Genomic DNA, 45287 nt, shown 5'->3' on the forward strand with positions numbered 1-45287 from the left:
AAATGGCTTTGACGCGGTGACAGTCGATAAAATTGCTGAGCGTGCCAAAGTAAGTAAGGCAACGATTTATAAATGGTGGTCAAACAAGGCTGCCGTTATCATGGACAGCTTTCTTTCGACCGCTACGGACAGACTGCCTGTGCCCGATACAGGATCAACAGTGCAAGATATATTGACCCACGCCACGAATTTAGCAAGGTTTTTGACGAGCCGGGAAGGAACCGTTATTAAGGAATTAATCGGTGCGGGGCAGCTGGATGCAAAATTGGCGGAAGAATATCGCACGCGATTTTTCCAGCCCCGCCGCCTCCAAGCGAAAGGCCTTCTGGAAAAGGGAATTCAAAAAGGTGAATTAAGAGAGAATCTTGATATTGACGTAAGCATCGATCTCATTTACGGACCGATTTTCTATCGTCTGTTGATCACAGGTGATGAGGTGAATGATTCCTATGTGCATGATCTGGTGATGAGTGCGTTTAAGGGAGTTCAGCCTGCCTGAAAAATACCCGGATCATGTGAAAGAGATACAGACTTCTGCTCCCTATGGGCGGAATATAATGAAAAGGCCGAACAAGTTCATTGTTCGGCCTTTTCTGATTGATTTGCGAACCGCCGGGCGGCCGCCACGCAAGCGATAACGCCGGCATTCACCGCCGCAAGTTCCCATCCTGCTTTTTCATGGAGAATCATGGCGGCCAGTAACAGTCCGAAGAAAGGCTGCAGAAGCTGCAGCTGTCCGACCGCGGCGATGCCTCCCTGGGCGAGTCCGCGATACCAGAATACGAAGCCGATCAGCATGCTGAATATTGAGACATATGCAAGACTGAGCAGTGCGGGCGCGCCGATGTTTGACCATGAGTCCGGCATGAAGCAGAAAGACAGGATGAACATAAGGGGAAGCGATAAAACGAGTGCCCAAGAGATCACCTGCCAGTTGCCAAGCCGCCGGGAGAGGCGGGCGCCTTCAGCATAACCGAGACCGCACACGATAATCGAAGCGATCATGTACGTATCACCGAGCGGAGAGGATTCTCCTCCTTGCAGCAGAGCATATCCGGCTACGAGGATGCTGCCGGCAGCCGAGAAAATCCAAAAGACCGGCCTGGGCCGTTCGCCTCCTCGCAGTACGCCGAAGATCGCCGTCGCAAGCGGGAGAAGCCCGATGTAGACAATGGCATGAGCGGATGTGACATGCTGAAGCGCTAAGGCTGTAAGCAGCGGGAAACCGATCACGACGCCGAGCGCTACTGTTATTAGTGAAATGATGTCGCTTTTAGCAGGGCGTTTCTCCTGAAAAATGAGGAGCAGAGCGCCTGCCAATATACCGGCTATCGCGGCGCGGCATACGGTGAGAAAAACCGGGTCAAAGTCCGCTACAGCCAAGCGGGTCGCAGGAAGCGAGCCGCTGAAAATGAGCACGCCGATAAATCCGTTAATCCAGCCGTTTGCGGCTTTCTTCATTCCAATCACTCCAATATATATTTCTAAACCCATTTTCAAAGTTTATAATGACTATAAACTGAAATTGGCCTTATACAAATGGCCAGTTTTTATAAAAAGAAGAATGCCAGTTTGGAGGGAGTAAAAATGGATATCACGCCATTTTTAAATAGAGATCTGAATATTCCGATTTATCAGCAGCTTTATCGGCATTTTAAGGAAAATATGCATCAGGGCCGTCTTCCTAAAGGACTGAAGCTTCCTTCAAAAAGGCTTTTGTCAAGTCAGCTTTCCATCAGTCAGACGACTGTGGAGCGGGCCTATGAACAGCTTGCCGCCGAAGGCTATATTGTCAGTAAGCCGAGAAGCGGATGGTTTGCCGATTATGACTCGGACGCCGTCTATGTGAAAAAGCCGGGCGCTTCGCCTGTTCAAACAAAGGCGAAGGAAGACTGCCAATGGATTGATTTTCACTACGGCACTGTGGATGCCGCTCATTTTCCCTTTTCGGCATGGCGCAAAAGCATGGTTGCAAGCTTAGATCAATACGGGCATGAGCTGTATCGGCCCGGGGATGATTTGGGCGAGCTTGAATTGAGAACGCTCATTTCGGAGTACTTATATCAGTCGCGCGGCGTGAATTGTCTTCCTGAACAAGTGATAGTCGGCGCCGGGAACCCTGCTCTTTTGCAAATGCTGTGCAAAATATTTGAAGTAAATCTATCCATCGGATATGAAGATCCGGGTTATCCGAGAGCGAGGGAGATTTTTAAAGTCAATCACATGAAGATCATTCCGATACCCGTCGATGATGAAGGAGTCTGTATCCGGAAGCTGAATGAAGAGCGGCCGCGTCTTGTATATGTCACGCCTTCTCATCAATTTACGTTAGGAACGATTATGCCGGTAAACAGAAGGATTCAGCTGCTGAAATGGGCGGAGGAACATCAATCGTTCATTATAGAAGATGATTATGACGGAGAATTCAGATACAACGGCCAGCCGATCCCATCATTGCAGGGGCTTGATCAGCATCACCGTGTCATTTATATGGGAACGTTTTCCCAATCTCTGCTTCCTTCGCTGCGCATCAGCTATATGATTCTTCCTTTGCCGCTTATCGAAAAAGGCAGGGAAATCGCTTCTTTATATAAACAGACCGTCTCCTGCCACAGTCAGCTGACGCTGGCTCAATTTATCAAAAGCGGAGAGTGGCAGAAACATATTAACAGAATGAGAAAGCTGTACCGGAAAAAAAGAGCGGTATTATTAGAGGCCGTGCGGCGCGAGCTGGGACAATACGTCAGGATTCGCGGAGAAAATTCCGGGCTGCGGATTTTACTTGACGTTCATCTGCCTTTCAGCGAAAAAGAGCTGATTGAAAAGGCGGAGGAACAAGGCGTCAAAATCTATCCCGTGTCTCTTACCTATCAAAAACAGGTCCCTGAAAAAACAGTTTCTCTCGGTTTCGCGGGGGTTTCTGAAACCGATATACAAGAAGGCATAAAAAAACTGAGAGCCGCCTGGGCGCTGTAAAAGGCAGCTCACAGTTTGAAATACTGAAGCTTGAGTCAGGGGTGCAGTCTCAGCAGCAAAACGATTTATAGGACGGGCAGGCGGAGCGCAGTATCAATATTTTGCAAATTGAGTCGGACTTGTTCATTTGTGTTCCACGGGTGATACCAGCCTTTTTCCATCATATAGCGTGAGATTTGCTCGTGCATGTCAAGGGCTTCTTCTAAGTGCCGGGTGAGGATCGCTTTCACTTCAGGCGTTCCGGCTTCCGTCGCCGCCATCGCATAGTTTCTGACACCGCTTTTTGCCGAATTCAATAAATCCATTGCGACAATTTGGTCTGTCAGTGCATTCATTCCCGTCAAGTATTCAATAATCGGATTCATTCGTCATTCATCTCCTCATTCATGCTGTGCATCAGATAAAATTGAGGCAAATTCCTGCAATTGCCTTGTTGATGTATCCGCATCCTGCTGCATGATTTCTTTCAGCTGCGGATCGGATACGAGCGCTTTCATGGTTTTAGATTTCGTCAGACAAAGTGACTTAAAAGAAGCCATCTCCTGAATTTCAAGTAATTCATGTAAGGCGCTGGTCATTTCTGTAGCCTCCGTTCTCTAAGGTTTGAGTACAACTTTTATGCAATCATCTGTTTTCGTGTCAAACATCTCATAGCCGTGCTTCGCTTCGCTGAGCGGAATGACATGGCTTACAACATCGCCCGGATCAATTTTGCCGGTTGACACCAGTTCAAACATATACGGCATATAGTGGATGACGGGAGCTTGTCCTGATCGGATATTGACGTTTCGCTGCATGATATCGCCAAGGGGAAACCCGTTGTATCTGCCGCCGTACACGCCCGTAATCTGGATCGTTCCGCCTTTTCGCACCGCTTGGGACGCGATGACCAATGCACTCATCGCCCCGCCCTGAAGTTTTAATCCGCTGGCGAGGAACTCAAGGTCTGTCATTTTCCCGTCCATGCCGACGGCGTCAATGACAACGTCGGCGCCGCCTTTGGTGATTTCCTTCAGGTAGCTGCCCGTATTTTCGTGGTCTTCGAAGTTCACGATTTCCACTTTATTCGTCCGTTTCGCATGCTGGAGACGGTAGTTGACATAGTCTACGGCTATTACGCGTTTTGCTCCCTTTAACCAGCAGAATTTTTGAGCGAAAAGGCCCACGGGCCCGCAGCCGAGAACGATAACTGTATCGCCTTCTTTTACGCCGGCATTGTCAACGCTCCAAAAGCCGGTTGTCATCGCATCGGAAATAACACTCAGTTTCTCATCCGGTTCTTCGCATGTTTCGGGAACTTTAAAGTGAGTAAAGTTCGCAAATGGCACGCGTAAATACTCCGCCTGTCCTCCCGGATAGCCGCCGGCATTTCCTGAATAGCCGAAATAAGCGCCTATATCGCCGTTCTCATTTGATTGATCACATTGGCTTTCCAGGTGATTTTTACAATAAACGCATTCTCCGCAGGCGATATTAAAAGGAATAATGACGCGGTCGCCTTTTTTGACTTTCGTCACGCCGGGACCGGTTTCTTCCACGATGCCCATCGGTTCATGGCCGATGATGTAGTCTTCCTGCAAGTTCGGGATGAGTCCGTGGATTAAATGTAAATCTGATCCGCAAATTGCCGTACTTGTGACTTTTATAATCATGTCATCGTGTTTTTCAATCTTCGGATCAGGCACGTCTTTGACAACGACGTTTTTCACTCCTTGATACGTTACGGCCTTCATGCTGTAATACCTCCAGTGTTAGTGTTCATCAGGTGTGCGGTCAAACATCCCTTTTCTGTTTGTTTCAACGGGAAACAGGTTCATATTTCCGACCATGAGGGTATTTTTCGCAGAGAGCTGATCCAATTTATACTGTTCGCTCAGATCATGCGGGTGAAACCACTTTTTGCTGACCATCAAGTCTGTTATCTCCTGATGCATCGCGATTCCCTGCATGAGCTGTTTGCGCAGCAAAGCTCTTACATCAGGTGAAGCGGTTTCTGTTAAAGCGACGGCGGTATTTCTGACGCCTTCTTTGGCGCGTATGAGAAAATCCATTGCGAATGTCATATCCGCAAGTTCAGGGACATGTAATGAATTGATCGGATCTAAATGGTCATGATTCAATGATGCTTACCTTCCTTTCAATTGATGATCGAAGTCGGCCGGTTTTGAGGAACGGGGGCCTGAAACGTTGCCCGTTCATAAACCGCCTGCAGATTAGCAAGGTCTTGAGAGGCTTGCTGAACGTCTTTTTCCATTAACGTTTTCAGATCCTGATCAAACACAAGCCCTTGCATGAGCTTGGATTTCGCGACACAAAGCGTCTTGAAGTTAATGATTTCATGTAAGTCCAGCGACTCGTGAGCCGCTAATTCACGCTTATCCATAATCGTCTGAAACCTCCCTTGTAGAAATACGTAGTTAATTTCCCCTGAGAAAAGAGGTCTAGTCTTACAAATTTTGTTTATCAGAAAAAGCGGAGAGTCAAAAAAAGAGGAGGCACAATCGCTTCCTCTTGTTCACATGGAACGGCTGTTGGTGTCATGAACATTTTTCTGATGCGCGGGCGGTTTTGCCGCGCGGGAGACGAGACCGCTGAAACCCGGGAAAGGTCATAAAAAAGATATGAACAAAAAAGCAGCTTGCGAACAATCCCGCAGGCTGTTTTTTCTTTCACCCGTCATGCAGGAAAGAAGGGGAAGGTGAGAAGCAGGCACTTATGGTATGATGACAAATAGAATAAAACCTCGTGAGGCCGGTCGGCTAAAAGGAAGTGGACAGAGATTGTTTCGTACAAAACATCAAGAAGACTACGTCTCCCGTGACAGACGTTCATTGCATATGCTTGCGCTTCGGGTGCCCGGTCTGGCGTTTATTTTAATGGTATATGCCGCATCAGTCTCTTTGCAGTACATTTATGAAAGCTGGACGGTTTTTTTGCTGCTGTTATTCACGATATTGATCGTCATTTTTACCGTGCTGCACTGGCATTCCCATCGCTGGGTGAAGAAAAAAACGTTTCTTTATTTCATCATACAGGGATTTATCATATATACATCGGCTAACTTGATGACCGGGGGCTATATCGCGGTTGTCGTCGGTCTCTATGCCTTTTTAATCGGGCAGAATATCGGAATGGCGGATAAGGGAAAAACGCTGCTCATACTCTATCTTTTCATTTTAATGTCCATAACAGCCCTGCACCAGGAGCATCCGCATCATCTGCTACGTTTCATCGTTATCGCCGCTCCCATCATGATCGTGATTATCACGTATGCGGCCACATTTTTCGCGCAAGTTGATGAAAAAATAAAAACACAGATGACGCTTGAAAAATTAGAGCTCGCTCACCGGCAAGTGAAACAGCTGACGCTTCAGAATGAAAGGCAGCGGATGGCGAGAGACTTGCACGATACGCTTGCGCAGGGATTGGTCAGCTTGCATATGCAGCTTGAAGCGGTGCATGTTCATCTTTCAAAAGACAACACTGACAGAGCGAAAGACATCATCCGTCAGTCAATGGACAGAGTGAAAGGCACATTGGCTGATGCGCGCTCGGCCATTGACAACCTTCGCAGCACATCAGAAAAGATCGGGTTCTTAAAAGAAAGCATCACTGAACAAATCAACCATTTTACAGAAGCCTCCGGGCTGTCTTGTTTTTTAGATTACAGCGTGCATCATGTGCTTGACGTTCATACGGCGGAGAATTGCCATTACATGATCGGAGAAGGCCTGACAAACGCCGCCAAGCATGCAGAAGCAAAGAATGTCTGGGTATCCGTTCAAGAAGAAAAGGGACAGATCCGCATAACCGTCAAAGATGACGGGAAAGGTTTTGATGCCGGGACAAAAATGAGAAAAAGCGGACATTACGGGCTGCTTGGGATACAAGAACGCGTCAATATGATGAACGGCACTTTCCGTATAACAAGCGCCAGATCAGCGGGAACTCAAATTGAGATCATCATACCAATTCAAGGAGAGGCGGAACATGTATAAAGTGTTAATAGCAGATGACCATCTTGTCGTCAGAGAAGGTCTGAAGCTTTTGATAGAAACAAATGACCATTACACCATAACGGGAGAAGCGGAAAACGGGAAAACCGCCGTCCGCCTCGCAAAGGAATTAAAGCCAGATGTCATTCTCATGGATCTGTACATGCCGGAAATGAGCGGGCTGGAAGCCATTAAACAGATAAAAGAGCATTCTGATGTGCCGATCATTATTTTGACGACCTATAATGAAGATCATCTGATGATAGAAGGCATTGAATCAGGCGCGAACGGTTATCTGCTGAAAGATACAAGCTCAGAAACCTTATTTCATACGATGGATGCGGCGGTCAGGGGAGAAGTGCTTCTGCAGCCGGACATCTTGCGGCGTTTCCGGGAAATGAAAATGGAACGGGCAAATGCCAATGAAACACAGCTGACGGACAAGGAAATCATAGTTCTAGAAGCCGTTGCGCAAGGACATAAAAGCAAAGCGATCGCCTTCGATTTAGGAATCTCAGAGCGGACGGTAAAAGCGAGATTAACATCGATTTATAACAAATTAGGCGCTGATTCGCGGACGGAAGCCGTCACTATTGCCATGCAAAAAGGCATTCTGAAACTGAATATATAATGAAAAACTGCCCAAACGTACATGCCCCTATGTACGTTTTTTTTATGTGAATGTGAACTACAATTAGGCAGAAAGTAATGATTGGAGAGGAGTATTCGATGTCTGGTTTTTTATATAAATTAGGGGGATGGTCTGCCCGCAACCGATTAAAAATGATCAGTGCGTGGCTCGTGATACTGATCGCTTCGATTGTGATCGCCATCTCGTTAAAACCTGCTTTTTCTGAGGATATGTCAATTCCCGACACACCTTCTGAAAAGGCGATGGATATCATTCAAAAAGAATTTTCAAAGGGTCCCGATAAAGGAAGTATACGGGTTATTTTCGGAGCTGAAGACGGGAAGAAATTGACGTCAAAACCGGAAAAACAAGCGATTGAAGAGACATTAAAGAAGATCAAAACAGATCATTCAGTCGCTTCGATTGCAAGTCCTTTTGAGACAGGAACCATTTCTAAAGACGGATCAGTGGCATATGCCGATATTACGTACAAAAAAGCGGCGGATGACATTACGGATGCGTCTGTTTCACATATTAAACACAGTCTGTCCGCCGCAGGAGACAAGGGTCTGCAGACGGAGCTCAGCGGCGATGTGCCGGGGGCCGGTGTTGAAATCGGCGGTGTATCTGAAATTGTCGGCGTTGTGCTGGCATTCGTTGTTCTGGCCATTACGTTTGGTTCATTAGTCATCGCGGGGCTTCCGATTGTCACCGCCCTGATTGGGTTAGGTGTAAGCGTCGCGCTGACGTTAATTGGGACACAGTTCTTTACGATAGCCTCGGTCAGTCTCTCATTATCCGGAATGATCGGACTGGCCGTCGGAATTGATTATGCGCTGTTCATCTTTACGAAGCATCGTCAGTTTTTGGGCGAAGGTGTACAAAAAAATGAATCGATCGCGAAAGCCGCGGGAACGGCAGGCAGCGCTGTCGTTTTTGCGGGACTGACCGTGATCGTCGCGCTTTGCGGATTGACTGTTGTCGGCATTCCGTTCATGTCTGCCATGGGATTGACTGCGGCACTCTGTGTGCTGATGGCTGTATTGGCATCAGTAACGCTGGTGCCTGCGGTGTTGTCAATCGCAGGAAAACGAATGATTCCGAAATCATACAAGAAGAAAGAAAAGAAAAGCGCCGACACGAATGCCTGGGGGCGCTTCGTTACAAAGAAGCCTATTCTGTTAAGCATTTTCAGCATCATTCTTTTAGCCGTCATCAGTCTGCCGGCCATGCATTTAGAGCTGGGGCTGCCTGATGCGGGAATGAAAGCGAAAGACAGCCCGGATCGCCGCGCCTATGATCTGTTGTCTAAAGGATTCGGAGAAGGCTTTAACGGCAAGCTGACAATTGTTGCCGATGCAAAAGGGGTCAAGGGGAACAAAAGTGAAGCATTTCAAGACGCCGTGAAAGAAATGAAGGACTTGCACAATGTGGCGAGCGTCACACCGGCCATGCCGAACGAAAAAGGGGACTATGCCATTATTACGGCAGTGCCTGAAACCGGACCGAATGATAAGGCAACGAAAGAGTTAGTGCAGGATATACGGAAACTGTCAGACAAAAACGGCATCCGCCTGCTCGTCACCGGGTCAACCGCGGTGAACATTGATATTTCAGACCGGTTAAACGATGCGATTCCGGAATTCGCCATTCTCATTGTCGGGTTTGCGTTTGTATTGCTGACCGTTGTTTTCCGCTCGCTTCTCGTGCCGCTTGCCGCCGTCGTCGGCTTTTTGCTGACGATGACCGCTACACTCGGCTTATCGGTATTCGTCCTGCAGGATGGGAATTTCACCGGCTTGCTCAGCATTCCGGAAAAAGGCCCGATTCTCGCCTTCCTGCCTATTTTAGCAATCGGTATTCTTTTCGGGCTGGCGATGGACTATCAAGTATTCCTAGTCAGCAGAATGAGAGAAGAATATGTCAAAACAAAAAATCCGGTACAAGCCATTCATGCCGGATTGAAACATAGCGGACCTGTCGTAACAGCGGCGGGACTGATCATGATTTTTGTCTTTGCGGGATTCATCTTTGCGGGAGAAGCTACGATCAAATCCATGGGCTTGGCAATGACCTTCGGTGTTCTTTTTGATGCGTTCATTGTAAGAATGACCATTATTCCGAGTGCCATGAAGCTGATGGGACATGCGGCCTGGTACTTGCCGAAGTGGCTGGATAAAATCATTCCGAACGTGGATATCGAAGGCCATAAGCTGACACAAGGCAAAACACCGGAGAAACCGGAAGAATAAAATGAAAAAGCAGATCGTTATGATCTGCTTTTTTTATGTGCTGACCGCATCCATGAAAAGAGAAAAAAGCTTTTTCATGTCTTCATGTTTTTTTGTCAGCATTTCAGGATGCCATTGCACGCCGACGACAAATAATTCACCCGTCCGTTCAATCGCTTCAATGGCCCCGTCTTTCGCATAAGCCGCCACTTTAAACAAAGGCGCCGTCTCTTTTATGATCTGGTGATGGAATGAATTCACCCGCGCTGAATCACCAAACAAGGAATGAAGACGTGTCCCTTTTTCAAAAGAAACATGATGGGTTTTTAACGGCGGATCTTTTTCTTGATCATGCTTAATGTCAGCAAACGAAGCGTGTGTCAGGTCTTGATATAAAGTTCCCCCGTAAGTGACGTTTAACATATGCATCCCCCGGCAGATGGCCAGAATCGGCTTTTCTAAAGCAACCGCCGTGAGAATCAGCTCCTTCTCGTAGGCGTCTCGATCAGGAAAGGTCTTTCTTAAAGCCTGTAAAGGTTCTTCGCCGTAAAACAGCGGGTCTATATCCTGACCGCCGGACAGAATGATCCCGTCAACATGAGAGACCTGTTCCTTTAAAAGCGCCGTCTCTTGAATCACCGGCAATATAAACGGCACACCGCCGGCCTCAGAAACAGACTGAATATAATCATTATTGACATATGCCCTATTATAACCCGGGAAAGGGCCGGATTGATCAGCCATAATGTTTCCCGTAATTCCGATGCGTTTGGCCATTCTTCGCCCCCCTGAACCATGCTCATAATTAATCTGAACGTAGGTTGTACAAATCAGTTTGAAATTATTCTTCATGATACGTGAGCTTTCCAAAACAAAACCCGTGACAATCACGGGTTTTTACATTCATTTCAATTTCTTGATTTCTTCCGTCAGCTCTTTGAATTTTTGATCAAGCTCACGATATTGTTTATCAGCCGGAGTCATGAAGCTGAGTTTTCCGAGGACTTCCTGCCGTTCGGTCTCAAGCTTTAATCGCAGTTCTTCAGCATCGTCTCTGACGGAGGGAGATTCTTTCCATTGTTTTCGGACGCTGCCGTTTGAGATATCAAGCCGGATGTCCGTCGTCTTTTCGACAAAGTAACGATCATGAGATACGATGATGAGCGTTCCGTCGTATCGGGCCAAAGTGTCTTCAAGCTGCTCGCGTGACGGCAGATCAAGGTGGTTTGTCGGCTCATCCAGAATCAGCACATCTTTCTCCTCTAAAATAAACGCCATCAGTTTGCATTTGACCCGCTCTCCCATGCTCATCTTGCCGATGGGTTCCGTCCATTGCGCTGCGGTAAATCCTAAATGCTTCATGAGGGATTGGACATTTCCCCTAGCTTCGAACGTTTCTTTGTAAAAAAGCTGTTCGGGGGTTTTATCAAGCGGAAGGTCGAATACTTCCTGCGTTAAATATCCGACGTTTGCAGACGGAGAAATCCATATGCCGCCCTGCGCTTTTTCCTGACCGAGGATGACCTTCAATAATGTTGTTTTCCCGCTGCCGTTCGGGCCTGTAATCGCGATCTTTTCACCGTGCATCACAGTGAAATTCACGTTTTTGAAAAGCGTTCGTCCGTCATATGACTTTGTGACATCCCTTACTTCTAAAAAACGCTTTCCCGCTTTTTTGCGGTGCTCAATGGAAAAACGGACTTCATACTCCGCTTCAACCGGTTCTGCTTTCGCTTTTTCAAGCTCTTTTTCAAGACGCTTCTGCTTTGATTTAATCTGGGCGTCCGTGCGTTTTGCTTTTACGCGATGGTATTCTTTAAAGCCTTCTATTTTCGTTGATTGGGCGTGGGCTTTTTTTGACCAGGCGCTCAGCTCGTTCATTTGAGCTTCAATCCTTTTGACCATATTCTGCTGATTCTCATATTCGCGCTGCTGTGTCAGCCTTCTCTGTTTGCGGACCTCCATATAGCTTGAATAATTCCCTTTATGTTCAATGAGTTTCTTTCCTTCGATGGCCCAGATTTTTGTCGCCGCTGCATCTATAAAAGCACGATCATGCGAAACAAAAATAATGGTGCCTTTGTAATTCTTGATCTGATTTAGCAGTATTTCCAAACTGTGCTGATCGAGGTGGTTCGTCGGCTCATCTAATAACAAAAGGCTGCTTGAGGAGGAGAAACCTTTGGCAAGACGGGCTTTCAATTTTTCTCCGCCGCTTAATTGCGAAAAGGCGCGTGCGGGTACGTTCCACTTTTCTAACAAGGCTGCCTCCGCAGGCTCCGGATGGCCGGAATCATAAGCTTCTGTTTCTTGTTCCACCATATATATGTTCACATCTTGCATCATCTGGATCTGTCCTTGTGACGGCGCTTTTTGATTGCAGATCAATTGCAGCAATAACGATTTGCCGGCGCCGTTTTTACCGATAACGCCGATGATGTCACCTTGCTGAACGCTCGCGCTGATTTGTTCAAAAAGGGGAACGCTGTTGATTTCATAACTGATGCCGCTTATTTTTAACATTTCTTTCATATGTCAATCCCTCGCTTTAAAGGGAGGACCAAAAAAATCCTCCCAATTGATTTGGAAGGATTAGCCGTACCTGTGCATGATCAAATAAGCTATTTTTACATAGCTTTCGTATCGTATAGAAAATGGGCAGACTAATCCTATTTTTTCTGATTTGAAATATTTGATTTCAAACGGTCAAAATAAGATTAGTTAATCATTGTCCACCCATCATCCCTTCGTATTTGTTACAAACAGTGTAGCACACACTTATCTGTAAAAGCAAAGGGTATAAGCCTTTTTATTCCAGATTGGAGACTTCCCATTCTTCTTCTAAAACGGCATAATAATATTCGTCCCACCATTCATTATCATGGGGGATGCATTTTTTAAAAAAGCCTTCCCGTCTCATCCCGATCTTTTCCATCACCCGGTGCGAAGCCATGTTTTCCGGCTGACATGTCGCAATGATCCGGTGTAATTTCATCTTGTTAAACCCGAATGCCAGCACGGCGCGCGCCGCCTCTGAAGCATATCCTTTGCCCTGGTATTCCGGGTGAAACACCCAGCCGATTTCATACGTATGATCGCCAAAATACTGAAAAAAAGCAATGTGGCCAATGACCGTTTTCTCATCCTTCAATAAAACGGGAAACTTCCCGGCATGTTCACCGCTGTTTTCAGTAACGAATTTCCTGGCATCTTCTTCGGTAAAGACACCCTCTGGTATATATTTCATGACATTCGGATTTGAGGTGTACGCATAGACATCCTGCCAATCTTCCGGTTCAAATGTCCGGATTACGAGCCTGTCAGTTTTGATATTCATTTTTTATGTTCCTCCATCAAAAAAGGTTTCATTTACTACTTCGATTGAAAGATGTAAAAACCTTTAAGCGGGGAAGAGCCGAATAAAAAAAGCCTGCAGCTATACACTGCAGGCGGTTATTTTTCATTTCCGGCGGCGGGCAGGTTTGTAAACCCGAATTGCCCTCCGACAGCTTCTTTTACTTCATGAATAACGATAAATGATTTCGGATCAATTTTTTGAACATGTTTTTTGATTTTCAGCAATTCGTTCTTTTTAATGACAACATAGATAATGCGCTTGTCTTTGCTGCCGTAATACCCGTATCCGTAAAAAATCGTCGCCGCGTTGCCGTACTCGGAGGTGATGGCTTTGGCGATTTCTTCGTATTGGTCAGACATAATGGTGAGAGCTTTTTTATTATGGAAACCCTCAATGACAATATCGACGATTTTGGCGCACAGATATACGAATATAAACGTATACAGCATATGATTGATACCGATCGCTAAAACGGATGCGAAAATGATGACACAATCCATATAAAACATGCTTTTGGAGATGTTAAAGCCCTTTGTGTAATTTAATAAATACGCCAACAGCGTGGTCCCGCCGGTAGATCCGTCAGCGATAAAGATCAATGCCAGCCCCGCTCCCATCAGCAGAGCGCCGAATACAATCCCGAGCACCATATCGTGCACGCCGAACGGAATAAAGCTGACGATGCTGAGAAAAACAGAAGTCATTCCCGTACCGAGTATCGTGTATAAAATCGTTTTTTTCGTTAAAAATTTATAAGCCAGCCCGATAAAAATCAAATTTACAACCAGAGTCGTAATACTTGCAGGTATATGGAAAAGATAATATAACACGAGAGCGATTCCCACGGTGCTGCCGTCCCCTAAATGATTCGGGATGACGAAAAATTCCACGGACGCCGCAATAAGAAAGGCTCCGGCCATAATCATCAGTATATCCTTGCAAATGTTCTTCATGTGCAAACCTCCTCCGCAGTCAAAAATATATAAAAAACAAAAACGCCTCAAAAATTATCCAGCAGAACTAAATAATTTTTAAGACGAATCATTCACAATCTCGTTTGTTCATTCAGTAAAGAATGATCAGCTTCAATATCGAAGATTATATAGACACCTTCACATCTTGTCAATGTCGTGAAAATTGATTTTTCTGCAGTGTATATGAGGTTTAAATCAAGTTAAAACGAGGAATTATATCAGAAGAGTTTTCATTTCTGCTCTATCAATAAGAGAAATGTAATGAGAGACAACGAAGAAGGGATGATGACATTGGAACGAATTTTTATCAGTCCGGCCAAATACGTGCAGGGAAAAAACGCCATTAAAACGATCGGCGGACATCTGGAGGGCGTTGGTGAAAAAGCCGTCGTCATCGCGGACAAAACCGTATGGGATATCGCGGGCCACAAGGTGACGGCTGAATTAAAGAAAAGCAATATCTCTTCTGAAGAGGCGGTTTTCAACGGCGAAGCCTCCCAGGAAGAAATGAAAAGAATTGCCGGCATCGCAGAAAAAGCAGGCGCGACTATTGTCATCGGAGTCGGCGGCGGTAAAACGCTTGATACGGCCAAAGCCGTATCAGATGAAATAAACGGCTATACCGTTATCGTGCCGACGGCCGCTTCAACGGATGCTCCGACAAGCGGGCTGTCTGTCGTGTATTCTGAACAAGGCGCGTTCGAAAACTATCGTTTCTATCATAAGAATCCTGACCTGGTTCTGGTCGATACGAAAATCGTCGCGGAAGCTCCGCCGCGCTTTTTAGCATCAGGGATTGCCGATGCAATGGCGACGTGGATAGAGGCGCGCAGTGTCATCGCCAATGGCGGTAAAACGATGGCAGGCGGAATTCCGACAATCGCCGGAGAGGCTATCGCGGAAAAATGTGAAGCGGTATTATTCAAATACGGCCATCTCGCTTATGAGTCTGTGAAAGCGAAAGCCGTTACGCCCGCATTGGAAGCGGTGGTTGAAGCCAATACACTTCTGAGCGGACTGGGATTTGAAAGTGGCGGCTTAGCTGCGGCACATGCCATTCATAACGGATTTACCGCGCTTGAAGGTGAAATCCATCACTTGACCCACGGTGAAAAAGTGGCATTCGGCACGCTCGTTCAATTGGCGCTGGAAAAACGTTCGCTTGAGGAAATTGAGCGGTATATCGCGTTTTATATCAGCTTGGGGCTGCCTGTCACACTTGAAGACATCAAATTGAAAGACGCATCTAAAGAGGACATTATGAAAGTGGCAGAAGCCGCGACGATTGAAGAAGAAACAATTCATGCCGCTTTTGACGTGACGGCTGACGACGTGGCGGATGCCATTATAGCGGCTGATCAATACGCAAAAGCATTTAAAGAAAAACACGCGTAAAACCTTTTACCGCGTGACCCGGACCCAAGGGCTGTTACAGCCCTTGGTTTTTTTGCGCCCTTTGAAAACTTTTAAAAATAAAGAAAAAATTATGATACAATATACAAATGTTTTGAGAGATTGACAAAGGAAAGGTGGGAACGATATGCTGCATAATCCGACCGGTAAGGAGCGGCTTGCGCTGGCTTTTCTTCTCGGAATGCTTGCGATACTGGGGCCGCTCAATATAGATATGTATCTGCCGAGTTTCCCTGAAATCGCTGAAGATTTAAGCGCCCGAGCATCGCTTGTCCAGCTCAGTTTAACCGCATGTCTGATCGGACTGACAATCGGACAGGTTGTTGTCGGCCCGTTAAGTGACGCGAAGGGAAGAAGAAAACCGTTATTACTATGTATTTTTTTATTTGCGTTGTTTTCTCTGTTTTGCGCACTTGCACCGAACATTACTACATTAGTGATTGCCCGTTTTCTTCAAGGATTCACCGCTTCGGCAGGACTCGTTTTATCCCGTGCAATCGTCAGAGATGTGTTTTCGGGAAGAGAGCTTTCTAAATTTTTCTCGCTGCTGATGGTCATTACCGCCGTCGCGCCGATGGTGGCGCCGATGACGGGAGGCGCGATATTACTGCTTCCGTTTGCATCATGGCATACGATTTTTCTCTTTTTAACTTTTATCGGGTTTTTGCTTGTTCTCATCATTGCGCTCAAGCTGACAGAAACCCTGCCGCCGGAAAAACGGATTCCGAGCTCCATCGGAAATTCCGTGCGGACAATGGGAAGCCTGCTGAAGGATCGGTCATTTATCGGCTATGCGCTGACGGTCGGTTTTATTCACGGCGGGAGCTTTGCGTATGTCTCCGGAACGCCTTTCGTGTATCAGGATATTTACGGAGTCTCGCCTCAGGTATTCAGTGTTTTATTCGGCATAAACGGTCTGGCGATCATTACCGGAAGCTTTATCATCGGGCGTTTCGGCGGGATCATTCACGAAAAAAGCCTGTTGAGAATCGGCGTGATTACAGCGATGACGGCGACTGCCGTTCTGCTCGTCATGACGATCATTCACGGACCGCTGGCGGCACTGGTGATTTCAATTTTTATTTATATGATTACGATCGGCATGACGCTGACAAGCACCTTTACATTGGCGATGGAAAAGCAGGGACACCGCGCGGGAAGCGCAAGCGCACTGCTCGGCATGCTTCCGCTTCTTCTCGGTTCCATCGTGTCGCCGCTTGTGGGGATGAATGAAGCGACGGCCGTCCCGATGGGGGCAATTATGTTCACGACATCCGTTATCGGTTCCATCGCTTTTTTCGCCTTAACAACAAAACCGGAGAAAGCAAAAAAGGAGTGAAATGATTCACTCCTTTTTTTGATGCCCGTTATTCATATTTCTTCAGCACGATCGCCGAATTATGCCCGCCAAAGCCGAATGAGTTGGAAAGGCCGATCGTTAACGATTGCTGGCGGGGCCCGTCTGCTACATAGTCCAAATCACATGCCGAATCAGGGTTTTGCAGATTGATTGTCGGGGGGATGATGCCGTGTCTCAAGCTCTCTGTCAAAGCGATGGCTTCAACGCCGCCTGCCGCGCCAAGCATGTGGCCGAGCATTGATTTGTTGGCCGTAACCGGAATATCATACGCAAGCTCCCCGAATAATGTCTTGATGGCCAATGTTTCAGAAAGATCTCCGGCTTTTGTGCTTGTCGCATGGGCGCTTACGACATCAATGTCTTCCGCTGAAACATTCGCCTTTTTCAAAGCGTTTTTCATCGCCAGGTATGCGCCCGTTCCTTCCGGATGGGAGGCCACCATATGATAGGCGTCAGAGCTCGCACCGTAGCCGAGCACCTCACAAAGGATCGGGGCATTTCTGCCGATTGCACTATCCAATGATTCCAATACTAAGATGCCCGCGCCTTCACTCATGACAAATCCATCACGATCCGCGTCAAACGGACGGCTTGCAGCGGCGGGGTCTTCGTTTCTCGCTGACAGCGCGTGGGCATTGCCGAAGCTGGCTAATGACAAATTCGTAATCGCCGCTTCCGCTCCCCCGGCAAACATGATATCTGCGTCATCATTCCGGATGGCGTTGAATGCTTCCCCGATCGACGTATTGCCGATGGAACACGCGGTGACGGGAGAAAGTGAGGGGCCGAGCGCGCCTAATCTGATGCTGATTTGAGCGGCGGCCGCATTTGAGATCATCATGGGGACAAGGCTTGGGCTCACTTTTCGCGCTCCCCGTTCATTTAAAGTATGAACGTTATCAATCAAAGTCGTGATGCCGCCGATTCCCGAGCCGACGTACACGCCGAGGCGTTCACGGTCAATCTGATCGAGCTGAATCCCGGAGCTTTCAAGCGCCTGTTCCGCTGCCGCTAAAGCAAACTGGCTGAAACGGTCAAGCCGTCTCGCTTCTTTTCTGCCCCATCTTTCTTCTGCGTCAAAATCAAGGACGGTGCCGGCTATTTTTGTCTTGGAGCCGGAGACATCAAACGAATCGATGAAAGAGATTCCCGATTTTCCTTCCGTCAGGTGTTTCCAAAATGTATGCACATCATTGCCGAGAGGTGAAATCACTCCCATTCCGGTGATCACAACTCTTTTCATGGTCATTCCTCCTTCGGTATGTATTTATTGTAACTCGCAATTATCCTATTACAAGTTGTTGTTTATCCTAGTATAATAAATACCAGGGTAAGAGAGGAGAGATTCGGTATGATACCAGAAGGAAGATTGCAGGCGCTCTCAGAGTTTTTAAAAACGCAGCGGGCCAAAATTTCTCCGCAGATGGCCGGGCTGCCGATGGGCACACGGAGAAGAACGCCCGGACTCCGAAGAGAAGAGGTCGCGCAATTAGCCGGCGTAAGCACCACGTGGTATACGTGGCTGGAGCAGGGCAGAGACATTAAAGTGTCCGCAGCCGTATTGGACGCCGTTTCCGATGCGCTGCAGCTGAACAAAGATGAGAGAAATTATTTATACGCGCTTGCCATTGAGGAGGGCGTAAAGCAGCCGTTTACCGCGGAGGAAGAAGCGGTTATCAGCCCGTCCCTTTCAAAAATCCTGCAGGAGCTCCGTTATTGTCCCACCATTATCTCGGACAGGCGGTGTCATATCGTAGGGTGGAACCAGGCTGCGGCGCACGTGTTTTTAGATTTTGAACAAATTCCTCCTGAAAAGCGGAATCTCATAGAGCTATTGTTTTCCAGAAAAGAATTAAGAAGTTTAGCCGTGAACTGGGAGCACTTTGTGAAAGGATTCATCGCCATTTTCAGAACGTATTACGGCCAGTATGTAGCTGATACGTGGTATTCTCAGTTTATAGAAGAAATGGAGAAAACGTATTCGGAATTTCATACGCTGTGGAATGAGAGCGAAGTCAGCTCGGCACCCGAAGTATTAATTGAGTTCCGCCACGCGAAGGCGGGAAAAATGGTCTTTAACCTGACTTCATTTCAGGTTCAGGGCAACAGTGATCTGCGCTGCAGTGTGTATACACCGGTAGATCATACCGAAACGGAAGCAAAGCTGAAAAAGCTCTTCGAAAACAGATGAAGAACAGAACAAAACGGGAGGCGGCCGCCTCCCGTTTCAGTTTAAAATAAAAGCATGAGACCGGCGATGGCCGGGGTTAAAAAGATGGCTGATTTCAGAATGACTTTCGGCACGAGTTTGGTGAATTTCGCTCCGACATATGCGCCGCACATCGTTCCGATCAGCACTTTGACCAACAGCATATAATCGACAAATCCTTCCGTCACATAACCGAGTCCTCCGCCGACCGCAAGCGGGATAATGACAAGCATGGTGGTGCCGACCGACTGGCGGATGGATAAGCGCAAAAGAATCATTAAGCCGATTTGGATGAAAGGGGCAGAGCCGATCCCGAACGTTCCGGACAAGATTCCTGCGATGACACCGAGTACAACGGCTTTCACCCATATGTTCAGATTGCTTTGCTGTCCCGAATCTTCTTGTGTTTCTTTTACAATAAATAACCGGACTAAAATAAGCAGAGCAGATAAAAACAGCATGCCCGCCGTCAAGTAATGCAGCAAATCTGCGGGGATAAGGGAAGTAAGCCTTGCCCCGAAAAACGAACCGAATGCCGCAAAAACGCCGACGATGAGACCGATCTTCATCTGAATATTGCCTTCACGGTAGTGGCTGAATGCCCCCGACAAACTTGTGAAAGCCATTCCGGCAAGGGAGGTGCCTAAAGCCGTATGAATCGGTACGTGAAACAGTATAGTTAAAAGTGCAATGACAAAACCGGCTCCCCCGGCGCCGATAAACCCGAGAATAATCCCGAGAAGAAACATAACGAGTATAATAAGCACAATCTTCTCCTCCATTTAGATGCCTGATCACCATGTTCCGCTCCGCTGTATCAGGTTTTAATAATCGACCGTAGTCCGTCGACCGTCGTCTAATATCTTTATGTTACCTCAAATTTAAGGTATTGGCAAGAAGCCGAATTGCTTTTATACAGAGGGTTTACAGCTCTTTCACCATCACTTTTTCCCCGTTTGAGTCCAGCTCTCCATTGAATAAGAAGCCGAATTTTTGATAAAGCCGCAATGCGTGCACATTATCTTCAAACAGGCTTAAATAAATCCGTCTGCAATCATATATTTGAGTGAGATGACGGATTAGGGCATCAAGCAACAGCTTGCCCAATCCCCGTCCCTGATAGCGTTCATCAATAAAAAACGGTCAAGCCACACTCTGCCGTTTTCATTTTCCTCATCATATTCCGGAAACCATCCGTACATGGCAAAGCCGACCAATTCCCCGTTAACATAAAGACCGGCCGGCTGATAATGCCGGCAATCCTCAGCATCTTGTAAGCACTCTTCCGCGGTTTCAATAAATGAAGTCTGGCTTTCCCTTACATGAAGCGCCAGTATATCGGCACGGTTTTCTTCCGTGACTGTTCTGATTTCAATCGTCATACTTGATACTCCTCTTCCGCTTTTTTTGAGACGGTAAAGCTTTCATTGCGTAAGCCATTTGTGAATCAGCCTTCTCTCGGATACAATGATCATCATAAAGGATATGGTTACCGTATAGTCAAGGAGGCATTATGAGCGAAGACGTCAGAAAATACTTCACAACGGGTGAATTTGCAAAACTGTGCCACGTAAAAAAACAAACCCTGTTCCATTATGACGAGATCGGCCTGCTTTCTCCGGAAATCAAAAAAGCGAACGGATACAGATACTATTCCTATCATCAATTCGAACTGTTCCAGGTCATCGGTCTGTTTAAGGAGGTCGGCGTGCCCTTGAAGCAGATCAAACCGCTCTTAACAGACAAAACCCCTGAGGGTATCATCACGCTTTTAAAAGAGAAATCTTCAGAAATCGAAAGCAAAATCAAAAAGCTGGAGCACCTGCAAAGGATGATTCGGACAAAGGTGAAGCTGACCGAACAAGCCTTGGAGACAGACTTTTCCTCCGTCTCATTGCAGCGATTAGATGAAGAGACACTTATGATAGGACGGCCCGTACTCCATTTGCCAGAACGGCAATATACTGCCGCCATTTCCGAATTGATCCGCTATATGCGGGTACATGAGCTCGATCAGGGGCATCCGGTCGGCGGACTGTTTGCGCGGGAGCAGATTCTGAAAAAAGAATTCTACAACTACACCCATTTTTATATGAAGACAGAAGAAGGCATAGAGAATAGAGACCTCCATATCAAGCCGAAAGGGCTTTATGCCGTCGGGTACCAAATAGGGGATGAAGCGGAAGCAGCTTACCGCAGCATCATGCAGTTTATTGAAGAGTATGGGCTGGAAATGGGCGATTATGCATATGAAGAATATATGCTTGATGAGGTTGTGGCGGACGGGTTTGACAATCAGATCACAAGAATCCAGCTGCAAGTCCGCAATCCATAAAGCCGATGCCGCCGTTCATTTACGTCTTTTAACAGACCTTGTATAATGAGAAAAATCAGATTGCAATTGAGGTGAAAAACGATATGTTTCTAGCGCCCTTATTTGAACATGATGTACCGGCAGCACTTCTCCGCCCTTAATGGAGGAAAGTGACTGTGCTTCTCTCCGTTAGGGCATATGACGTGACCTAATATGATAACGGAGGGTGCATCAAGTTGAAAAATACATTGTTCGGTTCGATTTATTTGGCATTGGCGGCCAGTATCTGGGGCGGTATGTATGTCGTTGTAAAAGTTGTGGTAGCGGTCATTCCGCCGCTTGAACTGGTATGGCTGAGATATGCGGTGGCGCTTCTTTCGCTTTTGGTTCTCAGTTTGTTTACACGCCAATCCTGGAAAGTTCATAAACGTGATTTATTACTGATCGCTGCGATCGGATTGATCGGCAACACGATTTCGATCGTCACGCAGGAAATCGGCACGAAATTATCAACCGCGCAGATGGGTGCGATTATTACGGCATCCACTCCCGCATTTATGGTTGTATTTGCCCGGCTGATGTTGAAAGAACGGTTAACGCTGAAAAAAGGAATATCGACAGGGCTGGCGACGATCGGAGTATTGCTCATTGTGGGGAACGGAGATCTCAATATGTCGAGCCAGCTCGGCGGTCTCTCGCTTCTGGCTGCGGCGCTGACATGGGCTTTGATGTCCGTGCTGATGAAACGGGTTCCCGGCCATTACTCACCGCTTGTCGTCACAACGTATTCCATTTGCGTCGCATTTGTCATCCTGACCCCGTTTACAGCGGGCCCGCTTCGGGAGATTCCTTTGTCTCAGCTTGCCCGGCCTGAGATATGGGGCGGACTTTTATATCTGGGTGTGATCTCAACCGCCTGCGCGTTCATGCTTTGGAATCGCGGATTGCAATTGCTGAATGCGGCAAGCGGCGGTCTGTTTTTCTTCTTTCAGCCGCTTTCCGGGACATTGCTCGGCTGGCTGCTGCTGGGAGAGACGATCGGAGGAACCTTCTGGATCGGGGCGGCCTTTATTGTTTCAGGCGTCGTTCTCGTCATGAAAGAAAAATAGAAAATGAAAAAAAGCCATTCAGCAAATGAATGGCTTTTTTCTGATTTTCCGGCAGGATTCGCCCCTCCATAAACAGAAAACAAGGAGCTAAACGGATCATGGGCACCGGTACTCTCAAGGTGCAATATCCTGACCCCAGGGGTTTCGTCAATTAATATAACGGGCGGTGAAAAAATGGAGCCAAAATGGCTAGATTGGGCAAAACAGCTTCAATCCGCGGCGCAAGCGGGGCTGGCTTATTCCAAAGACATATATGATATTGAGAGATTTGAAGAAATAAGAAAAATAAGCGTGGATATCATGGCGCATCATACCGGCATCGACAAAAGGATCATCAAAGACGTATTCGCCGGTGACACGGGCTATCCCACTCCGAAAGTTGATATCAGAGCGGCAGTTTTTAAAGATCAGAGCATATTAATGGTAAGAGAGAAAAGCGACGGCAGATGGGCGCTGCCGGGCGGATGGGCTGATATCGGGATTTCTCCGGGCGAGACCGCTGTCAAAGAAGTAAAAGAGGAGTCAGGAATCGACGTAAAGCCCGTTAAACTGTTAGCTGTAATGGATAAGAAATGCCATTCCCATCCGCCGTCCGCCGCCCACGTTTACAAAGTGTTTATCAAATGCGAGATCATCGGCGGCCGGATCAGGGAGGGAACAGAAACAAGCGCCGCCGGCTTTTTTGCGGAAACGGAACTGCCGCCGCTATCTGAAGCCCGCAATACAAAAAGTCAGATTGAAAGGATGTTTGCATATCTCAAACATCCGGACGAACCCGTTTATTTTGATTAAGGCAGCAAGCAGAAAGAAAAGGGGGCCCGAGTATAATGGAGGATTCAATTAAACAGCAGGCGCAGCGGCAATTTGCCAAAAACGCCGCGAAATATGTGACTAGTCCAGGACACGCCGCAGGAGAGGATTTGGCGTATCTCGTTTCAGCTTCCGGTGCCGAAAAGCATATGGACGTGCTGGATATCGCGACGGGAGGCGGACATACGGCTAACGCTCTCGCTCCTCTCGTACGCTCTGTTATCGCCTATGACCTCACGGAAGAAATGTTAGCAGCCGCTGAAGCATTTATAACCGGAAACGGATGGACGAACGTGTCATTCGAAAAAGGCGATGCTGAAAAGATGCCGTTTTCCGATGCTGCTTTCGATATCGTCACATGCAGAATCGCGGCGCATCATTTTCCCGATGTCAGAGCCTTTGTTCATGAAGCGTTTCGGGTTGTCAAACCGGGCGGCAGACTGCTTCTCATTGATAATACCGCACCTGAAAAGGATGAATATGACCATTTTTATAATGACATTGAGAAGAGACGGGATCAGAGCCACTTTCGGGCGTGGAAAAAAACAGAATGGCTCCGTTTTCTGGAGACAGCCGGCTTCCGGATTGAATCCGCTGTCTGCTTTTTGAAACCATTTCAATTTACCGTCTGGTGTGAACGGGCAGGCCTGACTGAAGAGAAAGCCGCATTACTGGAAAAACAGATGCTGGATGCTCCTCATGATATACAGCGGTTTTTTTCTGTAGAAAAGGATCAATCAGGCCGTATTGCGGGCTTCACAGGTGAATCGGCCTGTTTCTGCGCGATCCGTCCCGTCTGAGACGAAAAAAACCGCTGTGCAGTTTTTCTGCCCGCGGTTTTTTCGTATTATCTGTTCTTGATTTGAGAAATAATAGCGGAAGTGACATCTTCCGTTGAATGTTTTCCGCCGACATCAGGAGTCAGAATGCCGCTGTTTGTGACCGTTTCAATAGATTTTAAGAGGAGATGGCCCAGTTCCTCTTCTCCGAATGAATCGAGCATTAATTTCGCCGTCCATATTTGGCCTATAGGATTGGCAATTCCTTTTCCGACAATATCCGGGGCGGAGCCGTGAACAGGCTCAAACATGGAAGGATATTTGCCGTTTACATTGATGTTGGCTGCGGGAGCGATTCCGATGCTTCCCATAATCGCCGCACCGATATCTGTCAGCACATCTCCGAACAGATTCGAAGCGACAATGACATCAAAGCGTTCCGGCTGCGTGACAAAGAAGGCCGCCAGTGCATCGATGTGCTGGGAATCCGTCTCAATCCCGGCGTACTCACGGCTGACCTCTTTAAAGATGTTATCCCAGAACGGCATCGAGTGAACAATACCGTTTGATTTCGTCGCGCTTGTGACGTGTTTCCGCCGACTTGCCGCCAGTTCGAAAGCATACCGCATTACTCTTTCCGTACCCCGTCGGGAAAAGACCGCGTTTTGTATGGCGATTTCGTCCTCACCCTGATAGATTCTGCCGCCGACAGAGCTGTACTCGCCCTCACTGTTTTCGCGGACGACTATCAGATCAAAATCCTTCGGGTTAACGAGGGGGGAAGTGATTCCCGGCAGGAGCTTTGCCGGCCGCACATTAATCACCTGTTCAAATTCCCGGCGTATCTTGATGAGCAGCCCCCACAGCGAAACATGATCGGGGACGAGTTTTTGATTCCCCACCGCCCCCAAAAACAAAGCATCAAAGTGCTGTAACCTTTCTAATCCATCATCCGGCATCATAGTCCCGTGCTCCAAATAATACTCGCAGCTCCACGGAAAAGAAGTGAAATCAAAGGCAATGCCTCCATGTAATTCGGCAATCGCATTCAACACCCGCTCCGCTTGAGGGACTGTTTCTTTCCCCACACCGTCCCCCGGTATGCTGGCAATCTTGTATGTTTTCATGTTTCCGTCACCTCTGAATGAATTGTTTTCGGTTTACGGCAGACCGTCGACCGTCGTTCATTATAATTCCATATTACGCCACCTCCGATATGCTGACAAGCTCGGGAATGTTGCTTCCATAGATAAACTGTTATATGATCTTGGTAACAATAAGGCCTAAATTGTATGAAGAGGTAGGAAAGATGGATAATTTTAAATTAGATAAGCCAATCCCGTATTATCTGCAATTTTATTCCCAATTGAAAAAAATGATATTTGACGGGATTTTTAAACCGGGTGAACGGCTGAATGAGACTCAGCTGGCCAAGGATTTCGGAGTCAGCCGGTCGCCGGTCAGAGAAGCCATGCGGCTCCTTGAAAAGGACGGGCTTCTGACGGCAGACGATCGAAACGGCTTTGTCATTTATTCTTTGTCCGTTAAGGATGTTGAAGAGATTTATAAAATCAGAATGTCACTTGAATCACTGGCAGTCGAACTGGTTATTGATGAAGCGGCTGAGAGTGAAATTGACCTCATTGAAAAACAGCTGCGCGAGACGGAAGAAGCCATCAATAAAGGCGTCAAAGAGACTGAGATTATTTCCTTGAACGAGACGTTTCATCAGCTCCTTGTGGATTTCAGCCATAACAGCCGGCTGGCCATGCTGCTTGAGCATGTCAATGTGCTGATTCATTTTTGCAGAGTTCTTAATTTTAAAGGCGATGACCGTGCGGAGGTTATCCTGCATGAGCACCGGAAAGTCTTTGAAGAAATAAAAAAGGGCGACAAAACAAAAGCCGTGCAATATATGACGGAGCATCTCAAGCATGATGAAGAACATCTGAAAGGCGTGCTGAGAGCGGAAGAAACAGACGAATCATCACGATAGACAAGGTGAAATGCCTTGTCTTTTTTTGCCGATGTCATCGAACCGTCATAAAGACCCGACGGATGTTCCTTGCATGATTTTTTCCGCGTCATTTATGATGGATATGGAAGAGACGCAAAAAAGGCAAAGGAGATTGAAAAATGGCGAAACATATTCTGATGATCAATTTTCCCGCAGAAGGACACGTAAACCCGACATTGGGTATGACAAAGGCCTTCAGCGAACGGGGCGATCACGTTCATTATATCTCAACGGAAAAATACAAAAGCAGACTGGAAGGAGTAGGGGCGAAAGTTCATCTTCACAGCGATCTGCTCAGAATGACACCCATTGATCCCGGCAGTCCGTCCGGCATACTTGCATTTTTAAAGGTTCATATCAAAACGTCACTGGAGATTTTACATATTGTGCAGCGGCTGGCAGAGGACATTCAATTCGACGCCGTCTATTATGATAAATTCGGTGCGGGAGAGCTGGTGCGGGATTATCTCAACATTCCCGGCATCTCTTCTTCAGCGTCCTTCCTGTTCAATGAAGACCGTCTGAAAATACTGCCGCTCCACCCGGAATCGGGCGTGCCGTTTCAGCCGGACAGGGAATGTGAAGAGCTGTTGGCCGAGATGAAAGACAAATACGGTGTCGCCCCTGACAGCATGGTTCAATTTATGAACAACACAGGTGAATTGAACGTCGTCTATACAAGCAGATATTTTCAGCCCGAAAGTGAGACATTCGGAGATGAGTATTTATTTATCGGTCCGAGTTTTCCGAAGAGAAAAGGGCGCGTCGACTTCCCGATTGACGCATTAAAGAATGAAAAAGTCATTTATATCTCAATGGGAACGGTGCTCGGGGACACGGAAGCGTTTTTCAATCTGTGCATAGACGCGTTCTCAGATTTTGAAGGAAAAGTAGTCATTGCCGCCGGGGAAAAAGCCGATCTGTCGAAAATCAAACAGGCGCCGGAAAACTTTATCATCGCCCCGTACGTGCCGCAGCTTGAAGTGCTGGAGCAGGCCGACGTGTTTGTCACGCATGGCGGAATGAACAGTGTAAATGAAGGCATTCATTATCAAGTGCCGCTGGTCGTCATCCCGCACGATAAAGACCAGCCGATGGTTGCGCGTCGCCTGACTGAATTGGATGCAGGCTATACCGTGCAAAAAGATGAAGTAAGCGCTGAAAAGGTAAAGCTTGCCGCGGAAGAAGTGCTGCATAACGGAAAATACAAACAAGGCATTCAAGCCATTAATGAAAGCTTTAAAGAATGTACGAACATGAAGGATGTTCTCGCCCGGATCGACCGGTTTATTGAACAAAAACATGCTCAATAATACATGGAAAAAGCCTGTTTCCTCTGCCAAAGGGAAACAGGCTTTTTATAATGGCTTTTAGATGATGTGATGTTCTTCATTTGCAAGTTTCACAAGAGTCAAAAGAGATTCTGCCTCACGTGCGTCGAGTGTTTTTGCCAGACGGTTTTTTTCAAAGATCTGCTGGCCGAAGACATTCACAGACGCCTGGTCAACCGCCGTGTGCCAGTCCTTTTGTGAATGATTCTCAGAAAAAGAGAAAACGAACACGGTGAAGACCGCTATAAGCATCGCCATGACCCAAAATTTTTGCCGATTTCCTGCTGCTGACATAGGCCGCCTCCTAAACATTTTACTGGTATTAGATCATATATGAGCTGTTTTTAACAGAGTAAAGAAGTCATTATTTCATGTAGTCCAAATGAAACGGAGCACAGCCGAAAGCCCGCCGGTCAGGCCGATGAGCCAATTCATATTTTGTTCATATTTTATTAAAAGTTTATCCAAGTCTGTCCTTTACAGTAGATATAACCACAAAATGCTGCTGAAAGGAGCCTTTAAAAAATGCATATTCATATGATCAACAAAAACCAGTTTGAGAGTGACTTGGAGGCGGCCGGCTTCAGCCGTCAGGCAGATGATATTATCGGCAAAATGAAAGAGTACGTAACGGAATACGCGGCTTCATCCGAACGGTTCCTGATTGAAATTCAAACCGTCATGAACGAATACAAAGCCGTCGTCTGCGCGATGTTTTCGACCATGGAAATTGCCGGTGCAAATAAAGACGAGAAGCATGTTGAATTCGAAGCCTGCACAGTATTGTGTGAATAAAAGACATTTATCAAACCTCCGCGGCTGCCTGAACGGCAGTATACTGACTGTGTTTCGAGAAGGGAAAATATTGAAACTTCTAAAGCGGCCGTTCGTATAAAAGAGTAAATCAGCTTGTATATGGAGGTTCGTGAAATGAACGATAAGAAAAAACAAGCGTTTGAACAGCTTTTCAGCACTTTAGACGAAAGACATGAAATAAACGGCGCTGTATTGGCAGCGGAAAACGGCCGCATCTTATACCAGGGTTCATTCGGCGCTGCAGAACTGAAAACAAAGAGGATGCTGAATGACCAATCGGTCTTTGAATTGGCCTCAGTATCGAAGCCGTTTACAGCTTTAGGCGTTATCATTTTAGAGCAGCAAGGGAAGCTGCGTTATGACGATATGATAGAGCGGTGGCTTCCTGATTTTCCTTATCCGGGCATTACCATTCGGCATTTACTCCATCATACGTCAGGATTGCCGGACTATATGGAGTTGTTCTTAACACATTGGGACCGGGAGAGAATTGCCGTTAATCAAGATGTGATCAATATGCTCAAGCAGCATAAGCCGGATGCTTATTTCCCGCCGGGCAAGGAGTGGCTTTACAGTAATACGGGGTATGTGGTGTTAGCGGTTATTATAGAAATTGTATCAGGCATGAGTTTTGCTGAATTTATGAAACAAGCCGTATTTCATCCGCTTCGTATGCACGATACGCGGATTTATAACAGAAGGCTGAGTAAAGAAAACATTCCGAACTATGCATATGGCTATGTGTATGATGTTCATTCCGGAGAATATGTGCTGCCGGATGAACTTGAGGAAACTGATTATGTCGTCTTTCTTGACGGAATTCAAGGTGACGGAACCGTTAACTCCGCTATTAGAGATTTATATCTGTTTGATCAGGCTCTTTATACGGAAGAAATCATCGGCAAAGAGTCTAAAGATCAAGCGTTTACACCGGGCTATTGGAATGAAGAAGAGCAATTCGGATACGGATTTGGCTGGATGATTCAAAACAGCCCCCAAAAAGGGAAGGTTATCAGTCACGACGGAGGCTGGCCGGGCTATTCAACTCTGATGATCCGGTATATTGACCAGAATAAAACATTGATTTATCTCAGCAATATGGAACAATCGTATCAATTTGAACAAGCTGTAATTGCCGCGGCTGTAAACATCTTATTTGATCAGCCATACGTGATTCCGAAACGTCCGGCAGATCAGAAAAAAGCAGATATCGATCCTGCGATTTACAGCAGATTTACCGGCAATTACTCATTTCAGGATGACACACATGCATCGGTGGCGGTAAAAGAAAACCGATTGTATCTTACAATAGACGGGCAGACTCCATTCGAATTATTCCCAATGACGGAAACCCGTTATTTTGTCAGGGCGCTGCCGCTTGAAATTGAATTTGCAGGTGATAAAGCACAAACAGCCCCGCATTTCGTTTTATATCAGGACGGCACAGAAGAAACGGCTGTGCGGATAGACTGAGTGACATGCAAAACAAAACCGCCGTCCTGAGAAGACGGCGGTAATAGAAAAGTCAAACCCCTTTGATGACGCGAAATTTTCTTTTCGGCTCTGACATAAATATAGAAGAAAAAATCATAGCTCCGAGCATTGTGATGTATTCCATATAAAGCGAAACTTCTGCCAAAACCAACCCCGCAATCATTAAAACAGCGCCCAATACCACCGCAAAAACCTTCGTTTTCATGATGAGTTCCCCCTATTATCTGATAATTGAATTATACTGCATCTCCATTAATGTGTACATTTTGTGAACAATTTCACCTGATGAAAGGCAATAAAGAGAGAGTTGAAGAATTAGGAGAAATGACAGGCAATCTTTTTGTTTTACTGAAGAAACGAAAGGGAAAGTGAAAAATCAAAAAGGCAAAGGAGTTCTTGAAATGAAAGCGAGACTATTTTTATTCAGCATGTTTCTCCTGATCCCCGTTCTGGCGCTTGCCGGATGCAACAGCCAATCTTCAGGAGGAAGCGAAAAAGCGAAAGACAAAGAAACGCACTCTCACGAAGACATGAATCACTCAGGTTCATCCGAGGTGCCGAAAGGTTTAAAGAAGGCCGAAAATCCGACTTATAAAGTCGGCAGTGACGTCATGATTTTAGCTTCTCATATGAAAGGCATGAAAAATGCGCAAGGAACCGTAAAAGGTGCTTATGATACAACGGTTTACAGTGTATCTTACACTCCGGAAACGGGAGGAAAGCGCGTCGAAGATCATAAATGGGTCATTCAGGAAGAGCTGAAGGGCGCCGGGGATAAAACGTTAAAACCGGGTGACAAGGCTGTGATCGAGGCATCCCATATGAAAGGCATGAAGGGCGCCGAAGCCGTTATTGATTCAGCCAAAAAGACAACCGTTTATATGGTCGACTATACACCGACTGACGGCGGCCAAAAAGTAACCAATCATAAATGGGTGACAGAAGACGAGCTCGCTGCCGCAAAATAAAAAGACCGCAAAAGCCGAAGGAACTCCTTTGGCTTTTTTGCGGTCTCACATTTATGCGGATTTTCTTTTCAAAGCGGGTCTCGTTAAAGAGAATACAGCTAACGCGACAGCGATAATGACAATCAAACCGCCGCACCAGGCTGTTGCTGTGACTGAACCGGTTTGTCCGATCACGCCGCCGCCGATGGCTGACCCGAGCGCGATGCCGATCTGCAAAGCGGACGTGTTGAAGCTTTGCTGAATATCGGAAGACTCAGGCGCAATTTTGATTAAATAGCTTTGCTGCGCCGGCGCAAGGCTCCAGCTGAGCAATCCCCAGATCACCATCGCAGGCAGGAAAATGATTAAAGAAACCGTTGTCAGCGGAAGAATAAACAGGATCAGAGCGAAAGAAACGGTCACAAGCATGATGCTTTTAAATGCTCCTAAACGGTCATACAGCCAGCCTCCGAACGGGCCGCCGCATACCGCTGACAGACCGAACAAAAAGTAGCATACACTGACCCAAACGGAACTCAAATGAAGCGTTCTTTCCAAAAAAGGCGCAAAGTAGGCATAGAGTGTGTAATGCCCCGCCAATGTAAACAAGGTGACAAGATGTGCGCTGGCAATTTTGGCGGTCCCGATCGTCTTGATCTGCTCACGAAACGGAATCATTTTTTCGGCAGGTATTTTTTCAAAAAAGACGCTGATAATCAGCATGGAAACGAGAGATAATACGCCGATTCCCAAGAACAGAACGCGCCATCCGAAGGCATTGCTGATGATAATACCGACAGGCACGCCTAAAGCGATTGCGGAGCTGAACCCCATGAAAATGATGCCGATCGCCCGCGCTCTGTATTCAGACGCCACGATTTTAGGAGCAATCGTTAAAGAAAGGACGACAATCAGCCCTGTGCTCATGGAAGCGAGAACCCGTGACACCATAAGTACGGCGAAATTGGGACTGAAATAAGCCACCAGATTACTTAGGAAGAAAATAAACAGTGCGATTAAATAAAGCCGCTTTCGTTCAGCCTTTGCCGTCACTGCCAAAAGCAGCGGGCCGGATACCGCGTAACCGAGCGCAAACACGCTGATCAGCTGCCCCGCGCTGACGATGGATATATCTAAGTCGGAAGCGATTTGCGGAAGAATACCGCCCACAATTAATTCAACTAATCCGACTGCGATGGTAGATGCTGCAAGCAGAAATACTTTGAAATTCATGTACAGATACTCCTTTTTTTATTTTTTAGAAAATAAAAAATCCTGATTACAAAAAGTGTACGGGACAATTTTTGTAATCAGGATTTTACGGTTCCTGGTAGACACCCTCAAACCATATCATTGAGGTTATACAATGTATGCAATATTCGGTTGTGTCCGTTTCTGCAAAAAATTCTACCATAATAGTGAGGGAGATTCCATAGAAAATTCGAGGAAATCCTTTCAATTTCAATTTCGGCGGCTGTAACGTCATTGATGAAGCAGGGAAAAAAATTTATGATAACCGTAAGGAGTCTATACAGATCAAACATTATACAGCCGGAGGAAACCGATGAATAAGTACGAAAAAATCGCCAACGAAATGAGAAAGAGGATTAAAAGCAGTGTATATGACATAGATCAGCCGATCCCGGATGAAAAGACGCTCGCTGCGGAGTTCGGGTGCAGCCGGATGACGATGAAGCGGGCGCTTGATACACTTGCGGCTGAAGGAATGCTTTTCAGAAAAAGAGGGCACGGCACGTTTATCATTCAATCAGCCATGCAGGATGAGCACGTTCACGTAGTCAGCAACGAAATTCTCGGCCTGAGCAATTTGTTAAAAGACAAAGATATCAAGAGCAAGGTCATCCGGTTTGAAGTGCAGTTTCCGTCTCAAGATGTCGCCGCGCATTTGGCCATCGATGAAAAGACTCCCGTCTATTATGTAGTGAGGCTCAGAATTGTTGAAGGCGAACCGTACGTTCTTGAAAAAACGTACATGCCGGCGAGCCTTATACCCGGCATTAATGACGAGGTGCTCAACCATTCCATCTACGATCATATTACGCGGGAACTCCAGCTCAAAATCGCAGGCTCACACAGAAAAATCAGAGCGTGCAAGTCGGATGATATGGATCAGCAATATCTCGGCTGCCGGTCGGATGACCCGATACTTGAAGTCGAGCATGTAGGCTTTTTGGACAACGGCACTCCCTTTGAATATTCATTTTCCCGCCACCGTCATGACAAGTTTGTCGTGACCTCAGTCAATATAAAACGTTCATAAAAACGCCGAAGAGTGAGAGAAAAACTCACTCTTTTTTTGTTGCCGCTGATTTACATCTTCGCTTCTTTTATGTTATATTACCCAATGATAGAATCATCCTACAAATTTCAGAGGTGTTTTGATGGAGATATCCAAAACAAGCAGACTGTCGCTCGTAGAACAAGTGGTGGCGCAAATTGAATGGTTAATTCAATCGGATAAATGGCCGGTCGGGACGCGCATTCCCCCTGAGCTGGATTTAATGAAGCAATTTGATGTGAGCCGAAACACATTGCGTGAGGCCATTCGGGCGCTCGTACATGCCGGCCTGCTTCAGACAAGGCAGGGGAGCGGTACGTATGTCAGCTCATCCAGTGTTCTCGGCGCGGCATTTTACCGCCATATTAAAAAATCAAATTTGCTTGAAACATTAGAAGTCAGATACGCACTCGAAAGAGAAGCTGCGCGATTGGCGGCGGAAAGGCGTAATGACGAAGACCTGAAAGCACTGAAGGCATGCTTGGATGAATGTGAAGCGGCCTTGCAAAATGAAGATCGAAAACGATATGCCGAGGCTGACATTAAACTGCACAAAACCATTGTACAGGCAGCCCATAACAACATGCTTTCTGATCTTTACGAGCATATGACGGAGGCGCTTTGTGCGTCAGTCCATAACCTGTTGGAAATCACCCCTGCTATACGGATCCACACCCAGCTTGCCGCCGCGATTATTGGACAGAAGCCGGATCAGGCCATGGAGGCCGTCAACCAATACATCACAGTATTTAAAGATACAATACACATGGAGGATGAACATGAAAATTAAAGACGAACATCAAATTCTGCAAGCAAGTCAGCGTAAAAAACTGATATTGCTGGTCATCGGAGTCATATTGATAGGGGCCAACCTCAGAGCGCCTCTGACATCGGTCGGGCCGCTCGTTTCCTCAATTCGGGACAGCCTCGGCATGACCAATGCGGCTGCCGGCACCATTACGACAGTGCCGCTTTTGGCCTTTGCATGTCTGTCGCCGTTTGTTCCTTTATTGTCGCGGCGCTTCGGGACCGAGATTGTGTTACTGTCATCATTAATTGTCCTGACAGCCGGAACTCTGCTGCGCTCCATCGCCGGAATCGGCACTCTCTTTTTCGGAACGATTCTGTTGGGATTGTCGATCGCCGTATGCAACGTCCTGCTGCCGAGTCTCATTAAACATAAGTTTCCTGGAAATTTAGGCATCATGACCGGCGTCTACTCGGTTTCTATGAATCTGTGCGGCGCGATTGCATCCGGCATCAGCGTGCCGATCGCCTCTTCAGCGGGGTTAGGCTGGAAAGGCGCGCTCGGCTGCTGGGCTATCCTTTCTTTCATTGCGTTTGTCATGTGGATTCCGCAAATGCGAGGACGCGAACTGCCTATCCGCACGACTGGGACAAACGGAGAGAAGAAAAGCAGTCTGCTGCGGTCTCCGCTGGCTTGGAAGGTGACGATGTTCATGGGGCTGCAATCCCTTATTTTTTACACCGTCATCGCTTGGCTGCCGGAAATTCTTCAGCAGAATGGTCTCAGCTCAAGTAAGGCGGGATGGATGCTTTCATTAATGCAATTCTCAGTCCTGCCGATTACTTTTATCGTGCCGATCGCTGCCGCTAAAATGAAAAATCAGCGCGCACTCGCCGGACTGACAGCTTTATTTTTCCTTATCGGCATTGCCGGCGTTCTTTTCGGAAGCCCGGCTCTCACTCCGCTATGGGTCATTTTGATCGGAATTGCGGGAGGATGTGCGTTCAGCTTGGCGATGATGTTCTTCAGCCTGCGGACACGGCATGTTCATGAAGCCGCGGCGCTTTCCGGCATGGCTCAGTCATTCGGATACCTGCTTGCCGCGTTCGGGCCGCTCGTATTCGGTTTGCTGCATGACATCACGCACGGCTGGACGGTTCCGTTATTCATGCTGATCGCAGTCTCCGTTCTGATTTTTATTTTCGGAGTCGGAGCGGGAAAAGCAGAACAGATCAAAACAGCATAAAAAAACAAAGGGCCCGTTTAGGGTCCTTTGTTTTTTATTTGAAAAGCTGTCTCAGGCCGTCACGCTGTCAGTTTTAAGCCGATGACACCGATGAGGATAAGCCCCAGAGACACCAATTGTGACAGGTTGAATTTTTCTTTAAACCAAAGTATGCCCACGGCCGAAACGCCGATGCTTCCCATGCCGGTCCAAGCGGCATACGCGACACCTGTGGGAAGAACCTGCATCGCTCCGGAAAGGCAAAAGAATGAAAGCATAAAGCCTGTTACCATGACAATCAGCGGCCACTTTTTTTTAAAACCGTCAATATGTTTCATGGCAACGGCCGCTACAACTTCCTCCGCTCCGGCAATAAATAACAGCAGCCATGCCATTAATGTTCACCCCTTGTTTCAGTTTCTTTCGTAAATACCTTCATTCCTAAAATGCCGGACAACAGCAAAGCCAAAAAGAATATTTGCCCGATTGAAAACGATTCGCCTAAAATGACGCCCGTTACATATGTGCCGACGGTGCCTATTCCGACAAAAACGGTATATGCGGCAGCCATTGGAATTTTTTTATAAGAGCGGATCAGCATCAGAAAGCTGACGGCAATCAGAAGGAAAATACCAATCCAATCAAAGAGCGAATCCGCGTGCTTCAGGGCGGACGCCCAAACTACTTCTAACAGTCCGGCTATCAATACAAGCAGCCAATACATGATACAGTCACCTCAGTTATGAATGAATGTCAGTCATTTTTATGGCGGTCAAAAATGATCGGTCTCCGCCAATCATTTCTGCAAGCTTCTTTTGAGAAAGCTGAATATTTCTTTTTTATATACTTCGAGATCGACATCCTGTTCACAGCCGATATAAAACCGTTCAGCCGCGTTCTCGACAACGTTGATAATCGTTCTGGCCGTCCATCTGACATGAATGCCGCTGTGGACCTCACCCTGTTCAATGGCCGTATTGATCACGCCTTCCAGCCAGGAATAATAAGGCTGATAAATGGCTTCCCATTTCTCCATTGAATGATCGATGGCAAGACCGGAATAACAGAGAACGATAATATCTTTATGAAGCCGGGTGATGTGAAATGTCTCATCTACCAAAATGTCCAGCAACGTCCAAAAATCTTCAGAACCGTCCGTTTTCCCTTTTATTCTGTCCAGCGTAGTGTCGAGCAGGTTTTCTGCAATCGCGGATATCAGTGCGTTTTTAGAAGAAAAATATAAGTAAAACGTACCTTGGGCCGTTCCGGCTTTTTTGACGATTTCTGAAATGGATGCTTTGTCTAATCCTTTTTCAGAAATGACTTCAATCGCGGCTTGCAGGATCTTTTCGTATTTTCCCGAGCTTTGTTTTGCCAATAGAGGGGTTCCTCCTTTTATGAATGACTGTCATTCATTTTATCGCATGTTCTCTTTTTTGTCATCCCTTAAAATAAAAATACCGGAAAGAAGACCATACTTCTTTCCGGTATTCGTCATTTGTCACTGTCGATCATAGCCTTCGGCAGACCCGTATATTTTGCCCAGTAATAAATACCGAGCGAACCGATGGCGATCAGAATCAGGTCAAGCGGATTGCTGATAATGCCCAATCCGTGGCCGAACGAGCCGAGATAGGAGAAAATCAGCATCATGACATAAAAGCCGACGATCCACCATGCTGATTTCAGCTGCTGGCGTATGCTGACATCATCTTTGGGAGCATATTTACTGAAACAGAGATAGATCAGAAACATGACAATTTGAGAACCGAGAAGCCAGGATACGGTGCGCCATCCGGACCAATATACAATATAAGAGGTAAAAATAAACGACAGCGGCCCGATGATGCTCATCCCTTTTAAATAAAACGGTCTGTTAATATTCTTCGCGTTGACTCTCAGCGCCGCAGAAGAAATCGGCGCAATCGCATAAGACAGAATCAATGCGACGGAGCATACGTTGACAAGAGCGTTCCAAGAAGGGAACGGAAGCGTCCAAAAAACAGCCAGACCGAACGAAAGCCAAAGGGAGGCGCGCGGTGTCCCGGTTTCTTTATTGACTTTAGAAAAAATGCTGAATAATGTTCCGTTTCTGGCCCAGGCATAGACGAGACGTGAAGTCGTATTCATAAAGATATTTCCGTTACCGCCCGGTGATAAAATCGCATCTAAAATGACCAATGTCGCCAGCCACCCCAAACCTAGCAAAACGGCGATATCTTTGAACGGAAGGGAGAATTCAGTCCCGATAGCCGGCCATCCGTGCTTCAGGGTATCCGCCGGGATCGCCCCGATAAAAGTGAGCTGCAGCACGGTGTAAATAATAGTAGAAACGATAATACAGACAATCAATGCGATCGGAATGTTCCGCTTCGGATTCTGCACTTCACTCGCGACAGCCACAATCGGATGCAGCCCAAGATATGCAAACATGACGCCGCCTGTGGAAATCGCGGCCTGAATTCCGGTGAAACCAAAAGGCGAGAATCCGTGAACGGTCATATTGCCCGGGTGAAAATGAAAAATCAGTACCACAATTACCGTAATCGGTACGACATATTTAAAAATCGAAATAATGAAGTTTGCTTTCGCAAAGGTTTTGACACTCCAGTAATTGAGGAGGAAGAACAGGCAGAGCAGCGCAAATTGCAATATCCACCCGGCAATTGTCGGAGAATCGGAGCCTTTTACGGTCAAACCGGGAAACCAATACGCCACGTATTGGCGGACTGCCGTGACTTCTATAGAAATAAGACTCGTGTATGCCACAATGGTGACAAAGGAAATTAAATATCCGACGAGGTGTCCGTGTGAATATACGGGATAACGGATAATTCCCCCGGTCCGCGGCAGCGCGGCGCCCAGTTCCGCATAAACCAAGCCGATCAATAAGATGATTCCCCCGCCGATCAGCCAGGAAAAAACGCCTGATGGGCCCGCTTTAGAGGCGACGTTACTGACGGCAAACAGCCATGCCGAACCGAATATGGCTCCCATGCCGATTAAAATAAGATCAAAAAGTGACATAGTTTTCTGGAAGTTTCCTTGCTTAGACATTCGCTGCCTCCTTAGAAAAGACATTGTTCTCTTTACATAATTCCCATTATCATTCAAACATACCCAGCCGGCCGGCTGGAAAATTAGGACAACTTTCGAAACGAAGTATGTACAGCAATGTGCTCACATTATAATAACGGCCGTATGGCAAGATCTCCCGGCTTATATTCCCCGTTTTAAACACATTCAAACCTCATATTCAGAAAAACAAAAAACGCCCGAAACAGGCGTTTTTTGTTACAAGTTCATATCTTTCAGTCCGGGGCTGTGCTCATTCGGAAGCTCAGGAAGTTCCGGCACGGGGAAACCTTTAGGAGGCTCGGACACACTTAATTCGCCGCCGTTTCGGCTCGGCGTCGTTCCCTGCAGAATTTCTCCGATCCGTGTCGGATCCAGTCTGAAATTAAATTGAGTATTATGATAACCCATCTCAACGAATTTCCGGCATTCCGGGTATTTTTCAATATCATAATTCGGCACGGGAAATAATTTGCCCCATTCGACACCCAGTGTTTCCAACGCTTTTGTAAATGCATTTTGATGGGCGTTGTCACGAACAATCAGAAAACCGAGTGTTTCTCTGAACGTCTGATTTGAACTCATTTCATAAATGCGTGTCTTTTGCAGCACGCCGGTTGATTCCAGCACGACATTGTCCAATAAATCGGAAATCAGATTCCCGTGGTTGTATACCCAAGACCCGTTCCATGGATTGCCGCCGGCGTCTACAGGAAGAGAACTTTGCGCTCCGATGATAAAATGGTGCGGATTGGCGTGTTTAACTGCTTCGTCAAGCGGCGCCTGATCTGCCGCCTGATTTCCGGGGCCCTCAGCGCCGCTTTCGTCGAGCAGCGCATTGATCGTATGCTGGACAAGCTCAACGTGTGCGATCTCTTCTAAAAATACACCGCGAAGCAGGTCACGGAACTGTTTTTCTTTTCCTCTGAAATTAGAGCTTTGGAAAAAGTATTGCATCATCGTCCGCATTTCTCCGTAGTGCCCGCCTAAAATTTCCTGAAGCACCTTGGCCGCGGCCGGGTCCGGCTTGTCCGGTTTAATGATATTGATCAGCTCTTCTTTGTAATAATACATAAACAGCGCCCCCTGAAAGAAGTTTTCGGTTCTTCTGTTAGTGTCTTTGCAAAGTCAGTTTTTATGTATCGGCATCAAAAAAAGGACGGAAAGCGTGTCCGTCCTTTTGTGTTAAGCCTCAACCGCTCCGCGAAGTTTCGTGTTGACAAGCCCGTTCCATCCTTGATCCATCGTACTGTGAATCTCGGAGCTTTTCCGATTGACTTTATTGATGACGGCTTCCGGCTCTTTCCATCCGCCGTGAATGAGAGTGAATTCCGTATCTCCGCTTTCCGTTTCCTTTAAGACAAAAGAAACGATCCAGCCTTCCGTATCCCACGAAAAAGAAAGGCGGTACGGCGCTTCAATATCCAGCAGCTTGCACGGAGACGGACCGAACGGAGATTCCAGCTGAAACTCACTGTCTTCTTGAGGTGTGAAATCATTCGGCATAAACCAGAGAGACAGGCCGTCCGCAGTGGAGACCGTATCCCAGACAACTTGTATCGGCGCCTTGAAAACGGCGGTATGAATAATGTCCGGTAATGGCTGATTGCTGCTGTTGTTGTTTTTGTTATCTTTGTTTTGTTTATCAGACATGATGCGTAACCACTCTTTCGCTGTTTTTACTTTTGATCATACTACACGGGGCAGGACATTTGAAAACAAATCAAACTTATTTTATGCTTTTCCAAAGCCATTCAATTCATTTTAAGGAGACGTAGTGATGACAGATCAATTTAAAGCGTTAGTAGTCGATCAACGTGAAGACCGGTTTTCAGTCAGCGTACGGGAGCTGGCGGTTCAGGACCTTCCCGAGGGTGAAGTGCTGATTAAGGTTTGCTACTCAGGGGTGAATTATAAAGACAGCTTGGCTGCCATTCCTGACGGCAAGATCGTAACGTCGTACCCTTTCGTGCCGGGAATTGATTTAGCAGGAATCGTCGTTTCCTCAGATGACGCCCGTTTCAAAGAGGGGGATAAAGTCATTGCGACAAGCTACGGCATAGGTGTTTCCCGCTTTGGCGGTTATAGCGGGATGGCCCGCATTCCGGCAGATTGGATCGTGCCGCTGCCTGAAGGTCTGACACTTAAAGAAGCCATGACGATCGGAACCGCCGGCTTCACTGCCGCATTGTCCGTCCAGCGTCTTGAAGAAAACCATGCCGCTCCTGAAAAAGGGAAGGTGCTGGTGACAGGAGCGACAGGCGGCGTCGGAAGCTTTGCCGTCTCCATTCTTTCAACCTTAGGTTACGAGGTCGAGGCCAGTACGGGAAAAGAAGACGAAAGCGGCTATTTGAAGAGCCTCGGAGCAAAGACGGTCATTCACCGTGACGAAGTGTATAACGGCACGTTAAAACCAATGCAAAAACAAAAATGGGCAGCGGCCGTCGATCCGGTCGGAGGTGAGCCGCTTGCTTCAGTTCTCAGCCAGATTCAGTACGGCGGATCAGTTGCTGTGAGCGGACTGACAGCGGGAACGAAACTCCCGGCTACAGTCTTTCCGTTTATATTGCGCGGCGTCAGTCTCTTGGGAATCGATTCCGTATTCTGTCCGATGGAGACAAGAAAGAAAACATGGCAGCGTTTAGCTGATGACTTCAAGCCTGCAGATCTGGAGGCCTTTATTCAAAAGGAAATTACACTTGAAGAGCTGCCGGATACGCTTCCTGCTCTTTTAAAAGGAGAAGCGAGAGGAAGAACGATCGTTACAATAAACGAAGAATAAATCAAAAACCCCCAACTGCTGATTGGGGGTTTTCACTATATAATCAATTATTTATCAAAAAGAGATTAACTATTGATCATATAGTGAAAATGAGTTGATTAAAAACATAAATTGATTACATATAGGTAATATAAAGGTAAGTTATAAAATTTTATGAAATATTCATTGACTGAAAGCGCTTTTAAAATTATGATAATAACATAAATTTCAATAATATCATTATAACTTCACTACAAAGTAACTATAAAATAACAATTTGACGAGAGGGGAGAGTGGATAATCACTATAAATGATAACGCTTTCAGATTATTTTCTTCTTATATAACTGTTTTGGACGGTCAGAACTTGTATGCAGACGTTATAGGTGCAAATATTGATAACTGAATATTCTGAAATTATCTCTGTGTAAAAACTAGGAGGATTTGAAGATGAATAAAAATAGCAGCCAGCATTCATTTTTGAGAACCATCATTTTAGTATCGACGTTCGGGGGTCTACTTTTCGGCTACGATACAGGTGTAATTAATGGGGCGCTGCCGTTTATGGCGGAAGCTGACCAGCTTAATCTTACCGCTTTGACTGAAGGGATGGTGGCGAGCTCCCTGCTCTTGGGGGCTGCGATCGGAGCAGTTTTCGGAGGGAGATTGTCGGACTATAACGGCAGACGTAAAAATATCCTTATCCTTGCCGTTTTGTTCTTTGCAGCGACGCTTGGATGTACACTGGCGCCTAACGTATCTGTTATGGTCATCTCCCGTTTTCTGCTGGGGCTTGCCGTCGGGGGAGCATCCGTAACCGTTCCGGCGTATTTGGCTGAAATGTCGCCGGCGGAAAGCCGAGGGAGAATGGTTACTCAAAATGAATTGATGATTGTAACAGGCCAGCTGCTTGCCTTCACGTGTAATGCTATCATCGGCAATGTGCTTGGTGATACCTCTCACGCCTGGCGCTATATGCTCGTTATCGCAGCCCTTCCGGCGGTATTCTTGTTTTTCGGTATGCTGAAAGTTCCTGAAAGTCCGCGCTGGCTGGTTTCTAAAGGAAGAAAAGAAGATGCTCTGCACGTTCTCCGGCGAATAAGGAGTGAAGAGAAAGCGAAGTCTGAGCTCGCTGAGATTGAATCTGCCTTTCATAAGGAAGCTGAGATGGAGCAGGCCGCCTTTAAGGATCTTGCCGTTCCGTGGGTGCGCCGCATTGTGTTTATCGGGATCGGAATTGCGGTAGTGCAGCAGCTCACCGGCGTGAATTCAATTATGTATTATGGAACTCAAATTTTAAAAGATGCCGGTTTCGAGACAAAAGCCGCATTAATCGGCAATATCGCTAACGGTGTGATTTCGGTGCTCGCGACTTTTGTGGGAATATGGCTTCTCGGCAAAGTCGGCCGCCGCCCGATGCTGATGACGGGGCTGATCGGAACGACTGCGGTGCTGCTTTTGATCGGAGTTCTGTCTGTTGTGCTGAAAGGATCGCCCGCTCTTCCTTATGTGGTTCTTTCATTAACAGTCACTTTCCTTGCGTTTCAGCAGGGGGCTGTCTCTCCGGTGACCTGGCTGATGCTGTCGGAGATATTCCCGCTTCGATTGCGGGGACTTGGTATGGGGGTCACTGTCTTCTGCCTCTGGATCGTGAACTTCCTTGTGGGTTTCACTTTTCCGGTCCTGCTCGCAAACATCGGATTGTCTGCAACCTTCTTCATTTTTGTCTTGTTAGGGATAGCGTCCGTTATATTTGTGAAAAGGTTCCTTCCGGAAACGAAAGGTCTGTCGCTCGAACAGCTTGAACAAAACTTCCGTGCTTATGAAAAAACAGATCGTAATAGCGCGGAAGCCAAGGTGAGCGGGTAATCTGAATAGACGCGGGGTTCCTAGGAATCCTGCTTTTTTATTTATTATATAGAAGGGAATAACAAGTGAGAAAAAAGTTTCGTAAAAGTGTTGACCTAATTTAAAGTGCGTGGTATATTATTAAACGTCGCTGATGAACAAAGCGAAAACGACAAATGAGAAAATGATCTTTTAAAAAAAGACTTTACAAATTCTCAAAAGCGTGTATAATGAATGAGGTCGAGAAAAAGACTTCGAAAAGAAATAAAAAAACACTTGACATCATAACTGATTGGTAGTATGATAGTTAAGTCGCCTGATAAGCGCCCGTAGCTCAATTGGATAGAGCGTTTGACTACGGATCAAAAGGTTAGGGGTTCGACTCCTCTCGGGCGCGCCAATTCAAACGCGGGTGTAGTTTAGTGGTAAAACCTCAGCCTTCCAAGCTGATGTCGTGAGTTCGATTCTCATCACCCGCTCCATTATAATGATCTTTGAAAACTAAACAAGACAAAACGTACCTGTTAATTCAAAGTTTTAAATAAATCGCACAGCGATGTGCGTAGTCAGTCAAACTACTTTATCGGAGAGTTTGATCCTGGCTCAGGACGAACGCTGGCGGCGTGCCTAATACATGCAAGTCGAGCGGACAGATGGGAGCTTGCTCCCTGATGTTAGCGGCGGACGGGTGAGTAACACGTGGGTAACCTGCCTGTAAGACTGGGATAACTCCGGGAAACCGGGGCTAATACCGGATGGTTGTTTGAACCGCATGGTTCAGACATAAAAGGTGGCTTCGGCTACCACTTACAGATGGACCCGCGGCGCATTAGCTAGTTGGTGAGGTAACGGCTCACCAAGGCGACGATGCGTAGCCGACCTGAGAGGGTGATCGGCCACACTGGGACTGAGACACGGCCCAGACTCCTACGGGAGGCAGCAGTAGGGAATCTTCCGCAATGGACGAAAGTCTGACGGAGCAACGCCGCGTGAGTGATGAAGGTTTTCGGATCGTAAAGCTCTGTTGTTAGGGAAGAACAAGTGCCGTTCAAATAGGGCGGCACCTTGACGGTACCTAACCAGAAAGCCACGGCTAACTACGTGCCAGCAGCCGCGGTAATACGTAGGTGGCAAGCGTTGTCCGGAATTATTGGGCGTAAAGGGCTCGCAGGCGGTTTCTTAAGTCTGATGTGAAAGCCCCCGGCTCAACCGGGGAGGGTCATTGGAAACTGGGGAACTTGAGTGCAGAAGAGGAGAGTGGAATTCCACGTGTAGCGGTGAAATGCGTAGAGATGTGGAGGAACACCAGTGGCGAAGGCGACTCTCTGGTCTGTAACTGACGCTGAGGAGCGAAAGCGTGGGGAGCGAACAGGATTAGATACCCTGGTAGTCCACGCCGTAAACGATGAGTGCTAAGTGTTAGGGGGTTTCCGCCCCTTAGTGCTGCAGCTAACGCATTAAGCACTCCGCCTGGGGAGTACGGTCGCAAGACTGAAACTCAAAGGAATTGACGGGGGCCCGCACAAGCGGTGGAGCATGTGGTTTAATTCGAAGCAACGCGAAGAACCTTACCAGGTCTTGACATCCTCTGACAATCCTAGAGATAGGACGTCCCCTTCGGGGGCAGAGTGACAGGTGGTGCATGGTTGTCGTCAGCTCGTGTCGTGAGATGTTGGGTTAAGTCCCGCAACGAGCGCAACCCTTGATCTTAGTTGCCAGCATTCAGTTGGGCACTCTAAGGTGACTGCCGGTGACAAACCGGAGGAAGGTGGGGATGACGTCAAATCATCATGCCCCTTATGACCTGGGCTACACACGTGCTACAATGGACAGAACAAAGGGCAGCGAAACCGCGAGGTTAAGCCAATCCCACAAATCTGTTCTCAGTTCGGATCGCAGTCTGCAACTCGACTGCGTGAAGCTGGAATCGCTAGTAATCGCGGATCAGCATGCCGCGGTGAATACGTTCCCGGGCCTTGTACACACCGCCCGTCACACCACGAGAGTTTGTAACACCCGAAGTCGGTGAGGTAACCTTTATGGAGCCAGCCGCCGAAGGTGGGACAGATGATTGGGGTGAAGTCGTAACAAGGTAGCCGTATCGGAAGGTGCGGCTGGATCACCTCCTTTCTAAGGATTTTAACGGAATATAAGACCTTGGGTCTTATAAACAGAACGTTCCCTGTCTTGTTTAGTTTTGAAGGATCATTCGATTCTTCGAGATGTTGTTCTTTGAAAACTAGATAACAGAAGTAATTCACATTCAATTAGTAATGCAAGATATCACGTAGTGATTCTTTTTAACGGTTAAGTTAGAAAGGGCGCACGGTGGATGCCTTGGCACTAGGAGCCGATGAAGGACGGGACGAACACCGATATGCTTCGGGGAGCTGTAAGCAAGCTTTGATCCGGAGATTTCCGAATGGGGAAACCCACCACTCGTAATGGAGTGGTATCCATATCTGAATACATAGGATATGAGAAGGCAGACCCGGGGAACTGAAACATCTAAGTACCCGGAGGAAGAGAAAGCAAATGCGATTCCCTGAGTAGCGGCGAGCGAAACGG

At 47.0% G+C, this 45287-nt stretch carries 44 protein-coding genes, 2 tRNA genes, 2 rRNA genes, 1 pseudogene and 1 riboswitch (2 of these 50 only partly in view); of the genes and pseudogenes, 26 read left to right on the top strand and 23 right to left on the bottom strand.

Annotated features, from left to right (window positions below; genetic code table 11):
* A protein-coding gene (locus NYE62_RS02855; protein ID WP_021495037.1) for a TetR/AcrR family transcriptional regulator crosses the window boundary here: on the top strand, window positions 1–499 show its 3' portion. It extends 80 nt beyond the left edge of the window; 499 of the gene's 579 nt are visible here — the last part of the coding sequence; its start codon lies beyond the left edge, outside the window; its stop codon occupies window positions 497–499.
* Between the two features lie 77 nt (window positions 500–576).
* Here NYE62_RS02855 and NYE62_RS02860 read toward each other — a convergent pair whose 3' ends face one another.
* Complete coding sequence (locus NYE62_RS02860; RefSeq protein ID WP_015416914.1) at window positions 577–1461, bottom strand: DMT family transporter; 885 nt, start codon at window positions 1459–1461, stop codon at window positions 577–579.
* Between the two features lie 126 nt (window positions 1462–1587).
* On the opposite strand from NYE62_RS02860, the gene NYE62_RS02865 reads away from it, so the two are divergent.
* The gene (locus NYE62_RS02865; RefSeq protein WP_241457930.1) at window positions 1588–2976 is read left to right on the top strand and encodes a PLP-dependent aminotransferase family protein; all 1389 of its coding nucleotides are present in this window, start codon (window positions 1588–1590) and stop codon (window positions 2974–2976) included.
* A 65-nt stretch (window positions 2977–3041) separates the two neighbouring features.
* Here NYE62_RS02865 and NYE62_RS02870 read toward each other — a convergent pair whose 3' ends face one another.
* The 5 genes from NYE62_RS02870 to NYE62_RS02890 are packed head-to-tail and all read right to left on the bottom strand — an operon-like array spanning window position 3042 to window position 5359.
* Window positions 3042–3341 carry a spore coat protein gene (locus tag NYE62_RS02870; protein WP_014417026.1) on the bottom strand — a complete coding sequence of 100 codons (300 nt, stop codon included), beginning with the start codon at window positions 3339–3341 and terminating at the stop codon, window positions 3042–3044.
* 15 nt (window positions 3342–3356) lie between these two features.
* Window positions 3357–3554 (bottom strand): hypothetical protein, encoded by a 198-nt coding sequence (locus NYE62_RS02875; protein WP_015416916.1) that lies wholly within the window; start codon window positions 3552–3554, stop codon window positions 3357–3359.
* 18 nt (window positions 3555–3572) lie between these two features.
* On the bottom strand, window positions 3573–4709 hold the full coding sequence (locus NYE62_RS02880; RefSeq protein WP_014417028.1) for a zinc-dependent alcohol dehydrogenase: 1137 nt from the start codon (window positions 4707–4709) through the stop codon (window positions 3573–3575).
* A gap of 18 nt (window positions 4710–4727) precedes the next feature.
* The gene (locus NYE62_RS02885) at window positions 4728–5096 is read right to left on the bottom strand and encodes a spore coat protein (RefSeq protein WP_003156070.1); all 369 of its coding nucleotides are present in this window, start codon (window positions 5094–5096) and stop codon (window positions 4728–4730) included.
* 17 nt (window positions 5097–5113) lie between these two features.
* A complete protein-coding gene (locus NYE62_RS02890) occupies window positions 5114–5359 on the bottom strand; it encodes a spore gernimation protein GerQ (RefSeq protein ID WP_342497219.1) in 246 nt (81 codons plus the stop codon).
* Window positions 5360–5756: 397 nt separating this feature from the next.
* Between NYE62_RS02890 and NYE62_RS02895 the strand changes: the two genes are divergently transcribed.
* From NYE62_RS02895 to NYE62_RS02905, 3 genes are all read left to right on the top strand, one after another.
* Complete coding sequence (locus NYE62_RS02895) at window positions 5757–6974, top strand: sensor histidine kinase (protein WP_342497220.1); 1218 nt, start codon at window positions 5757–5759, stop codon at window positions 6972–6974.
* The gene (locus NYE62_RS02900) at window positions 6967–7602 is read left to right on the top strand and encodes a response regulator transcription factor (protein WP_040238492.1); all 636 of its coding nucleotides are present in this window, start codon (window positions 6967–6969) and stop codon (window positions 7600–7602) included. Before NYE62_RS02895 ends, NYE62_RS02900 begins: the two co-directional genes overlap by 8 nt.
* Before the next feature lie 98 nt (window positions 7603–7700).
* Complete coding sequence (locus NYE62_RS02905; RefSeq protein WP_342497221.1) at window positions 7701–9854, top strand: MMPL family transporter; 2154 nt, start codon at window positions 7701–7703, stop codon at window positions 9852–9854.
* A 33-nt stretch (window positions 9855–9887) separates the two neighbouring features.
* Here NYE62_RS02905 and NYE62_RS02910 read toward each other — a convergent pair whose 3' ends face one another.
* The 4 genes from NYE62_RS02910 to NYE62_RS02925 all read right to left on the bottom strand — a co-directional run bounded on the left by NYE62_RS02910 (window position 9888) and on the right by NYE62_RS02925 (window position 14144).
* On the bottom strand, window positions 9888–10610 hold the full coding sequence (locus NYE62_RS02910; protein WP_015416922.1) for a gamma-glutamyl-gamma-aminobutyrate hydrolase family protein: 723 nt from the start codon (window positions 10608–10610) through the stop codon (window positions 9888–9890).
* Window positions 10611–10736: 126 nt separating this feature from the next.
* A complete protein-coding gene (gene abc-f, locus NYE62_RS02915) occupies window positions 10737–12365 on the bottom strand; it encodes an ABC-F type ribosomal protection protein (protein WP_040238486.1) in 1629 nt (542 codons plus the stop codon).
* Between the two features lie 277 nt (window positions 12366–12642).
* On the bottom strand, window positions 12643–13170 hold the full coding sequence (locus NYE62_RS02920; RefSeq protein ID WP_040238485.1) for a GNAT family protein: 528 nt from the start codon (window positions 13168–13170) through the stop codon (window positions 12643–12645).
* A gap of 116 nt (window positions 13171–13286) precedes the next feature.
* On the bottom strand, window positions 13287–14144 hold the full coding sequence (locus NYE62_RS02925; RefSeq protein WP_032866769.1) for a YitT family protein: 858 nt from the start codon (window positions 14142–14144) through the stop codon (window positions 13287–13289).
* 282 nt (window positions 14145–14426) lie between these two features.
* Between NYE62_RS02925 and NYE62_RS02930 the strand changes: the two genes are divergently transcribed.
* A complete protein-coding gene (locus tag NYE62_RS02930) occupies window positions 14427–15560 on the top strand; it encodes a glycerol dehydrogenase (protein WP_007609719.1) in 1134 nt (377 codons plus the stop codon).
* Between the two features lie 145 nt (window positions 15561–15705).
* A complete protein-coding gene (locus NYE62_RS02935) occupies window positions 15706–16917 on the top strand; it encodes a Bcr/CflA family efflux MFS transporter (RefSeq protein WP_015239269.1) in 1212 nt (403 codons plus the stop codon).
* Between the two features lie 28 nt (window positions 16918–16945).
* On the opposite strand, the gene fabF is transcribed toward NYE62_RS02935, so the two are convergent.
* A complete protein-coding gene (gene fabF / locus NYE62_RS02940) occupies window positions 16946–18181 on the bottom strand; it encodes a beta-ketoacyl-ACP synthase II (protein WP_253613184.1) in 1236 nt (411 codons plus the stop codon).
* A 108-nt stretch (window positions 18182–18289) separates the two neighbouring features.
* On the opposite strand from fabF, the gene NYE62_RS02945 reads away from it, so the two are divergent.
* Window positions 18290–19129, top strand: coding sequence for a helix-turn-helix transcriptional regulator (locus NYE62_RS02945; protein WP_014417044.1), 840 nt, complete (start codon window positions 18290–18292; stop codon window positions 19127–19129).
* 41 nt (window positions 19130–19170) lie between these two features.
* Here the strand turns inward: NYE62_RS02945 and NYE62_RS02950 are convergent, their stop codons facing one another.
* Together NYE62_RS02950 and NYE62_RS02955 are read right to left on the bottom strand one after the other, a co-directional pair.
* A complete protein-coding gene (locus tag NYE62_RS02950; RefSeq protein WP_342497222.1) occupies window positions 19171–19914 on the bottom strand; it encodes a sulfite exporter TauE/SafE family protein in 744 nt (247 codons plus the stop codon).
* A 157-nt stretch (window positions 19915–20071) separates the two neighbouring features.
* Window positions 20072–20529 (bottom strand): annotated as a pseudogene (locus NYE62_RS02955) (GNAT family N-acetyltransferase).
* 131 nt (window positions 20530–20660) lie between these two features.
* On the opposite strand from NYE62_RS02955, the gene NYE62_RS02960 reads away from it, so the two are divergent.
* From NYE62_RS02960 to NYE62_RS02975, 4 genes are all read left to right on the top strand, one after another.
* On the top strand, window positions 20661–21482 hold the full coding sequence (locus tag NYE62_RS02960) for a MerR family transcriptional regulator (RefSeq protein ID WP_032866761.1): 822 nt from the start codon (window positions 20661–20663) through the stop codon (window positions 21480–21482).
* Window positions 21483–21697: 215 nt separating this feature from the next.
* A complete protein-coding gene (locus NYE62_RS02965; protein ID WP_144664547.1) occupies window positions 21698–22570 on the top strand; it encodes a DMT family transporter in 873 nt (290 codons plus the stop codon).
* Window positions 22571–22744: 174 nt separating this feature from the next.
* The gene (locus NYE62_RS02970) at window positions 22745–23362 is read left to right on the top strand and encodes an NUDIX hydrolase (protein ID WP_144664548.1); all 618 of its coding nucleotides are present in this window, start codon (window positions 22745–22747) and stop codon (window positions 23360–23362) included.
* Window positions 23363–23397: 35 nt separating this feature from the next.
* A complete protein-coding gene (locus NYE62_RS02975) occupies window positions 23398–24180 on the top strand; it encodes a class I SAM-dependent methyltransferase (RefSeq protein WP_015416930.1) in 783 nt (260 codons plus the stop codon).
* A 47-nt stretch (window positions 24181–24227) separates the two neighbouring features.
* Here NYE62_RS02975 and NYE62_RS02980 read toward each other — a convergent pair whose 3' ends face one another.
* The gene (locus NYE62_RS02980) at window positions 24228–25286 is read right to left on the bottom strand and encodes a tartrate dehydrogenase (RefSeq protein WP_144664550.1); all 1059 of its coding nucleotides are present in this window, start codon (window positions 25284–25286) and stop codon (window positions 24228–24230) included.
* A 182-nt stretch (window positions 25287–25468) separates the two neighbouring features.
* On the opposite strand from NYE62_RS02980, the gene NYE62_RS02985 reads away from it, so the two are divergent.
* Entirely contained in the window at window positions 25469–26155 is a 687-nt protein-coding gene (locus NYE62_RS02985; RefSeq protein WP_040238476.1) for a GntR family transcriptional regulator, read from the top strand.
* Between the two features lie 140 nt (window positions 26156–26295).
* Window positions 26296–27489 (top strand): macrolide family glycosyltransferase, encoded by a 1194-nt coding sequence (locus tag NYE62_RS02990; RefSeq protein ID WP_031378603.1) that lies wholly within the window; start codon window positions 26296–26298, stop codon window positions 27487–27489.
* 57 nt (window positions 27490–27546) lie between these two features.
* Here NYE62_RS02990 and NYE62_RS02995 read toward each other — a convergent pair whose 3' ends face one another.
* Window positions 27547–27801 carry a hypothetical protein gene (locus NYE62_RS02995; RefSeq protein ID WP_040238473.1) on the bottom strand — a complete coding sequence of 85 codons (255 nt, stop codon included), beginning with the start codon at window positions 27799–27801 and terminating at the stop codon, window positions 27547–27549.
* A gap of 231 nt (window positions 27802–28032) precedes the next feature.
* On the opposite strand from NYE62_RS02995, the gene NYE62_RS03000 reads away from it, so the two are divergent.
* Entirely contained in the window at window positions 28033–28302 is a 270-nt protein-coding gene (locus NYE62_RS03000; RefSeq protein ID WP_007409303.1) for a hypothetical protein, read from the top strand.
* A gap of 135 nt (window positions 28303–28437) precedes the next feature.
* Window positions 28438–29796, top strand: coding sequence for a serine hydrolase (locus NYE62_RS03005; RefSeq protein ID WP_144664551.1), 1359 nt, complete (start codon window positions 28438–28440; stop codon window positions 29794–29796).
* A 52-nt stretch (window positions 29797–29848) separates the two neighbouring features.
* Here the strand turns inward: NYE62_RS03005 and NYE62_RS03010 are convergent, their stop codons facing one another.
* Entirely contained in the window at window positions 29849–30022 is a 174-nt protein-coding gene (locus tag NYE62_RS03010) for a hypothetical protein (protein ID WP_007409301.1), read from the bottom strand.
* Window positions 30023–30218: 196 nt separating this feature from the next.
* Here NYE62_RS03010 and NYE62_RS03015 point away from each other — a divergent pair, with 196 nt between their 5' ends.
* Window positions 30219–30785 carry a YdhK family protein gene (locus NYE62_RS03015; protein ID WP_007409300.1) on the top strand — a complete coding sequence of 189 codons (567 nt, stop codon included), beginning with the start codon at window positions 30219–30221 and terminating at the stop codon, window positions 30783–30785.
* Between the two features lie 51 nt (window positions 30786–30836).
* On the opposite strand, the gene NYE62_RS03020 is transcribed toward NYE62_RS03015, so the two are convergent.
* Window positions 30837–31997: an MFS transporter gene (locus NYE62_RS03020; RefSeq protein ID WP_144664553.1), complete on the bottom strand. Its 1161-nt coding sequence runs from the start codon at window positions 31995–31997 to the stop codon at window positions 30837–30839.
* A gap of 54 nt (window positions 31998–32051) precedes the next feature.
* Window positions 32052–32151: riboswitch (purine riboswitch) on the bottom strand.
* A gap of 177 nt (window positions 32152–32328) precedes the next feature.
* Here NYE62_RS03020 and NYE62_RS03025 point away from each other — a divergent pair.
* The 3 genes from NYE62_RS03025 to NYE62_RS03035 all read left to right on the top strand — a co-directional run bounded on the left by NYE62_RS03025 (window position 32329) and on the right by NYE62_RS03035 (window position 35057).
* On the top strand, window positions 32329–33045 hold the full coding sequence (locus NYE62_RS03025) for a GntR family transcriptional regulator (RefSeq protein WP_040238468.1): 717 nt from the start codon (window positions 32329–32331) through the stop codon (window positions 33043–33045).
* 121 nt (window positions 33046–33166) lie between these two features.
* Entirely contained in the window at window positions 33167–33853 is a 687-nt protein-coding gene (locus tag NYE62_RS03030) for a FadR/GntR family transcriptional regulator (protein WP_040238466.1), read from the top strand.
* Entirely contained in the window at window positions 33843–35057 is a 1215-nt protein-coding gene (locus tag NYE62_RS03035; RefSeq protein ID WP_040238464.1) for an MFS transporter, read from the top strand. Before NYE62_RS03030 ends, NYE62_RS03035 begins: the two co-directional genes overlap by 11 nt.
* A gap of 59 nt (window positions 35058–35116) precedes the next feature.
* On the opposite strand, the gene NYE62_RS03040 is transcribed toward NYE62_RS03035, so the two are convergent.
* The 6 genes from NYE62_RS03040 to NYE62_RS03065 all read right to left on the bottom strand — a co-directional run bounded on the left by NYE62_RS03040 (window position 35117) and on the right by NYE62_RS03065 (window position 39764).
* Window positions 35117–35431 (bottom strand): multidrug efflux SMR transporter, encoded by a 315-nt coding sequence (locus NYE62_RS03040; RefSeq protein WP_003156024.1) that lies wholly within the window; start codon window positions 35429–35431, stop codon window positions 35117–35119.
* Window positions 35431–35760: a multidrug efflux SMR transporter gene (locus tag NYE62_RS03045; RefSeq protein WP_003156023.1), complete on the bottom strand. Its 330-nt coding sequence runs from the start codon at window positions 35758–35760 to the stop codon at window positions 35431–35433. Before NYE62_RS03045 ends, NYE62_RS03040 begins: the two co-directional genes overlap by 1 nt.
* Window positions 35761–35832: 72 nt before the next feature.
* Window positions 35833–36414 (bottom strand): TetR family transcriptional regulator, encoded by a 582-nt coding sequence (locus tag NYE62_RS03050; protein ID WP_007409294.1) that lies wholly within the window; start codon window positions 36412–36414, stop codon window positions 35833–35835.
* 116 nt (window positions 36415–36530) lie between these two features.
* Window positions 36531–38093, bottom strand: coding sequence for an APC family permease (locus NYE62_RS03055; protein WP_015239284.1), 1563 nt, complete (start codon window positions 38091–38093; stop codon window positions 36531–36533).
* Window positions 38094–38330: 237 nt separating this feature from the next.
* The gene (locus tag NYE62_RS03060) at window positions 38331–39185 is read right to left on the bottom strand and encodes a manganese catalase family protein (protein ID WP_007409292.1); all 855 of its coding nucleotides are present in this window, start codon (window positions 39183–39185) and stop codon (window positions 38331–38333) included.
* A gap of 111 nt (window positions 39186–39296) precedes the next feature.
* Window positions 39297–39764 carry an SRPBCC domain-containing protein gene (locus tag NYE62_RS03065; protein WP_020955414.1) on the bottom strand — a complete coding sequence of 156 codons (468 nt, stop codon included), beginning with the start codon at window positions 39762–39764 and terminating at the stop codon, window positions 39297–39299.
* Window positions 39765–39891: 127 nt separating this feature from the next.
* Between NYE62_RS03065 and NYE62_RS03070 the strand changes: the two genes are divergently transcribed.
* The 6 genes from NYE62_RS03070 to NYE62_RS03095 all read left to right on the top strand — a co-directional run.
* Window positions 39892–40893, top strand: a complete 1002-nt coding sequence (locus NYE62_RS03070) for an acryloyl-CoA reductase (protein WP_007409291.1) — start codon at window positions 39892–39894, stop codon at window positions 40891–40893.
* A gap of 428 nt (window positions 40894–41321) precedes the next feature.
* A complete protein-coding gene (locus tag NYE62_RS03075; RefSeq protein ID WP_342497223.1) occupies window positions 41322–42740 on the top strand; it encodes a sugar porter family MFS transporter in 1419 nt (472 codons plus the stop codon).
* A 302-nt stretch (window positions 42741–43042) separates the two neighbouring features.
* Window positions 43043–43119 (top strand) — tRNA-Arg (locus tag NYE62_RS03080).
* An 8-nt stretch (window positions 43120–43127) separates the two neighbouring features.
* A tRNA-Gly gene (locus tag NYE62_RS03085) sits at window positions 43128–43201 on the top strand.
* Window positions 43202–43299: 98 nt separating this feature from the next.
* Window positions 43300–44849: ribosomal RNA gene (locus tag NYE62_RS03090) — 16S ribosomal RNA — on the top strand.
* 175 nt (window positions 44850–45024) lie between these two features.
* Window positions 45025–45287 (top strand): 23S ribosomal RNA (locus NYE62_RS03095) (it continues 2667 nt past the right edge of the window).
* Together the 16S and 23S rRNA genes with 2 tRNA genes alongside form the textbook arrangement of a ribosomal RNA operon.

The sequence above is a fragment of the Bacillus sp. FSL K6-2861 genome (assembly GCF_038630725.1).
GTDB classification, from domain to species: Bacteria; Bacillota; Bacilli; order Bacillales; family Bacillaceae; genus Bacillus; species Bacillus velezensis.

Bases quoted from the DNA above. Each gene is read 5' to 3' on its own strand.
- NYE62_RS02860 (WP_015416914.1), bottom strand. From the start codon at position 1,461: ATGAAGAAAGCCGCAAACGGCTGGATTAACGGATTTATCGGCGTGCTC.
- NYE62_RS02865 (WP_241457930.1), top strand. From the start codon at position 1,588: ATGGATATCACGCCATTTTTAAATAGAGATCTGAATATTCCGATTTAT.
- NYE62_RS02870 (WP_014417026.1), bottom strand. From the start codon at position 3,341: ATGAATCCGATTATTGAATACTTGACGGGAATGAATGCACTGACAGAC.
- NYE62_RS02875 (WP_015416916.1), bottom strand. From the start codon at position 3,554: ATGACCAGCGCCTTACATGAATTACTTGAAATTCAGGAGATGGCTTCT.
- NYE62_RS02880 (WP_014417028.1), bottom strand. From the start codon at position 4,709: ATGAAGGCCGTAACGTATCAAGGAGTGAAAAACGTCGTTGTCAAAGAC.
- NYE62_RS02890 (WP_342497219.1), bottom strand. From the start codon at position 5,359: ATGGATAAGCGTGAATTAGCGGCTCACGAGTCGCTGGACTTACATGAA.
- NYE62_RS02900 (WP_040238492.1), top strand. From the start codon at position 6,967: ATGTATAAAGTGTTAATAGCAGATGACCATCTTGTCGTCAGAGAAGGT.
- NYE62_RS02905 (WP_342497221.1), top strand. From the start codon at position 7,701: ATGTCTGGTTTTTTATATAAATTAGGGGGATGGTCTGCCCGCAACCGA.
- NYE62_RS02910 (WP_015416922.1), bottom strand. From the start codon at position 10,610: ATGGCCAAACGCATCGGAATTACGGGAAACATTATGGCTGATCAATCC.
- abc-f (WP_040238486.1), bottom strand. From the start codon at position 12,365: ATGAAAGAAATGTTAAAAATAAGCGGCATCAGTTATGAAATCAACAGC.
- NYE62_RS02920 (WP_040238485.1), bottom strand. From the start codon at position 13,170: ATGAATATCAAAACTGACAGGCTCGTAATCCGGACATTTGAACCGGAA.
- NYE62_RS02925 (WP_032866769.1), bottom strand. From the start codon at position 14,144: ATGAAGAACATTTGCAAGGATATACTGATGATTATGGCCGGAGCCTTT.
- NYE62_RS02930 (WP_007609719.1), top strand. From the start codon at position 14,427: ATGAGAGACAACGAAGAAGGGATGATGACATTGGAACGAATTTTTATC.
- NYE62_RS02935 (WP_015239269.1), top strand. From the start codon at position 15,706: ATGCTGCATAATCCGACCGGTAAGGAGCGGCTTGCGCTGGCTTTTCTT.
- fabF (WP_253613184.1), bottom strand. From the start codon at position 18,181: ATGAAAAGAGTTGTGATCACCGGAATGGGAGTGATTTCACCTCTCGGC.
- NYE62_RS02945 (WP_014417044.1), top strand. From the start codon at position 18,290: ATGATACCAGAAGGAAGATTGCAGGCGCTCTCAGAGTTTTTAAAAACG.
- NYE62_RS02960 (WP_032866761.1), top strand. From the start codon at position 20,661: ATGAGCGAAGACGTCAGAAAATACTTCACAACGGGTGAATTTGCAAAA.
- NYE62_RS02970 (WP_144664548.1), top strand. From the start codon at position 22,745: ATGGAGCCAAAATGGCTAGATTGGGCAAAACAGCTTCAATCCGCGGCG.
- NYE62_RS02975 (WP_015416930.1), top strand. From the start codon at position 23,398: ATGGAGGATTCAATTAAACAGCAGGCGCAGCGGCAATTTGCCAAAAAC.
- NYE62_RS02980 (WP_144664550.1), bottom strand. From the start codon at position 25,286: ATGAAAACATACAAGATTGCCAGCATACCGGGGGACGGTGTGGGGAAA.
- NYE62_RS02985 (WP_040238476.1), top strand. From the start codon at position 25,469: ATGGATAATTTTAAATTAGATAAGCCAATCCCGTATTATCTGCAATTT.
- NYE62_RS02990 (WP_031378603.1), top strand. From the start codon at position 26,296: ATGGCGAAACATATTCTGATGATCAATTTTCCCGCAGAAGGACACGTA.
- NYE62_RS02995 (WP_040238473.1), bottom strand. From the start codon at position 27,801: ATGTCAGCAGCAGGAAATCGGCAAAAATTTTGGGTCATGGCGATGCTT.
- NYE62_RS03000 (WP_007409303.1), top strand. From the start codon at position 28,033: ATGCATATTCATATGATCAACAAAAACCAGTTTGAGAGTGACTTGGAG.
- NYE62_RS03005 (WP_144664551.1), top strand. From the start codon at position 28,438: ATGAACGATAAGAAAAAACAAGCGTTTGAACAGCTTTTCAGCACTTTA.
- NYE62_RS03010 (WP_007409301.1), bottom strand. From the start codon at position 30,022: ATGAAAACGAAGGTTTTTGCGGTGGTATTGGGCGCTGTTTTAATGATT.
- NYE62_RS03015 (WP_007409300.1), top strand. From the start codon at position 30,219: ATGAAAGCGAGACTATTTTTATTCAGCATGTTTCTCCTGATCCCCGTT.
- NYE62_RS03020 (WP_144664553.1), bottom strand. From the start codon at position 31,997: ATGAATTTCAAAGTATTTCTGCTTGCAGCATCTACCATCGCAGTCGGA.
- NYE62_RS03025 (WP_040238468.1), top strand. From the start codon at position 32,329: ATGAATAAGTACGAAAAAATCGCCAACGAAATGAGAAAGAGGATTAAA.
- NYE62_RS03030 (WP_040238466.1), top strand. From the start codon at position 33,167: ATGGAGATATCCAAAACAAGCAGACTGTCGCTCGTAGAACAAGTGGTG.
- NYE62_RS03035 (WP_040238464.1), top strand. From the start codon at position 33,843: ATGAAAATTAAAGACGAACATCAAATTCTGCAAGCAAGTCAGCGTAAA.
- NYE62_RS03040 (WP_003156024.1), bottom strand. From the start codon at position 35,431: ATGGCATGGCTGCTGTTATTTATTGCCGGAGCGGAGGAAGTTGTAGCG.
- NYE62_RS03045 (WP_003156023.1), bottom strand. From the start codon at position 35,760: ATGTATTGGCTGCTTGTATTGATAGCCGGACTGTTAGAAGTAGTTTGG.
- NYE62_RS03055 (WP_015239284.1), bottom strand. From the start codon at position 38,093: ATGTCTAAGCAAGGAAACTTCCAGAAAACTATGTCACTTTTTGATCTT.
- NYE62_RS03060 (WP_007409292.1), bottom strand. From the start codon at position 39,185: ATGTATTATTACAAAGAAGAGCTGATCAATATCATTAAACCGGACAAG.
- NYE62_RS03065 (WP_020955414.1), bottom strand. From the start codon at position 39,764: ATGTCTGATAAACAAAACAAAGATAACAAAAACAACAACAGCAGCAAT.
- NYE62_RS03070 (WP_007409291.1), top strand. From the start codon at position 39,892: ATGACAGATCAATTTAAAGCGTTAGTAGTCGATCAACGTGAAGACCGG.
- NYE62_RS03075 (WP_342497223.1), top strand. From the start codon at position 41,322: ATGAATAAAAATAGCAGCCAGCATTCATTTTTGAGAACCATCATTTTA.